This window comes from Albibacterium profundi (genome assembly GCF_042159835.1).
Classification (GTDB): Bacteria; Bacteroidota; Bacteroidia; order Sphingobacteriales; family Sphingobacteriaceae; genus Albibacterium; species Albibacterium profundi.
On the sequence record NZ_JBBVGT010000002.1, the window covers coordinates 1,787,815 to 1,845,485 of the forward strand.

Genomic DNA, 57,671 nt, shown 5'->3' on the forward strand with positions numbered 1-57,671 from the left:
CTGACGCATCTTTGTCTTTCATAATTCCTACGACCATATGTAGTCGTTTATATGCGACGTCTTGTATATTGAGTAGTACTTCCTTCCAACCTGCTTCGTTATGTCCTGTATCGCACACGACGCGAGGTTCCCATTGAAGTGTTTGCCACCTTCCCATCAGGCCTGTAAGGTTTTTGACATGGGCGAGAGCATACTGGACATGGTCGTTTGTAATTCGGTACCCCTGTTTATGTAATTGTTTAACTGCCGAGAGGACCGATAGGATGTTTTTTTTCTGATAGGTGCCAGAAAGGTCCAGTTTAATATCCATTGCAACATCGGTTGAATTAGTTTGAATACCGTCCGCACCGGAAGTTGGCTGACTCTCAGCTTGTAAGAATAGATGTTCTTCTTCTCTCTCTTTAACGTGAACCTGCCATTCGTCTTCAGCAAAGAAAACTTTACTATTTGTATGGGCAGCTGTTTCAAGAAATACTTGTGTTGTGCCAATGGTCTTTTCTCCGATAATGACAGGTACGTTAGGCTTAATAATACCTGCTTTTTCTTTGGCGATTGCCGTTAGGTTATCACCTAACATGTGGACGTGATCCAGACTAATGTTGGTGATAATGGATAGGATAGGGGTAATGACATTCGTTGAATCTAATCGGCCCCCTAGGCCGGTCTCGATAATAGCTATGTCGACTTTCTGTTCTGAGAAGTGATGAAAGGCCATGGCAACAGTCACTTCGAAAAAGGAGGGTTTTAGACTTTCAATTTGTTCCTTCTGCCTCGCCACAAAATCGACAACCTCCTGCTCGGAGATCATGTTACCGTTAATACGAATTCGTTCTCGAAAGTCTAAAAGATGAGGTGAGGTGTACAAGCCTGTCTTGTAGCCTGCATGCTGAAGAATTGCTGCAAGCATGTGCGAGGTTGAACCTTTACCATTCGTGCCGGCGATATGAACCGATTGGAAGTTGTCCTGCGGATTTCCTAAAGCTGCACACAATTTTTTTGTGTTGGAAAGATCTTTTTTAATGGCAGCATCGCCGATTCTACTAAACAGCGGAAGTCTGTTATAGAGATAAGTCAGAGTCTCTTCGTATTGCATTGTGCACTGTAGCTATTTTAGCTTGAAGTTGAATACGATAACTCCCGTCTGTATAGGTGGCGCATTTTCAAGACGGTTTAATTGCGCTCCCAAAGCGGCACGTTCACATTTTTCGTAAAGAGCGTTGTTAGATATCGTTGTTCCACGAACACCTGCCCGTGCAGAGACGATGTTTCCGTTACGGTCTACTCGCACTTCGACTGCGATTTTCCCCGACTGCTGACCATTATCTTCGATCTGCGGAGCACGCACAAAGCGCCTGTTTTCTAAGCTTAAAGCAGCATCTCCAAAACCAGAACCCCCTTCGCCGTAATCAGCAGCTAAGGGATCCCCTTGTTTACTACCCTGATTTCCCGGTGTATCACCGGTACCATCTCCTGTTCCAGACGCATTGTTCTTTTTACCTGTGTATAATGCGTTTGGGTTAACCGTTGGCTTGCTTTCCTCTTTTTCAGGTGTGGCAACTGGAGTGGTATTCGGTTTGTTTTCGCTTGTCACGACGGCCGGAGCGTCTTCCATATCTTGAGTGACGATAGCCTTGTCGCTCGTCTCTTGTGATGCGACAGGCTCCGGTGTTGCGTTGGGAACTACGCGGTCAGGTTGAGTTGCATTTGCGTCAGGATCCATCGATGGCTCGTCGATGCTCATATAGTCATCGCCCATACCGACAGGAGATGTACCGTAATTTACTACAATTCCTCCGGTTCCAAATTGCGGCATAGGGTTACCAAGAATAATGAAGTAGCTGATGATAAATAAAGCTACCATAATCCCTGCTGAAATCCCGATTGCTTTTGGGTAATAATTATCCTCTTGCTGGTGAAAACTCATGTTTATGACTCCTTATCTTGGTTTCGGCTCAGTAGCCAATACCAATTTAATCCGTAATTGATTGGCTGCGTCCATTACTTCAATCACATCTCTTATAGACACACTACGATCAACATAAAGCATGACCGTCAGTTCTTCGCCCGGTTGAACATAAGCCTGCAAAGCAGGTAATAGGTTGTCAACGGGTACAGGCTCTTTTTCTATAAAATATTCTAAGTTCTCAGTGATCGACACGGTAATCGTTTTCTTGGCCACCGATTGCTCTCCAGAACTAGACCTTGGTAATAAAAGCTTTACCACCTGCGGGTTGGATACAGCCGAAGCCAAAAGAAAGAATAGCATCAGAAAGAACATGATATCGTTCAATGCTGCTGTATGTACCTCTGCTTTTGGCTTTTCCCTTCTTCGTTTAATATTCATTTACCTGTGTTATAACAAAGTTACTAAATTCTAAATAAATTGACTAGGATACCGGCTCGTCGAGTAAATCGATAAATTCGATCGCATCTGTTTCCATGCGGAGGATGATGCGTTCAACCATTTCATTTAGTATATGGTAACCAATGTAGGCAATAATACCGATGATAAGGCCGGTAGCTGATGATACCATTTTTACATAAAGACCACCAGATACAGTACCGATGTCAATAACACCCGCAAGTTCAACTTCGTGGAAGATGGCAATAACACCGATAATAGTTCCGACGAATCCCATCATGGGAGCGATACCAGCAATAATACCTAGAATATTGATGTTCTTTTCGAGTTTTGCAACTTCGAGTTTACCAACATTTTCTATAGCTCCTTCAATTTCTTTGATCGGTCTGCCAATCCTTAAGAGGCCTTTCTGTAGCATGCGACCGAGAGGGCCGTTGTTATTTCTACAAATGGCTAAAGCCGATTCCAGTTTTCCAGAAAGTATGCTTTGTTTTACCTGTCCCATTAAGTTTTTCTCAAAGCGATTTGCTTTGCGTATAGTCAGGTATCTTTCAATGAAGATAACTAAACCTATCAGTAGTAAAAGAGCCAAGGGTAACATAACCCAGCCTCCTTTAATTAGAAGGTCAATAAAACGCAGTTTCTCTGGTTCTTGAACAATTTGTTCTGCCGCCGTCATCATCGTATCCAATGGTTGAGTGCTGTCAATTTGTAATAGCATAGGTATTATTATTCTTTAGTTTTGATTATTTGTAGTGTGATTTTTGTTTTCCCATAGCCAAGCCTCGCTTGTCAGTTCATCTCTGACCCGTGCAAGTGACTCAGATGCTTCTGCTGATGTGTTAAAAGAAGCATAGCTTATCTTGTTCATGTTGCCGGCTCTATTATTTTGCAATATATAAACATTATAGCCTTTTGCATTTGTTTTTTCAACAAATTCTTTCGCTTCAGCCATTGTTTCGAATGCGGCTATGATGAGTTCGTACTTTTTCGTTGGTTTTCGGACGATCGCGTTTGTTTCGTCTACCGAAATATCAGTAGAGGGTGTGCTTAAACTATCCGTATTTCGCTCAGTATTTTCATTGATCTCAGTTGTGGAAGCAACTGAGTCTGTAGGGATTTCTTGCGATCGATTTTCTTTAGTATCGTTTCTGCTAGTTACAACTTGGTTGACCTGACTTTGCATTGGTTTAAGAAACCAAATACCGGCGATGATGATAGCCAAAGCAACACCGATGACTGGCCATAACCACCGTTTCGAGTCGCCTTCGCGTGTCAAATCGTCCAGTTCCTCGTGTATTCCAGGTTCGACTGTGCTTTCCACCGAACTGTATTCGGGTTGGTCCGCTACTTTTTCTTTGTCCGGTGAAGCCGCAGCTTCGTCTCGAACGTCTTGTTTTTCCGGTGTTGGAAGTATTTCTGCTTCAGCAACGGGATCATATAAATCAAATTGCGAACTGTCAACTTCAGTCACGATGCGGAGCTCTCCTTCTAAACTGACCGAGCAGGTCCCTAGTCCTTCAATATAAACTTCCTCATTCTCCGTACGACAGGCTTCTAATTTAGAAAGCATATCTGACGAGATTTTTCGTGCGTCAACTAGCGAGAGGTCGTAATTTCCTGCTATGAATTCGGTTAGCTTATCAGTATCAAACTCTTGTGTGTTAAAAAAGAGCGCTTCAGAAGGTGGAATAAATAACTGTTTAACTTCGTCAAAATAGGCAGGGACATACTCATTCCTGAACATACCTAGTCCTGGCAAATAAAATGTTTCATTATTTGCTAGTCCTTTATTTATAACTGAACCTATATTGACCATTTCCGCGCCGCAAAGTTATTTATTTAAAATGAATAATTTAGACCACCGATAACATTGAAGCCGAGACGAGGATAATAAAGGTATTCTTGGTAGGTGTCATTCAATAGGTTGTTAGCCTGTACAAAGATACCGAACTGATTTGTGATCCGATATTCAGCTCCTGCATTGATATTGACAAAGGCAGGCATTTTGCGGACACTATAAGGTATTTCACCTGCATAATCAATTAGTGGGTCAAGATACCTTGCCGATGTTTCTCCATTAAAGAATACCTCGCCAGTTAAGAATACCTTTTGACTGATATTGATCCGAGCGTCTGAGGAGATCCGCACGGCTGGCATGAACCAAGCTTCTTCTTCAGTTGATAGCTTATACTCACTAAGATTTATTTTTCCTCCAATGTTTACAGTTTGAGATACGCGCACATTGATTTCGCCTTCAAAACCCGATATGCTTGTCGCTTCGTCGATTCCCTGATCGTAGATCACGTCAAAACGAGTCGGGTCTGATGTATTGTTAACAAACAAGGGCATATCCTCAATTTTACGATAGAAGAATTTGGCTTTATAGCCAAAAGTCGCTCCTAAATTACCTTTTACTCCTGCGAAGATATGAAGACGATCTACCATGTTATTGATGTTTATATTTTCGTTTAAGAAAGGGTTGTCTTGGGCAAGAGTACGTAGAGATGTTTTTGTAACATCACCTTTGACGCCACCGAAAATGCTAGCGAACTGAGGTACAACGTCTAACTCGAAATCTGCAAAAGGGAAAAGGTTGGTACGACTTGTATCATTGCTTTCTGCAACGAAATTGGCTCCAAGCGTAAGTTTGTAATTGTCACCTTGAAAACGGATATAGGGATTTAATCGGACAATGTTATTCTGTTGACTATAATCAGTAGCTTTCACAGTTGTTAAATCTGCAGACACATTCGCGCCCAAATTAAACGCTTGAATCGTCTTATTTAAATAGCCACTAATCGCAAAAGAATTTTCTTTTGCATTGAACGCGTCACTGAACAGATAAGCGTCGGCCTTTAATGAATAACTCACGTCGTCATCTTGTGGATCATAATTTTTCAATAACTCACCAGACAGATAAAAATCGCTGAAGGTTTGATTCTCGGGTGTAACTGCCTCCGCGTAGGTTTCTGGTATGTAGCCGTAAAAGGCAGTTCCGAACCGATTGTATCCCACTTCTCCCTTTAAGGTAAAAGCGTCCATGATCCGCTTGCCAAAAACACCGATGTTTTGTTCGGAAAACTTTTGGCCTTCCAGATCTCCTTTTTGCCCTAAATGTTTGGCGTAAAAGCCTGCTTGATAAATGTCTGCCGTACCGGTATTGACATAAACTTCTCCCAAAATAGTATTGAAGTTTCCTATACCCAGTTTTGCATAGTTATTAGTCATGATATCAGGGCGACCTGATTGTAACTCCTGAATAGTCAATTGTCCCATTCCTGATGGGAAGTTTAAGCGTTTGTCTACGATGTTGTAGTTCAAAGACGGTTGAAAGGTCCGCGTATCGCTCAAACTTGGACTCCTTCTGATTTTGACGGCATCGGCTAGAATGGGACGGTAATCGCGTATAACCTCAACCTCTTCAATTGTGGTAGCTTGCTGCGTATTACTATCAGGCGTCTTGGTGGTGTCTACCTGAGCAAAAGTGTTGATCGATAAGACACTAAATCCTATTATAAATGTATATTTTAACATTGAACTCTTCAATATCATGGCTTATTCTTTGTTATTAAGTTTGTCTAAACGTTCGGTAGCCTCGGGGATGATATCATCCTCTTTGTTCTCATAATTTTCAATAATACTTTCCAAGGTACTTTTCGCTTGGAATTCATCTTTAAGTGCAATATAAGTGTCGGCTAAAAGAATAAAGCTCTTTGCAACCCAATAATCATGTGAAGGCATATTCTTGATCAGATCAAAGGCGGTTTCCTGTGCAGCCTTGATTCCTTTTTCCTCAAATTGAAGTCGCCCGTAATTATATTTCGCTTCCGCTCCGACTACAGTTTGACTGTTTTCCGCTGCAAGTCCGAACTCTTTTTTAGCAGCAGCTTTGTCTTCTTTCGCTAAATATGCTTTTCCGGAATAAAGATGTGCTCTGGCGATATCTTCTTCAGATGACTTCTCATACCCTTTTACAAAATCGGCATACTTTAACGTTTCATCCATATCTCCCATCATAAAATAGGATTTCATAAGGTTGTTGACGGCATAGCCATAATTGGCTTTATAATCAGCTGTTAATTCCAGTTTTTTCAGTGGTGCAATTGCTTCATTGTACTGCCCTAGGTCTAGATGTAATTGAGATACACTAAGAAGCGTCCGCTCGGTATAAGGACTGGTCCAGTCGTTTAGGATAATGTTGTAATCGTGTAAGGCTTCTTTCGGTTTTCCCGTTTTCCATAGGCTTTCCGCACGGATAAAACGAGCGTATTTTTCTTGTATTGGTTTAGGGAATTTATCAAAATAAGCATTAATTGCCTCTACTGCTGCTTGATAATCGCCACGAGCAAACAAACCGTTTGCGGCTTGGAAAGTGATATTATCCTGTTCAGCAGTTGAAAGGTTTCCAATGTTCGTCGTCTGTGCATAAGCAAGATATCCTTGTGCATCACCTTGGTCAATGTAAATGTTCTGAATCGTTTTCAAAGCCAACTTCGCTTCGTCTGTGGTCGAGTAGTCTTCAACTACTCGCTGGAAGGTCTGAATTGCGGCATCATTCTCTTGTTTATTATATTGAACTAAACCGATGGTAACCAAGGCTCTTGGTACATAGCTACTTCTTGGATATTGTTCTATCATCTCTTGCAGTCCGGTAATTGCCGTGTCATAATCCCCTTGTAAGAAGTAAGAATACGGAATTTCGAAAGCAGCATCATCCGAATAATTAGAGTTAGGGAATTGCTTTTGAAGGTCGATTAGCGTTGCAATTTTTGTTTCTATATCGCCCTGTAAACCTTGAATAATACCACGCTGATATAATGCATAGTCCTCTTGTGACACTTTTGCACTGATCAATTTATTATACTGTGTCATTGCTCGGCCATAGCTTCTCAAAGAGAAATAAGAGTCTCCTAACCGTGCGATTGCATCATTGCGAGTATTCTGATCAGAGTCTCCACTTGCCAGGAAACGTTCAAAATAGTTCGCGGCCGTAGAAAACGAAGAATTTCTATAAGCGGCGTAGGCGAGTGCATAGTTTGCATAATTGTAAACAGATGTATTTTTTGCGGCGGGATAACGTAAGAATCGATCAAAGTTAACAACCGCTTCGCCATATTTGCGGACCTCATACATGGCTTCTGCTTTCCAATAGGTTGCTAAAGCTTGTATTCTAGGGTCAACAGGAACACTCTCTGATCGCATGAACAAAGAAATTGAATTCTCAAAGGCTCTTTCATTATAATGTTCGAGACCTCTGAAATAAGTTACCTTTTGATAAGCAGCGTTGGCTTCACGACTTCTATTCGGAATAGTTTCTAAGATATCAACGGCTTCGCTATAGTTTTTAGTCGTTAAGAGAATTTCAGCCAGCAATGTCTTTGCCTCATCTGTATTTTCTGATCTTGGATAAGTTTCCAGAAAGCTCTGTGTTGCCTCTAACGCAGCCTGATGAAATTCGAGTTCATATGAAAGTTTGGCGTAGTTCAGTGCACCTTCCTCTTTAAGTTCCGGATCAAAATCGAGTTTTGAAGCTCTGAAAAAAGCATTCCTCGCGCTTTGCTTATTGCCCTTTTGGAGAAAAGCATCACCAAGGGTAATCATACCTGCTTGGTAATATGCCTCTGGTTGATCCATTTTCTCCAATTCGGCGATCGCTTTGTCTATATTTCCATTTGTATAGGCAATGTAACCAATATTATAGGTGTCTTGGTTGCTTTGTGTTGCGCCTTGATCTGCAGCCTGGTAACGGTCATAATAAATCTTTGAATTTTCCAGATCGCCTTTAGAAAAATATGTCGCACCGATAATGCGAAGCAAGTCGGTTTCACTCTCCTGTTCTGTTGTTTCCAATATAGGAATAGCATAGGCAAGAACATCATCATAGCGTTTATCCAAATAATACAGTGAAGCGATGTAATACGGATAGCTGCTTTCAAACTGCTTGGACCCTTTCAGTCTTTCAAATTCTGATAAAGCGGTTTTATATTCACCATCCAAATAAGCTAGATAAGCGTAATAATAAATGGCCGATTCATTGTAGGGGGAACGCTCATTTTTTAGGCGTTCAAACATCGGTTTTGCTTCTTGGAGTCGATCCTTTTTGAAATAAGAATAGGCAAGTTTAAATCGATATTCTGAACTTTCAAGACCGCTCAGTGCTCCCGCATCTAGTTTTTCGAACCATTCGATAGCTTTGTCGTAATTCTTTTGTCCGAAATAAGATCTCCCCACTTGATAGTAGGCTGCTTTCGTACTTGAGCTGGTAGGATAGTCTTTAATAAATTTTAAAAAAAGGTTTTCTGCATCAATATTGCCAACTTCCAGAGCACATACCGCTTGATAGAACCGTGCTTTTTCTTTTAGCAAACTAACTTGTGCTTGCTCGTCTTCTTGAATAACCGATCTTATCCGCGTGTTTTCAACCTTGTCAAACTGTTTTGATGCGGCTGTATACTTGCCCCGCTCATAGAGCTCCATTCCACTTTTATATGCTTCGTCTATCTCTTGCCAGGCTCCTTGTTGCGCATATGCATTGCCGGCAAGTAAGCTAAGAGCAAGACCGATTTGAGTGAATTTTTTAAACATATTGTCTAATATTCTTTTTGTGCTAAGATAAGATGATTATTATTTTTTTAAACATTTATGGCTGAATATAAACACGTCACAATTAAAATAACGTTAATAATTGTTAAAAAATACAATTAGCGATATAATAACTGATGAAACATGGATGAACCTGAGCTTTTATCCTCTTTTGGCAGCAAGTAAATACAATACCGCCATCCGGACGGCTACTCCATTTTCAACTTGCTCCAGAATAATTGAATGGTTACTATCAGCGACATCGCTGGTAATTTCTACTCCACGGTTGATTGGCCCGGGGTGCATAATTGTTATTTCCTTGTCTAATGAATCCAATATTTTTTTATTTAAACCATACAGCATAGAGTATTCTCGCAGCGATGGAAAATAGGAAATGTCTTGCCGTTCCAACTGGATGCGTAGCATGTTTGCAACATCACACCAGTTAAGAGCATTCAATAGGTTGTGTTCTACCTTTACCCCCAATGATTGGATATGTTTGGGAATGAGCGTGGTTGGGCCGCATACCATGACATCGGCACCTAGCTTCTTCAAACAAAGTATATTGGATAGGGCCACTCGAGAATGAAGGATGTCTCCGATGATCGCTATTTTTTTTCCGGCAACATCTCCCAAGCGCTCCCTAATTGAAAACGAATCTAGCAATGCCTGTGTAGGGTGTTCATGCGCTCCGTCTCCAGCATTGACAATTTGTGCATTCACATGGTTCTTTAAAAAGACTCCTGCGCCTGGATAGGGGTGTCGCATAACAACCATATCTACCTTCATCGCGAGAATATTATTCACGGTATCAATGAGTGTCTCACCTTTGCTGACTGATGATGAAGATGCTGAGAAATTTACGATGTCTGCAGATAACCTCTTCTCGGCTAATTCGAAGGATAGCCGGGTGCGAGTCGAGTTTTCAAAGAAAATATTAGCGATTGTGATATCTCTTAACGAGGGGACCTTCTTAATGGGTCGGTTTAAAACATCTTTAAATGTTTGAGCTGTGTCCAGAATCAAGTTGATATCTTGATTAGTTAAATCTTTTATGCCTAATATGTGTCTGGTACTGAGTTGTTCCGCAGTTGCCTCTTTCATGCTCATTTTGTTAAGACGACTTTAATTCTTTTCTTCATTCACTAGCAAAACTTGATCCTTTTTGTCTGTTTCTGCCCAGCTTACTATAACCTTTTGGGAGTTGATTGAATCGATAGGTAACCCAACATAATCGGGCTCAATCGGCAGGTGGCGTGCAAATCTTCTGTCTACCAGTACGAGCAACTCAACTTTCTCAGGTCGTCCGAAGGACTGGATTGCATCCAATGCAGAACGTATTGTTCTTCCTGTCCAAAGAACATCATCCACCAATATTACCTTTTTATTTTCAACAATAAAGTTCATGTTGGTACTACTCGGTGACAATGGAAGGCTACCTTTCATCCTGAAATCGTCACGAAAGAAGGTTATATCCAAATCTCCAGATGGTACCTTGTTAACGTCAAGAATTGCCTTTAATTCTTGTACAATCCGATTAGCTAAATAGACCCCGCGCGGCTGTATGCCTACAATAACAGAATTAGAAAAATCTTGATGATTCTCAATTAATTGATGACAAAGACGTTGTATTGTTATTTTAAACTTGGCTCCGCTTAACAGAATTGAATTTTGCATTGAGGTATTATTTGGTCAAAAATAGCATTTTTTTTATAACCTACATAAAATTGCTATTTTGGATTTGTACCTTTAGGTTTGCTTCAAAATATAAATCTTTATGAGAACCCTTTTTTTTAAATCAAGTGCATTCCTTCTGTTGATTGCTACAGTCGCATTTCAAAGTTCGTGTACGCAGTCTGGAACAGATGAAGGTGCGGCAACCGATTCGCTCCAGCAATATGTAGATAAAAGAATCCAGATTTACGAACCGGTTAAGCTGACTACCGATTTGTCGATGCTTACAGATAATGAAAAGGAGGTACTGCCCTTGCTGATCAAAGCCGCAGAAGTGATGGATGAGTTGTTTTGGCTACAGGCCTATCCGCAACGAGATAACCTACTTGAAACTATTAAAGATGAACACACGAAGGCTTTTATTAATATAAATTACGGTCCTTGGGACAGGCTAAATGCAGATAAACCTTTTGTAGAGGGCATTGGCTCTAAACCTTTGGGAGCATTTTTCTATCCTGCCGATATGACCAAAGAGGAATTTGAAAACTCAGGTCTCGAACACGATATGTATTCAATAATCCGTCGAAACTCAGAGGGTGAATTAGTGGCGATACCTTATTCTGAGGCATTTAATCTTCAGCTAAATAGAGCAGCAGAGTTTCTAAGGAAAGCGGCCGATAAAACTGATAATGAACAGTTCAGAAAGTATCTGTTATTGCGAGCTGCTGCATTGTTAACAGATGATTATGATCTGAGCGATCGTGCCTGGTTGGATATGAAAACCAACAGTTTAGATATTATTATCGGACCTATTGAGAACTACGAAGACAAGCTGTTTAACTCTAAGGCAGCGTTCGAATCCTATGTTTTGGTAAAGGATAAGGAATGGAGTGGACGCCTAGCCAAGTATGTAGCGATGCTGCCATCTTTACAAAAAGGTTTGCCGGTAGATCCTGAATATAAACAGGAGAGTCCGGGAACAGATTCTGAACTGAATGCTTATGATGTAGTGTACTATGCCGGCGATTGCAATTCCGGTTCGAAGACCATTGCTGTGAATCTTCCCAATAGTGAAGTTATCCAACAGGAAAAGGGTACACGCCGGTCGCAACTCAAAAATGCGATGCGTGCAAAATTCGATAAGATTCTCTTGCCTATTTCAAATGTGCTGATAGATCCTCAACAGCGCGAGTTTATTAATTTCGACGCATTTTTTTCCAATGTGATGTTTCATGAAGTGGCGCACGGTTTGGGAATTAAGCAAACGATTAATGGAAAAGGCTTTGTCCGAGAAGCACTTCAGGAACAATACTCGTGGCTAGAAGAATGTAAAGCGGATGTCTTAGGACTATATATGGTTACCAAGTTACTCGAAAATGGTGAGCTAGATGGACAGGTTGAAGAGTTTTATACAACTTTTATGGCAGGTATTCTCCGTTCGGTGAGATTTGGAGCTTCAAGTGCTCACGGGAAAGCTAATATGATGAGTTTCAATTTCTTTGAGGAAAAGGGGGCTTTCAAGAAAACGGATAAGGGGTATTATCAAGTTGATTATAAAGCCTTCCAGCAAGCGATGAATGAATTAGGTGCCATTATTCTCAAGGCTCAGGGTGACGGGGATAAGGCTCGCGTTGAATCACTCCAAAAAAAGTATAGCGTAATTGGGGAGGATCTTCAAAATGACTTAAATCGCTTAACTAAAAATGATATTCCCGTCGATATCGTTTTTGAGCAAGGGATTGAAGTTTTGGGCTTATAATGCTTGACAAACCTTTTTTAATCTCTCTTGTTTACTTTTTGAATAAACAAATATAGGATGAGAAATATATTAATTGTCATTGGGTCGATACTCTTGATCTGTTGGGTGATAGGTTTAATTTTCAAAGTGATCGGTGTTGCCATTCACGCATTATTAATCGTCGGCCTTTTTATGATAATAATAAGTCTGATCAGAGGAAGGCGAAGTACATGAGTTTAACTTTTGTTAGCCGCTTGTATCAGTTGGAGCTAACATTATAACAAAAAAAGCTTGGCAGTGAGTGCCAAGCTTTTTTTGTTATAATGTTATGTTTTTTTAATAGCTGAAATCGTCAGATTTTGGTTCTGGGTTGGAATAGCCATTTTCCGAAAATTCGTAGCGTTTTTCGACTACCTCTTGATTTTCTTTAATATAATTAACAGTTTCGGTTAGTCCTTCTGCAAATTTTTCAAAATCTTCTTTGTATAGAAAAATCTTGTGTTTAATAAACACACCATCCTCAAGTCTCTTCTTGCTTTCTGTGATAGTTAGATAATAATCGTTCGCGCGCGTTGCTTTTACATCAAAAAAATAGGTGCGTTTTCCTGCTCTCACTCTTTTTGAAAAGACCTCTTCACGTTCTCTTTTGTCAAAATCTCCCATTTCAAAATATTTGTTTAAGTTTTATTTACGGCATAAATATAAATGAATATATTTAGAATATGCAAATAAACCTTCTGTAAATGGTGAAAAAATTCATAAAAAGCGCTTATCCGTTAGCCTCTTAGCAATTATTTTTCTGAGAGATGATCGAATGGGTTTTCATAATGATCATTAATGCGCGTGCGCACATCATCGGTTGTTGGGTCATCAATTAATCGAAAAGGCGAATAATCGTTTTGTATACGTTTAATCATGTTTTCGATCATTCCGATCGTGTATTTACTCCTATCCAACTTAATGACAAACTCTTTGTCTGATATTTCCAAATTTAACCTACTCATATTATTCGAATTTAAATGGATTGTAAGATAGCATACATACATTAACACAGTATTAAAAGAACATGAAGTTTCTAATAAAAAAAGGGGAGCGTTTATTTCGTAAATAAATGCTCCCCTTTGCGGAATAACTACAAGGTTGTCTTAACCTTGATTTTGTCGTATGATATTAAGAGCTCCTCCAGCTTTAAACCATTCGATTTGTTGCTCATTGTATGTATGGTTTACCGGGAACGAGTCCTTAGTCCCATCGGCATGATTCAAAACAACAGTAAGTGGTTTCCCAACTGCGAAATCGGTCAGTCCAATTACGTCAATCCTATCATCCTCCTGAACTAAATCGTAGTCATTTGGATCATCAAATGTGATGCCCAACATCCCTTGTTTCTTTAGATTCGTTTCGTGAATACGAGCAAACGACTTAACAAGGATAACCCGAACGCCCAGGTGTCTAGGTTCCATCGCTGCATGTTCTCGAGAAGAACCTTCACCGTAGTTTTCATCACCTACAACAATGCTGTCAATTCCCGCAGCTTTGTAGGCACGTTGAGTAGCCGGAACCGCTCCGTACTCCCCAGTTAATTGGTTTTTGACTGTATCCGCCTTGTCGTTGACAAAGTTGATAGCGCCAATCAACATATTGTTAGAAATGTTGTCCAAATGACCACGATATTTTAACCAAGGTCCAGCCATTGAAATATGGTCCGTTGTACATTTTCCTTTTGCTTTAATTAACAAAACCATGTTGGTTAGATCTTGCCCGTTCCATGGTTTAAAAGGTTCTAGTAATTGCAGGCGGTCAGAATCTGGACTTACGATAACCTGTACACTGTCTCCATCTACTGCTGGAGCTTGGTAACCTGCATCTTCAACTGCAAAGCCTTTTGTCGGTAGCTCTAATCCTGATGGCTCATCAAGTTTTACTTGCTCGCCTTTTGTATTTGTTAACGTATCTGTCAATGGATTGAAAGATAGCTTGCCTGCAATAGCCAAAGCCGTTGTTATTTCAGGGGAAGCCACAAACGCGTGCGTATTTGGGTTGCCGTCGTTACGTTTTGCAAAGTTTCTGTTGAACGATGTAACAATGGAGTTCTTTTCCTTTTTATCTGCACCATGCCTAGCCCACTGTCCGATACAAGGTCCACAAGCATTTGCCAGTACCGTACCGCCTATTTTCTCAAATGTGTTAAGGAACCCATCTCGTTCGATTGTAAAACGCACCAGTTCCGAGCCTGGTGTAACTGTGTATTCCGATTGTACCTGAAGGTCTTTATCAACAGCCTGTTGTGCTAAAGAAGCAGCGCGACTGATATCTTCATAGGAAGAGTTCGTACATGAGCCAATTAGCCCGACTTCTAATTTATCAGGCCAGTTATTTTCTTTTACAGCTTCTGCAAACTTCGATATAGGCCATGCCAGATCAGGTGTGAACGGCCCGTTAACATGGGGCTCTAACTCGGACAGGTTAATTTCTATTACCTGATCAAAATATGCTTCGGGGTTAGCATATACTTCTGCGTCGCCAGTTAAGTGTTGCTTAATCTGATTAGCTAGATCAGCTACATCGGATCTGTCAGTTCCTCTCAAATATGCCTCAGCTTTTTCGTCGTACCCGAAAATTGAAGTTGTTGCACCAATTTCAGCACCCATATTACAAATGGTTCCTTTTCCAGTAGCAGACAGGCTTTGAGCTCCTTCGCCGAAGTACTCAACAATAGCTCCGGTTCCACCCTTAACAGTTAATATTCCGGCAACTTTTAAAATAACATCTTTCGCCGATGTCCAGCCAGAAAGCTTTCCTGTTAATTTTACTCCAATGAGCTTTGGAAATTTAAGCTCCCATGGTAAACCGGCCATTACATCACAGGCGTCTGCACCACCTACACCGATAGCAACCATTCCTAAGCCACCTGCATTGGGTGTATGTGAATCTGTTCCAATCATCATTCCGCCCGGGAATGCGTAGTTTTCTAATACAACCTGATGGATAATACCTGCGCCTGGTTTCCAGAAACCGATGCCATATTTATTAGATACAGAAGATAAGAAATCATAAACTTCACGGTTTTGTTCGTTTGCAATTTCTAAATCTGCATCTGCGCCAATTTTAGCTTGGATTAAATGGTCACAATGTACCGTTGAAGGTACCGCTACCTGAGGCTTGCCAGCCTGCATGAATTGCAATAAAGCCATTTGTGCGGTAGCATCTTGCATTGCTACACGATCAGGAGCGAAGTCTACATAGTCCTGACCTCTCTGGTAAGCTGTTTTAGTTTCGCCTTTCCAAAGGTGAGCATAAAGAATTTTTTCCGTAAGAGTGAGGGGTTTGCCAACAGATTTTCGAGCTGCATCAATGCGGGTCTCAAATCGTTGATAAACATCTTTTATCATTTCGATATCAAATGCCATAGTTATGTTTTTGTTTTGTTTAATGAAATTCCAGTGTCAATGACCAAGATCTACATAAGATGTAGTATATCATCTGAAAATTGCTGCGAATTTACAAAAAATAAAATAAAAAAACGCCCAAGGATGTGGATGCAAAGTCATATTAAGAAATTGATCAATCAGTAAAGTGGAAATGGCTGCTTTTAATGATTCTGGGGTTAATAAGATTCTGTTAACGAGGCGATTGTATAGGAGGTTAATGTTTATTTAATATTTAAATAACTCAAATGTAATGTTAGGTTAATGTTAGCATTACATTAATGGGCGTTCTTTGTAGCAGAATTTTAAAGGTCAAGAAATTAAAACACGATTTAAAACAAAAAAGACCATAATAACTGAAAAATCAAAATGAAAAACATGAAAAATTTCTTCTTATCCCTATGTGCTGTAGCAGTATTAGGATTCGCAACCGGATGTAGCGACGATGGACCCGAAGGGCCAGTGCCGGTAGAGCCAGGAGAAGAGCTATCGAGAAGTGGCATCTTAACTGAAAATGAAACTTGGACTTCGAATAACGTCTACATTTTAGACGGCAAAGTAGTTGTGAACGACGGTGTTACGTTGACAATCGAGCCGGGAACGATTATCAAAGGTGCAAAGGGGCAAGAAGCTTCAGCTTCTGCATTGGTTGTCGATCAAGGTGGTAAGTTAGTTGCGAACGGTACAGCTGAGTCGCCTATTATCTTCACATCTGTAGATGATAATATTCAGCCTGGACAGAAGGCAGGAACAAATTTAGATGAAACCGCTAATGGCTTATGGGGTGGTGTGATTATCTTAGGAAAGGCGCCGATCTCTGTGGGAAATGACGCTGGAGTTGCACAAATTGAAGGAATTCCGGCTACCGAGTCTTATGGGCAGTATGGAGGCGACCAGCCGAATGATAACTCTGGATCATTGAAGTTCGTTTCTATCCGTCATGGCGGTATTACTATCGGACAGGATAACGAGATTAACGGTTTAACCCTCGGAGGTGTTGGATCAGGTACGGTTATTCAGGATATCGAAATTGTTGCCAATCAGGATGATGGTATTGAGTGGTTTGGTGGTACCGTAAATTCTTCAAACCTACTTACATGGGCTCATGGCGACGATGGTTTAGACGTAGATCAACAATATACAGGTACAATCTCGAATGCTGTTGTTATTCAAGGTGACGAACCAGGAAGCGCGTTTGAACTAGACGGTCCGGAAGGTACAACTAATGGTACTCCTTTTATCATGAAAGACATCACCGTTTTCGCAAATGGTAAAGACGCTTTAGTTGCCGACCTAAGAGACGGCGTTGTGGTTAATCTAGAAAATATCCTTGTATTGAACCCTGGCCTTGCATCGGCAGTAAAGATTAACGGCGAAGACTCGCAGGCTGAACTTTCAGCGGATCGTATTAAATTCGCTAACTGGGAGCTACTTTTACCTGGCAGTTTAACGATTGCTGATTTTTTCACAGGAGCAACTGCAGAGACTGTAATCAAATTTTCTGGCAATGCTTCGGCAATTGAAAGTGCAGGTGAGGCATCAGTAGGTGCTAACCTAGCAAACTTCTCTTGGACCTACGCGGCCGAGAAAGGCGCTTTCTAATTAAGAATAATGTAAAATAAAATGTCCATCATTACCACTAAGGGAGATGGACATTTTTGATTAAGAATAATAATATCTCTATAATGATAAAGAAAGTTTTTCTTTTAACCTTCTGTTTAATCACTTCATGTATCGCATTTGCAGATCGTGTAGTAGGGACGGTGGTTGATGGTGCGAATAATGAACCCTTGGCATATGCGAGTGTCCTCGTAAAGGGAACTCAAACAGCGGTAAATACGGATTTTGAGGGAGATTATGCGTTGGAGTTAAGTGAGGGTGTGTATACACTGGTTTATACCTTCGTTGGGTATGAAACTAAAGAAGTGTCGGATGTTGTAGTAGAAGATGGAAAGGTAACAGAAATAGACTTGGTTCTCAATCCTGCTAACGACATGTTGAACGCTGTGGTAATTACGACAACAGCAAGAAAAAATACAGACGTGTCACTTCTGAGAATGCAAAAGAACGCCGGTATTCTTATGGACGGTTTGTCGATGCAGAGTATCAAGCGCGCTGGAGCTAGCGATATAGCCGCGGCGGTCAAAGCTGTTCCGGGGGTATCGGTTCAAGAAGGGAAATATGTTTACGTACGAGGACTTGGGGATCGATACACCAAATCAATTTTGAATGGCATGGACATCCCCGGCCTTGATCCAGACAAAAACACCATTCAGATGGACATTTTCCCGACGAACATCTTGGAGAATATTGTCGTGGTTAAGTCTGCATCTGCTGAACTGCCGGCCGACTTTACTGGCGGAGTAGTAGATATTGTAACAAAGGATTTTCCGACACAGAAACAATTTGGAATTTCAATATCTGGTGATTTCAATCCGGATATGCATTTTAAAGATAATTTTCTATCATATAATGGTGGTGGAACTGATTTCTTGGGTTTTGATGACGGAACGCGGAAATTACCCGTATCAAAAGAGTTAGACATCCCTTCGCCTTATGGATCAGGGCGTGATCAATTAGAAAGAATCACTCGTTCCTTCAATCCCACTATGGCTGCAATGAATAAAAATAGTATGCCCGACTTTTCGGTAGGTCTGAATTATGGTAATCAGTTTGCCGTAGGTGATCATAAGCTTGGTTTCATCGCTTCGATTGATTATAAAAATAGCACTTCATTTTACGAGGGTTTCGAAAATGGTATATATCAACGACCGGTGTCAAAAAGCGATTATGAATTAAGGTTCGACAGAAGGCAACGAGGGAACCTGGGAGAGAACAATGTTCTGGCGTCCATCCTTACGGGCTTAGCTTATAAAACGGATCGGTCTAAATATGTGCTCAATTTATTGAGGATCCAAAATGGTGAGACACGTGCCGCAATATTCGATCAGCGTACAGAGATTTCTAATACCATTGATGTAGTCAAAGACAATCTCGAATATACGCAACGCTCCATTTCTAACCTATCCTTAAGCGGTAAACATACAAATGAAGATGCTTCTTTTACAACCGAGTGGAAAGTTTCTCCGACCTTGTCAAAAGTGCATGATAAAGATGTGCGCTTAACAACGTTTATTAAGAACAGTAATGGTAGCCTGACAATTGGCTCGGATGCTGGTTTTCCTACTCGCATCTGGAGGGATCTGGAAGAAGTCAATTTGGTAGGGAAAGTCGATCTGTCAAAAAAATATCAGTTGATGGAGCAAAATGCTACCTTGAAATTTGGTGGATTGTACAGCTATAAGCAACGTGATTTTGGTATTTACAAATACAATATAGCTAATCGTAATGTCAATACGTCTGATTTAAATGGTGATCCCGATGCTATTTTAACCGAGGAGAATATTTGGACAACCGAGAACGATAAAGGCTATTATATAGAAGGTAGTTATCAGCCATCCAATACATTTGACGGTACGCAGCACACCGCCGCTATATACGTTTCGAACGAGTTTAAAGTAGGAGAGAAATTAAGAACGATCTTAGGTCTACGTGCAGAGAAGTTCATGACCTTCTTTACAGGTCAGAATGCTAGTGGTAGTCAGGTTTATGATAATGAAAAGACAATCGATGAATTAGATTTCTTCCCGTCGGCTAATTTGATATACGAACTAAAGGAAAATAACAATCTACGATTCTCTTATTACAGAACAACGGCCAGACCGACTTTCAAAGAACTATCCGTTGTCCAGATACAAGACCTTTTGACTGGAGTGATGTTTCTTGGAAACCTAGATTTAGTACCAACCTATATCAATAATTTTGACTTGCGCTATGAGCTGTTTGGAGATCAGGCCCAAATGTTTGCTGTAAGCGGTTTTTATAAGAAATTTAAGAACCCAATTGAGCTGGTGGTTTATTCTGATATTACACCGAATCAGTTTACACCAAAAAATGCTCCCGAAGCGGATGTTTTTGGTGTTGAGTTTGAAGCGCGGAAAAACTTTGGTTTTATTTCAGAAGATCTAGAAAAATTGAGCTTAAATGTAAATCTTTCGCTGATTGAGTCAAGGATCAAGATGAGTGATAGTGAATATCAATCTCGCTTGGCTGCCGCTAGAGATGGGGAGGAAGTTGAAGATACTAGAAAGCTGCAAGGTCAGTCTCCTTATCTCATCAATACAGGTTTAGCGTATAACGATATTGACCGCGGAGTCGAAACTGGTTTTTTCTATAATGTACAGGGTAAGACGTTAGATATTGTAGGAGCTAATGTAAATCCCGATGTGTTTGTTCAACCGTTTAACAGTCTGAACTTTAAATTTTCGAAGAAGATCGGGCCTAAAAAAGCCTCAACTATTACCATTAAGGTTGATAATATTTTGGACGACGACAGGGAGAGCTTGTATGAATCATACAACGCAGCATCGCAAGCATTCGAATACAGAAAGCCAGGTCGCAGTTTTGGTGTCGGATATAGCTGGACCTTTTAAATTTGTTAGAGTTTAAAAAGATTCACTAATAAGAAAAAACGGCTGTCGCAAAGCGAGAGCCGTTTTTACGTTTATTGGAAAGCATGGCTTTCTTTGTATGTTTGCGAAAGACAGCTTTGAAAGGATTGGTTTATTCATGAAGAACTGGTTTTTGACTAACTTTTCGTTTTCTAGGAAAGAAATTCAAGGAATCGCATTTTTAACTAGTATTATCGTCGTTTTGTGGTTACTTCCTACAGCGTACCGGCTTTTAGCCCCAAGGGAGGTAGATGCCGAATTTGCGATGCGTAAGAGGGATATTATTAATTTCATCGAACAAAATCGACCAACGGTTGATGGTGATGCAAGGGTTTCTGATTCTGCTTTGTCCTCAATTAGTCCTGAATATTTCACATTTGATCCCAACACCCTATCCGCAGAGGAAGGGAAACGACTAGGACTAACTGATGTGCAAAGTCGAATGATTCATAATTACCGAGAGAAAGGCGGCCGTTTTTACCGGAAAGAAGACTTTGCAAAAATATATGCGATGACAGAAGAAGATTATCAACGTCTTGCCCCTTTTATTCAAATCGCATCTGTCGAGTTCGTATCGAACGTCAATGCCCAAACAAGGGATAAAAATTCGCAGCAAGGGCATGATGCCGAACGTGTACGCAATAGTCATGCTCCTTTCGAAAGACCGTCTAAGGACGTCATGATTAATTTGAATACGACGGATTCGATTGAATTGCTCGACCTTTATGGTATCGGACCTGCTTTCGCTGCTCGTATTATCAAATACAGGGATCTTTTAGGTGGTTACCATAGTAAAGAACAGCTTTTGGAGGTGTATGGGATGGACGAGGAACGTTATGAGGGATTTGAAAGTCATGTCTTTGTGGACTCGACACAGCTGCAGAAGATCCCGATTAACACCATCGGGTATCGAGAATTATTAAAGCATCCGTACATTACTCCACGACAGGCCAATACGGTTGTTCAGTATAGAATTCAACACGGTCACTACCAGAAAGCAACGGATTTATTGGAAATTGAAATACTTGATGAAGATTTTTTGCGTAAAATTGCACCGTATCTAAGTTTTGAACTAGAAGAAGAGCCAAACCATGCAGACAATAGAAAAGAAATTACGCAAGGTCATTCGTGATGTCTACGATTTTCCTAAAGAGGGAGTAATCTTTAAAGATATCACGCCTATCTTTAAAGACGCGCACCTTTGTGAAGAGATCATCGATGTGTTCGAGAGCGAATTCAAAGATCTCGAGTTGGATGCCATAGTCGGAATTGAAAGTCGCGGTCTCTTGTTTGGGTTTTTACTCGCTAACCGCTTAAAAATTCCATTTATCCCTATCCGAAAGGAAGGAAAGCTTCCTGCAGATACCTATAAACAATCGTATAATTTGGAATACGGGCAGGCGACTATCGAGGTTCACCGCGATGCATTTGAGCCCGGAGCGAGAATTCTTATGCATGATGATTTATTGGCTACTGGTGGAACGATCGCCGCAGCAAGTAAATTAGTGGAAAAAATGGGTGGCAAAATTATGTGCTTTGCTTTTGTCGTTGGACTAGACTTTTTAAATGGTAAAGAGTGTATACGACCTTATTGTGATCGTATTTATACATTAGTGGACTACTAAACAGAATGAAACTACTTATGTGAACCTAACCTATAGTTTTGTTCCTGACATGCGAATGGTGGTATTCATCTTCATCGGCACTTCAAATCCTTGTGATTTGATCACAGCATCAATGTCCATATTGATATTACCGTGGGAGATCATTCCGGTATTGATGTCGGTTTCTAATGTACCGCCCTGTGTTCCTGAGAACTCCATCTCATAGGCTTCTTCAGTTCCTATTGCTGATATTTGGCCACTTACATTTAGCCAAGCTAAGTCCTCGCTCATACCTTCGAGTGTGTAAGTCAGGTCGCTATTTAATTGGAGCTTGCCTAAAGCGTATGATCTTATTTTGTTCCAGCTATCACCCATACTCACCGGGTGAGGAGCGTAGATATTCATTTCTACCGAATTCATGAGCGCCGAATCTGTTAATAGTTCTTTAATGTTATCGTCCAATTCCAGACCTGCGATTATCTGATCATAGCCTTCTACTTTCGTTACTTTCCCTTCACTATTCATATAGATATAGAAAGGCTTATCGATCATGCTATTAAGTTTTGTGAATTTGTCATCCATTTGTGGATTGTTGGAGTCAAAAACAAAATCGCCTTGTGGAGCCTCAAATTGCATTTGAAGTCGCTCATAGGTCGCCTTTATTTTAATTTCATCTCCATCATTGCTTTCGATTTGATATCGATAATCGGTCGTCATCTGTTGCCGAATCTCAATCGATGAACCCATAATCTCTTGCACGATATATTGGTTGTAATCGGTAGTATATGAATAAGTTTCTCCTGCTGATAGGTTTAGGTGTAAATCGATTTTATTTGCCGATTGCGAGAGATCTTTTGATACTGCGACTGAATCTGGGCTTACCTGTGCTAAGGTATCTCCTGTAAACCCTAAAAAAAGAAGAGAAAAAATAATGAATAGTCGCATATAAAATGTATTTTGAGTGCTACGCAAGTATGTAATATATTTGTATATAAAAAAGCTTCCAAATTTAACGAAACCAATATTATGACACAAGCAATGCACAACGCAAGCGAAAATAATGCCATGGTCAGAGAAATGGTAAAAAACTTTGCAGACAAACACATACAGCCACATGTAATGGAATGGGACGAGAGTCAGACGTTCCCCATTGACCTCTTTAAGCAAATGGGAGAATTGGGCTTGATGGGCGTTCTGGTACCTGAAGAATATGGAGGTTCGGGCTTTGGTTACCATGAATATGTGACGGTAATTTCTGAAATTGCTAGTGTATGTGGTGGTATTGGTTTATCGCTCGCCGCTCACAATTCCTTATGTACAGGCCATATTATGACCTTTGGCACCGAAGAGCAAAAAAGACGCTGGCTTCCAAAACTAGCGTCAGCCGAGTGGATCGGGGCTTGGGCGCTTACAGAAGCTAATACGGGTTCTGATTCAATGAGAATGAATACTACAGCGGTTCTTGATGGCGACGAGTATATTGTGAACGGCTCTAAAAATTGGATTACGCATGGCAAAAGCGGGGATGTTGCGGTTGTTATGGTTAGGACGGGAGAGAAGAACGCTTCCAATGGAATTTCAGCCTTAGTGATCGAAAAGGGAACTGTCGGTTTTTCTCACGGGAAAAAGGAAAACAAATTAGGCATGCGGGCATCTGAAACCACAGAGCTGGTTTTTGATCAGTGTAGGGTTCCCAAAGAGAACCTCTTGGGAAATGAGGGAGACGGCTTCAAGCAGGCCATGAAAGTTTTAGATGGCGGTCGGATTTCTATCGCAGCACTTGGATTGGGGATCGCAAAAGGCGCGCTACAGGCAGCTTTGGCTTACTCTAAAGAGCGTCATCAATTCGGCAAACCCATATCAAGCTTTCAAGGTATCTCTTTCAAGTTAGCCGACATGGCCACCGAGGTGGAAGCTGCTGAGCTGTTGATAAGAAAGGCAGCCGACCTGAAAAATGCAGGCGAACCAGTGACCAAATATTCGGCGATGGCCAAATATTATGCTTCAGAAGTAGCAGTGCGCTGTGCGACGGAAGCGGTGCAGATTTTTGGGGGCTATGGATATACAAAAGATTATCCCGTTGAAAAGTTTTATCGTGACTCTAAACTTTGTACGATTGGTGAAGGTACCTCCGAAATCCAAAAACTAGTTATTGCCCGCGAAGTATTAAAGGGAACCTAGGGTCCGCTCTTCTCGACGGAAACCCACACATAATAGAAACAAATTCTACGAAGAGGAGTTATTCTAGTAATCTTGTAGTAAAGTCAATGTATGGAATGGATTAGTAATCCGGAAATTTGGATTTCCCTAACAACACTTACCGTATTAGAAATTGTTTTGGGGATCGACAATATTGTTTTTATCTCGATATTAAGCAATAAGCTCCCCGAGAGTCAACAAAAGAAAGCTCGGCAAATAGGTTTGGCGTTGGCCATGATTACCCGTGTTTTACTACTTCTTTCAATTAGCTGGATTATGTCCTTGACAAAACCCGTAGTTAATTTCGCAGAGTGGTTTGGCCAAAACCATGGTTATTGGTTTGAAAAGCTTGATTTTTCTGGACGAGATATCATCCTATTGCTTGGAGGTTTGTTTCTTATTTATAAAAGTACGGTGGAAATCCACGGCCGAATGGAGGGCGAGGAACACGAAGATTTGGTATCGACCAAGAAGGTTACTTTTGCGAGTGTCATCGCTCAGATCTTAGTACTTGATATTGTTTTTTCATTAGATTCAGTAATTACTGCTGTTGGTATGGCTGACGAGGTGGGTGTAATGATCGCAGCTGTTATTATCGCGGTTGGCGTCATGATGGTATCGGCTGAATCAATTAGTGGTTTCGTCAATAAACATCCATCGGTGAAGATGCTCGCGTTAGCGTTTTTATTATTAATCGGTGTGTCGCTCACCGCCGAGGCTTTTGAACAACATATACCAAAGGGATATATTTACTTTGCTATGGCATTCTCAGTTTTAGTAGAGGTGTTAAACTTAAAAGCTAAGAAGACACGTATGATAGCCCCAAAAGGGGCAATGAAGAATATGCCGAAGGCGGGACCCGAGGATAAAGAGGAGTAAAAGCGAGACCGCTTCCGAAGGCAAACACTTTTATTTTATCCTAAATCATCGTACTTTTGTGCGATTTCTTTGAAAAATGACGAAAAAAAATAAAAATAACGCTGTTGAAGCGGACATCGTGTTAATAGGTGCTGGTATCATGAGCGCCACGTTGGGTACATTGTTAAAGCAACTTATGCCAGATGCTACCATACAAATCCTTGAACGTCTAGACGAGGTGGCAGCCGAGAGCTCTGACGCATGGAACAACGCTGGGACCGGTCATTCAGCCCTATGTGAATTAAATTATACTCCCGAGCAACCAGATGGTTCTATCAAGATTGATAAGGCTATCAATATTGCAGAGTCATTTGAAGTTTCAAAACAATTTTGGTCCTCGCTGGTAGAAGAGGGTCTAATCTCCATGCCAGATCAGTTTATTCGATCCATTCCTCATATGAGTTTTGTGATTGGTAAGAAAAATGTTTCCTTTCTTAAGAAGCGGTATGATACGATGCAAGAGAACCATCTTTTTAAAGGAATGGTTTATACCGAGAACAAAGAACAACTAAAAGAATGGATTCCGCTGGTCATGGACGGTCGCGATTCTAATGATCATGTTGCTGCTACCCGTATGGAGATTGGAACCGACGTGAACTTCGGAGCATTGACGCGTGCGATGTTGCAGTACCTTTGGAAACAAAAAGGTGTAGCGTTGAAATTAGCCCATGAGGTGCAAGATATCGAACGTGGAAATAACGGTCGCTGGAACGTTGAGGTGAAGAACCTTACAACGAAAAGGAAGAAAGTTATTTCTGCCAAATTCGTATTTATCGGAGCTGGCGGAGGTTCGTTGCTTCTACTTGAAAAATCTGACATTCCCGAAGCAAAAGGATTTGGTGGCTTCCCTGTAGGTGGCCAGTGGCTTAAGTGCATTAATCCCGAAGTTATCAAACGCCATCATGCTAAGGTATATGGAAAAGCGGCAGTGGGTGCACCCCCAATGTCTGTTCCTCACTTGGATACGCGATTTATTGATGGGAAGCAGGCGTTATTGTTTGGTCCTTATGCTGGTTTTTCTACCAAATTCTTGAAGAATGGATCCTATTTTGATTTGGCAACCTCTATCAAAATTGGTAATATCCGTCCATTATTGGCAGCGGGTTGGGATAATATCCCGTTAACAAAATATTTGATCAGCGAGGTTATGCAATCACCGGAGGATCGGATGAAAGCGCTACGGCAATACATGCCTGAAGCTAAACAGGAAGATTGGGAACTTGAGATTGCCGGTCAGCGTGTACAGGTGATAAAGAAAGATGCAGAGCATGGCGGTAAACTTGAATTTGGTACAGAAGTGGTAACCAGTGCTGACGGATCCCTTTCAGCGTTATTGGGTGCTTCGCCGGGCGCGTCAACCGCAGTATCCATAATGATTGATGTGTTGGCTCGTTGCTTCCCAGAACAAATGAAGGAGGTCTCATGGAAGAAGCGACTCCAGCAATTAATCCCGTCTTACGGATATTCATTGGCTGAAAATGAAGAGTTGACTAAAAAGATGAGGGCAAGAAGTGCTCAGGTCCTGGATCTAAACGTAACAGAGCAAGTAGACGTAAAATAGTTTTTGTAGATCTTAAATCTTTAATTAGATTTGCGATCTCATTTTGGGGGTTTAGCTCAGCTGGCTAGAGCGCTTGCCTGGCAGGCAAGAGGTCACCGGTTCGACTCCGGTAATCTCCACTTCATAACCAAGCACTTACAGGATAAATCCGGTAGGTGCTTTTTTCTTGATAAGGATGTAATATGATCAATGTGATACAAGCAAGTTACTTTGATCTTCGTGCGGATTAAAACTTTTCACTTGTTATTCGGTTTATCTTTTACACAATCAAAAGGATGAATCTATGAAAAATAAACTACAACGGTCGGCCCCAGTAATCGCGCTTCTTCTTGTAAGCATGCTCAGCTCGTGCGACATGATTGTCGGTATTTTTAAAGGAGGGATGTATTTCGGGATTATTCTCGTTGTCGTGGTTATCGCCCTCGTGATTTGGCTACTAAGTCGAATCGGGCGTGGAGGCCGCGATTAATTTGAGGCAACTGAAGTGAGAGAAAGAAGTTAAGAACTAACTTCTTTCTCTACTGCTATATCTTCTTGTATTTTCTCATTTTCTAAATCCATCGCTTTTAATTTTTCATTATAAACCGCGGTGGGACTACCAAAAATATAAAACAATTTTTTGCGAAGACCTTTGGCTTTCTTTACGTCGTTGATCATATCCCCGAATTCGTGAAAGTTCAAGAAAAGAGGATCCATCCTGTCGCCAATTTTAGTTGTTAATCCATAAATAGGACGCTCTTCTTCGGGTTGGTAAGTGCCGAACATCCGATCCCATATGATAAAGGTGGCTGCATAATTTTTATCGAGGTATTTATCTTGGCTGCCGTGATGCACTCGGTGGTTAGATGGCGTCGCAAAAATATATTCAATCCACGGGTGCAATCGCCCGATATACTCTGTATGTACCCAAAATTGGAAAAGTACCGCTACTTGGCTAACCACGAAGAATACAATGGGATGAAAGCCACATAGTGCAGCGGGGAGAAAGAAAATAATTTTGAAATTTTGTATCCAACTTAAACGGAACGAGACCGTCAGGTTATAATTCTCTGCTGAATGGTGCACGCAGTGTGTGGTCCAAAAGAAGCGTTTCTGATGCGAAATACGATGTGCCCAGTAGCTACAGAAATCAAAAATAATATAACATGGCAGAAATGTCCACCAGCTCATCTCCATCCTCCATGGAACGGTGTTATAAACGAAAACGACTCCGTATAATAAAGCTACTTTTAATAGAAAGTTTATCAACACATTTCCAAGACCAACCAAGGTGGATCCAATGCTTTCTTTGGTTTTATAATTTCCGTGTTTATGGTACCAATTGTATCCAATTTCAAGTAGTGTAAAGAACGCCATCGCCGGAATTGCATAGACGATAATTTCAGGGGCATCTTTCGTAATGTTTGTTAGATTTTCATATGGAATTTGGGGTGCTCCGAAGAAAGATTGCAATAAAGTCATGTATATTTTATGTTTTGATTGTCTGCGAGTATACGGTTAATTTAATAATTAACAACCTTAATTCCGTATTGTTGGCAAAAAAAATGCCATTGTTTGTCATTTAAATTTGACAGAGTCGCTAATTATTTTTCGCTATGTTTGTTTCTATAGCATTTAATAGCTTATAAGATATTTTATTTTTTTATGGAACTAAAACACACAGTAACGTCAACTTTGTTGATTTTTTCAATTCTGACCACAGCTGAAACTAGCATTAAGGCACAAACCGGTTCTGATAACCCTTTCTTGGTAAAGTACGACAGTCCTTTTGAAGTACCAACATTTGATCAGATAAAAAACGAACATTTTCTTCCTGCATTTGAGGAAGGGATGAAAGAGCAAGCTGCGAAAATATCAGCTGTCTATCGGCAGCGTTCAACGCCTACCTTTCAGAATACGATTGAAGCGATAGAAAGTAGCGGCGAAATATTGAACAAAGTGAGTACAGTGTTTTTTAATTTAAACTCGGCGAACACGAATGACGAAATAAAAGAGATTGCTAAGACCGTAGCACCGCGCTTATCCCAGCATTCCGATGATATCTACTTGAATAAGCTACTATTTCAGCGAGTTAAGCAAGTATATGATATGCAAGACCAAGCCAATCTTACGAGCGAGCAAGTTCGCTTACTGGAAAAAACATATAAAGCATTTGTACGGAGTGGCGCTAGTTTGGATGAACAGGACCAACAGCGGATGCGCGAAATCAATAGTGAATTATCGCTGGCCACGTTGACCTTCGGTCAGAATCTACTTGCCGAAACGAATGATTTTGAAGTGATCGTAACAGATGAGACGGATCTAGCTGGATTACCAGCTTCATTGAGATCTGCCGCTAAACAGTCGGCAGAAAAAGCCGGCAAGCCTAAGGCATGGCGCTTTACTTTACACAACGCTAGCGTGATGCCCTTTTTGCAATATGCTGATAATCGATCCCTTCGTGAGAGGATGTACAAAGGCTATATCAACCGAGCGAACAATGATAACGAGTATGACAACAAGGCCTTGGCTGCTAAAATAGCAAGTCTACGGGCAGAAAAGGCAAGACTCTTAGGATATGATAGCCATGCCCACTATGTGTTAGAAGAAAGCATGGCGAAGACTCCCGATCGGGTATATGATCTATTGAATCAGCTTTGGGCGGCTGCTTTGCCCGTCGCGAAGTCGGAAGCACAAGAAATGCAAAAGTTAATGGACAGAGAAGGAGAGGGTAAAGAATTGGAAGCTTGGGACTGGTTTTACTATGCCAATAAAGTTAAAATGGAAAAATATAACTTCATGGCGGAAGATGTGAAACCTTATTTTCAGTTGGAGAATGTACGAGAGGGGATCTTCACATTGGTGGACAGGTTGTATGGCCTTTCATTTACTGAAATTCAGGATATTCCCAGCTATCATCAAGATGCCAGCGCTTTCGAAGTTAAAGAAGCGGATGGAACATTGGTTGGGGTTATGTATATGGACTTCTTTTCTCGTGAATCAAAGCGTGGTGGCGCTTGGATGACTTCCTATAGAAAGCAATCGATTGAAAACGGTGAGAGAATTGCTCCGATTGTTTCTATTGTATGTAATTTCCCTGCGCCTGTTGGGAATGAACCTGTATTGCTGACACCGGATGAGGTTACCACCTTCTTTCACGAGTTTGGTCATGCGCTACATGGTTTGCTGTCCAATGTACGATACAAGACCTTATCGGGTACATCGGTGCCTCGTGACTTTGTAGAACTACCGTCTCAAATCATGGAGCACTGGGCTTTTGAACCTGAAATGCTAGCTCTTTATGCTAAACATTATAAGACTGGTGAAACGATTCCAACTGAATTAGTAGAAAAACTAGATAAGGCGTCTAAGTTTAACCAAGGTTTCCAAACTGTAGAATATTTAGCAGCGTCACTGTTGGATATGGCGTATCACACATTGCCAGCAGGCACAAAGGTGGATATTCCTGAATTTGAAAAGAAGATGATGGATAAGATAGGCTTGATTGATGAGATCGCACCGCGGTACAGGAGTACCTACTTTCAGCATATTTTTGCTGGCGGCTACTCGGCTGGATATTATAGTTATATCTGGTCGGAAGTTTTAGACAGTGATGCATTCGCAACCTACAAAGAGAGTGGAAATATTTTTGATAAGGACATTGCTACCAAGTTTAGAAAGGCTGTTCTCGAAACAGGAGGTACTGCAGAGCCTATGGAACTTTATAAGAACTTTAGAGGAAGAGAGCCCGATGTGAAATATTTGTTAAAGAATCGCGGTTTACAATAGTTTTTTGGCAAATAATCTACTATTATATTGACAATATATTTTTTTAATTACTATATTGAGTTCTTGTTTTCGGTAATTTTATCCTGGATGGGAGTTGAGGATATTCGAGAACTAAGAACGAATTTAAAATTTTAACTAACCTTAAATAAGATGACTCAAAAAACAGAGAAGAAATCAGCCTTTAGTTCGTCTCGAAGAGGATTTATTCGAAACAGTGCGCTGGCTGCAGCAAGTTTTATGATTGTGCCGCGTCATGTGTTGGGAGGTAAGGATTTTCTTGCCCCAAGTGATAAGCTACTAATTGCCGGCGTGGGCGCAGGTGGAAAAGGTGCTTCAGATATTGCTAGTTTCCATAAAAGTGGGAAAGCCGAGATCGCCTTTCTTTGTGATGTAGATGATAGACGAGCGGCTGGTACGCGCGAACGATTCCCAAAAGCAAAATATTACAAAGACTGGAGAGAGCTGCTCGATAAGGAGTCCAAGAATTTTGATGCCGTGTCGGTATCTACACCAGATCATAACCATGCGATTACAACACTAGCAGCCATGCAGCTAGGTAAGCATGTCTACGTTCAAAAGCCTTTGACTCATGACTTATATGAATCACGAATGTTGCATGACGCTGCAAAGCGCTACAAAGTAGTAACGCAAATGGGTAATCAAGGAGCGTCAAATGATGGGACTAGGTTAATCAGCGAATGGTATAATGCGGGCGAGATCGGTGACGTTCATACGGTATATTGCTGGACAGACCGTCCGGTATGGCCTCAAGGCATTCCTTGGCCTAAAGGGAAAGCAGATATACCTAAGGAGCTCGACTGGGATCTTTGGTTGGGTACTGCACCTTATACCGATTATATAGACAAATTAGTGCCGTTTAACTGGCGCGGTTGGTGGGAATACGGAACTGGAGCATTGGGGGATATGGGCTGTCACCTTGTGGAGGTGCCTTTCAGAGCTCTAGAATTAGGCGCGCCAAAAGATGTACAATGTAGTGTTGGTAGCGTTTATGTTGATGAGTTCCAACGTGGATATTTCCCAGAAAGCTGTCCGCCTTCGAGTCACGTAACGCTTACATATCCGAAGTCTAAGAAAACAAAAGGAGAGGTTACTTTGCATTGGATGGATGGTGGCATTCAGCCGACCCGTCCTGAAGAACTTGGGCCTGACGAGGTATTTGGTGATGGAGGCAATGGTGTGCTGATGGTTGGAACAAAAGGAAAGATCATGTGTGGTACTTATGGTCTTAATCCTCAATTACTTCCTACTTCTAGAACAGAGCGTGCTAAAAATAAGGTGAAACCAACGTACGAGCGTGTTCCTGGCGGTGCCGAAGGTCACTACGCACAGTGGGTGGAAGCTTGTATTGCCGGGCTAGGCAACAAAGAGTTAAGTGCACCGTTTGAAGTATCCTGCCCGTTAACCGAGAGTTTATTAATGGCAAACTTAGCAATTCGCGGATTTGATATACGTGAAGCAAGAGCGGATGGTAAAGGGTATAACTATCCTGGTCGTTATAAGAAATTGATTTGGGACGACAGTCAAATGCGCATAACCAATTTCGATGCTGTTAACCAATTCGTGAAGAGAGAATATCGTGAAGGCTGGAAGCTAAGTGTATAAAATAAATCATCAAATTATATCATAAGAAACAGATAAAATGAAACTTAAAATATTATCAATAGTATCAATGATCGCTTTAGTGTCCTGTAGCTCGACGAATAAAATATCAGGTGACGATGGCTGGGTGGATCTTTTTGATGGAGAGACAACCAATGGTTGGCATACCTACGGTAAAGAAGAAGCTGGTGCGGCTTGGGAGGTAGTAGATGGTGCTTTGTTTTTGAATGTAGAAGGTAAAAGTAAAGAAGATCGCGGTGACCTCGTTACGGATAAGGAGTACGAGAACTATCATCTGAAATTGGAATGGAAGATATCAGAAGGTGGCAATAGCGGTATTATCTTTAATGTGCATGAGGACAAAGATAAATATGGTGCTACCTACAGCACAGGGCCTGAAATGCAAGTTCTAGACAATGATAAACATCCTGATGGTCAGATTCATAAACACCGTACAGGTGATCTTTATGATCTGATTGCTTCAAGTTCAGAGCCAATGAAGCCGGTCGGTGAATGGAATCAAGCTGAAATCATTAGCAATAACGGCGATTTAGAATTTATCTTAAATGGTGTGTCCATTGTTAAAACAACGATGTTTGACGACAACTGGAAAGAGCTGATTGCCGGCAGTAAGTTTGCTGACTGGGAGGGTTTTGGTACCTTCCGAAAGGGAAAAATTGCTTTACAAGATCACAATGATCCTGTTTGGTTTAGAAACATTAAGATTAAGGAGCTGTAAACAGCTAAAGGTAACCAAAAAGAAAGCCCCGATTCTCTTGCGAGAGCCGGGGCTTTTCTATTATTAACCTTAAACTATTAACCACATTTAGACGATCCACAATCCTTACAGGTTAGACAACCTTCTTGGTAGTGTAGATTCGTAGAGTTGCAATTTTGGCATTTCTGCTTGGTGGCTTCCGTGCCGTCAGGAACGTAGTGTTTTAACGCTCTGGCAACACCATTTTTCCATGTATTGATCGCCTCGTCCAATTGTAGACTGCTGATCAAATCAACCACCTTTTCGATTGGCATACCATGTCGCAGCGTACTTGAAATTAATTTTGCATAATTCCAATATTCAGGATTAAACTTATGAGACAAGCCTTCAATCGTAGTCTTATAGCCTCGTTTGTTCTCATACTGGAAATCATAGCGAGATACACCTTCGGCATTCCGGCTTTTAATGATCAACCCTTTATTTAACCATCGCGGAAGAGTAATCCCGTCCTCATCGTCGGCTAGACCTGTAAAAATCTCGTATGGACGATCATCAATTAAACCGATGAAAGCAATCCACTTTTCTTTGTTATTTTGAAAACGAACGATATCAGCGTCCAATACTTCCGGCCGTGTTGTTGGGAATATAGATCCTCCCGGTGCTACAGTTTCCTCCTTTTTCTTTTCCTCGTTAGAGATTAAAACGCCAGCACGTGAACCATCGCGGTACACAGTGACACCTTTACAGCCTGCTTTCCACGCTTCCATATAAAGTTCACCCACCAACTCTTCCGAAACGTTGTTCGGCATATTGATAGTCACACTAATGGAGTGATCCACCCACTTTTGGATGGCTCCCTGCATCTGCACCTTCTTAAGATAGTCAACATCGTTGGACGTTGCTTTATAATAAGGTGAAAGTTCGATAAGCTTATCCAGTTCTTCTTGCGAATAATTCTTGCTTGTGTCATGACCGTTAATCTCCATCCATTCTTTAAATCGGTGGTGGAACACAACATATTCTTCCCATGAATCGCCTACTTCGTCAACAAAGTCGACACGCACATCTTTATCATTCGGGTTTACCTTTCTTCTTCTTTTGTATACCGGCAAAAATACTGGCTCAATACCTGATGATGTTTGCGACATTAAGCTCGTCGTACCCGTAGGAGCAATCGTAAGTAGTGCTATGTTTCTACGACCATGTTCTGTCATTTGATAGTAGAGTTCTGGGTCAGCTTCCTTTATGCGTTGCATAAACGGATTGTCTTTTTCCCTTTCAGCATCATAGATAGCAAATGCTCCACGTTCTTTGGCGGTAAATACCGAACCGCGATATGCTTCTAAGGCGAGTGTTTTATGAATCTGTACCGAGAAATCAACACCCTCGTCACTTCCGTAACGAAGACCCAATGCAGCTAGCATATCACCCTCGGCTGTAATTCCGATACCCGTTCTTCGGCCTTCTTCTGCTTTTTTACGGATAGCAAGCCACAGGTTATGCTCGATTCCTTTAATGGACATATCTTCTGGGTCAGCTTCAATTTTTTTCAGGATCGCATCAATCTTTTCAAGTTCAAGGTCAATGATGTCGTCCATAATTCTTTGTGCAAATTGCACATGCTTTTTGAATAAGTCCCAATTAAACGAGGCTTCCTTTGTAAATGGTTTCTCTACATAAGAGAATAAGTTTATTGCTAAAAGTCGGCACGAGTCGTATGGACATAAAGGAATTTCACCACAGGGGTTAGTTGAAATGGTTCTATACCCTAAATCGGCATAGCAGTCTGGTAAAGATTCACCGATAATAGTATCCCAAAAAAGAATACCCGGTTCAGCTGATTTCCACGCATTATGGACAATCTTCTTCCATATTGCTTGGGCATCCGCTTCTTTTCTTACCACAGGGTCTTTGCTGTCGATCGGATATTGCTGTACATAGGGTGTATTGTTTTCGACGGCTTTCATAAAAGCATCATCGATTCTCACGGATACATTTGCTCCTGTTACTTTGCCTTGAGTCATTTTTGCATCAATGAAGCTTTCCGCATCTGGGTGTTTGATCGCTACGGATAGCATCAAGGCACCACGGCGACCATCTTGGGCAACCTCGCGCGTCGAATTTGAGTAGCGTTCCATAAACGGAACTAACCCTGTTGAAGTCAAGGCCGAGTTTTTAACAGGGGAGCTTTTCGGACGGATATGAGAAAGGTCATGACCGACACCACCCCGTCTCTTCATTAACTGAACCTGTTCCTGATCGGTTTTCATGATGCCACCATAGGAATCAGAGGGTCCGTCAGAACCTATTACAAAGCAGTTTGAGAGAGACGCAATCTGGAAAGGGTTGCCAATGCCTGTCATGGGGCTTCCTTGCGGAATAATGTATTTGAAGCCTTTGATTAGGTCAAATACCTCATCTTCACTCATCGGATTAGGATAGGTGTTCTCTATTCTAGCGATCTCTTTTGCAATCCTCCGATGCATGTCATCGGGCGTCCTTTCAAATAGGGTTCCGAAGGAATCTTTCAGGGCATACTTGTTCACCCAAACACGAGCGGCTAGCTCATCGCCGTTGAAATATTTCAGAGAAGCTTCATAAGCTTCATCTAATGAATAGGTCTTCGGCTTTTTTGTAGGTTTAGTTAATTCCATATCCATTTTTTACGTTATATATACCAAATAATTTGAATTAATTTTCAGGACCTTTCAGCTTTAATGCCTTATTGCTGAAAGTGTATACAAATATACTTTTTTAAAAACTTAGAATCATCAGTAAAGTTAAAAGTTTACAAACATATGTACTTAATATGTTGTAGGTCAGCAAAATAGAGTGTGGATATTTTTTTAAAGTTGTTTTTTTATGACAACTTGCTGTAACATGGGGTTAAGAAAATACTACTCTTCGGATGCCTTGAATTGACCATACAAGGTAGTAATAAATTGTTCATCATTACCAGAAAGTTGAAAAGAATATGCATAAAAATTCTGAAAGCCGTAATTGTCAGTATCTTGATAATTCTGTAGCGCAATCCTGTTCAAGTTATTTCTTATTGTTCGATCTGCATTTTTCTGATGTACAAAAAGTGAGTAGTTGGCGGTCGTTGACTGTAACTTTTCGTACTCGCTAAATTCTTCGTCTTCGACTAACAAATTTCCGGCTTCAATATCATCTAGATAACTATTGATATTGCTTGCGCTGTTAGCCAAAATCATATAGCCATGCGTATAGGTAAAGTAAGGTCGCTTGAAATTTTTGAAAGGGTCGCCGAGCGAGTAATAGAGCAAGTTCGAGTTGTCGAACCGCCAAACCGTGCTATCTGCATTGGGTGTACTTATTTTTTCTGTTATTTGTGCGTATTCCAATGAATCGCGAATCGCGATAACACCGATTTCTTCTCCGGATCGTAAAGTCAATTTTGCAAATTCATTTCCCCATATTCGTAGTAATTCATCATCAATCACTACATTTTCTTGTGACTTGATATATCTGAATTGTTCACGAAGCTGATCGATCTCTCCTCGATGCTCTAATAACGTGCTAATCCCATCGTGAAATTGCTCATAGTCCGATACCCCAAAAATCTCGACTAAAGCCGTGTGGTCAGGGATCCAATTCTTTAGTTGATAGGATACCGGTTCCTGACTCATGAATAAACTTAAATAAGAAGAGTCGGTCGGTACGATCGACATGGTGCCGCTGAGCATAAGCACGTCAGACTTATAGTTTAGATCAAATGTAGAAATGCCACTTAAGTTTTCAAATAATGCTAAAGGGCTGGTTGTTTTTGATGCAAGCAGGGATAGTAAATCGGGTAATTGTGTGTGATTTACGTACATCTGAAGCGGCGTATTGTCAGAATAGTTGGATTTGAATTTTTCTATAAATAATTCAGACAGATGATCTGCTGACTTGCTGATGGCACGTTTTAGAAGTGATTCGGAAAAACTCAGAACCATCCGTTCTGCTGATATCGAAGTGTACAACGCCCTGTCGATTTCGGGTATTTCTAGTTCTAAATAACTCGTGTCGCCTTCACCCACGTTTGTTATGTTCAGGCTAGAATCCAAGCTGGTTTGTATTGCGGTAAAATCGACTTGATCTCTTAAGGGAATACTCAGCAGCCACTGAATGGTTTCCTCTTCAGGATGGAAAGAAAAGTATAATGGCTGGTTGTCGGCTGCCTCTTTCAGTGACGGGTTTTGTAATGTAAACTTCTGCAGTGCTTTTAAATCACTAATTTCCTCATCGCCCATAATCAAGCGAAAGCCATCGTACTCCTTAAATAGATCGTAAAATGTTGAGTCGTTATTGATGGATACAAGTAAAGCAGCATTTGCCGGAATTGATGAGATCGAACGGCTGTTGATATTCTGTGTTTTGCTTAATTGAGAAAAATAAAGGACAGACACAGCTATCATGACAAGAAACAGAAATACAGTTAAAATGATTGTTCTTTTCATCAGTGCTTTTTGTAATTCAAGAGTGGATGCTCACTAATATTGCTTCAGTGACAGCTATACAAAGTTAAAAATTTAAGAATGAGAGAACGAAAATCTAAAAGGTTTATTAAATTTAACCTAAATTAGGAGCATGAACAAACGAATTATACTTACGGGTGCACTTTTTGGATTAATTGCTGTAATCTTAGGTGCATTTGGCGCTCATGGACTGGAAAATAAAGTGAGTGAAGGCAGTTTGGACAATTGGAAGACTGCCGTTAGTTATCAGTTCTATCATACATTCGCTATCTTGTACCTCGCTACCTTTTCGAGAGCAAAAAACGGACTCATTAACTTCTCGTACTGGACATTTACTGTTGGTATCCTTTTGTTTTCAGGCTCGCTTTATTTGTTGTCTACACGAGAGATTACGGGTTTAACAGCATCATTTCTTGGTCCAATCACGCCGATTGGTGGCTTATTGTTTATATTGGGTTGGATAAGCTTGTTTGTTGCAACAATAAGACATAAGTAATTGAAAACTTATTTCGTAGATGTCATACTTCCATTAGCTATTGCCGGTACCTACACATATAGAGTTCCGGGTGAGATGAATGAAGTGCTCGCTGTAGGGAAGCGTGTAGTGGTGCAGTTCGGCAAAACACGAGTTTATTCTGCTGTCATTTCCAAAATTCATCAGACACCGCCGGATCGTTATCAAGCTAAATATCTTTTGGATATCTTGGATGAGCATCCGGTTGTTACCTCTGAACAACTGTCTTTATGGGATTGGATAGCGTCTTATTATCTCTGTCAACTAGGAGAGGTGATGCAGGCGGCTCTGCCATCGGTTCTCAAGTTGGCCAGTGAAACTAAGATCATAGCTGAAGAAGGTGAAGGTAAAGATCGGTCGCAATTGGATGATCGGGAGTTTCTTGTTATGGAGGCACTCGACCTGGTTCCCGAATTACGTGTAAACGACATCATTAAGATATTAGGCCAAAAGACTATTTTGCCAGTATTGAAAACACTTTTGGACAAGGGGTTTATTCGGATATCAGAAGAGGTTGTAGAGCGTTATAAACCCAAAAAGAAAACCTTTGTTATCCTAAATCCGATTTTTGATGAACCAGCGGCAAAGAAAGAACTTTTAGATAGTTTGGAGCGTGCATATAAGCAATCGGATGCCGTTCTAAGTTATCTACAAATGGCTCGGACGCAAGAGAAAATATCGAAAGCTGAACTATTGGAGCAGTCGGCTTGCGGATCGTCAGCATTCGCTGCTCTTGTCAAAAAGGAAGTATTTATACTAGAAGAAAAAGTCGTGAGCCGACTTGCCTCTCCAACCGAGACCTTTCTCGTTGATGTAACTTTAAGCGGTATTCAACAAAACGCATGTGATGATATCAAAGTGGGTTTCAAGAAGAAGGGCATCAGTCTATTGCACGGTGTTACTGCCTCAGGTAAGACAGAGATCTATATTAAGTTAATCCAAGAGGCACTTGATCGTGGGGAGACGGCTTTATATTTATTGCCAGAAATAGCCCTCACAACGCAAATTGTTGAGCGACTTCGTCTGCATTTTGGTTCGGCTATCGGAGCTTATCATTCACGATTAAATGAAAATGAACGTGCAGAAATTTGGAAAAAGGTTTTGCATGGTGAAATAAAAGTCGTCCTCGGCGCACGCTCATCGGTGTTTTTGCCCTTCCGGAACCTAGGTTTGGTGGTGGTGGACGAGGAGCATGAAGTGTCGTATAAGCAGTTTGATCCTTCGCCACGATATCAGGCACGAGATACGGCTATCTATCTGGGAGCTTTGCATCGGTCTAATGTTCTATTAGGATCGGCAACTCCGTCCTTAGAAAGTTACTACAATGCCAAGGCGGGAAAATATGCGTTGATTAAATTAGATCAGCGTTACGGAAACGCTAATTTGCCAGATATTGAGATTGTGAACCTTAAAGCCGCTCAGGCGTCTTCGAGTGTGAGCCCTTATTTCACGTCTACGTTAATCAAGGGGATTGAACAAGCATTGAAGAAAAAGGAACAGGTTATCTTGTTTCAAAACCGTCGTGGGCATACGCCGATGTTGCTTTGTGCTACCTGCGGTTACTCTCCTAGGTGTATTCATTGTGATGTAAGTCTTACCTATCATAAAAGCAGTGGCCGGCTTCACTGTCATTATTGCGGATTTAAAGAGAGTTTGATCGAGGTATGTCCAGCTTGTGGGTCCACGCATATAGAGAGCAAAGGGTTTGGTACGCAGCGAATTGAAGAAGAATTGTCGATGTTATTGCCCGAGGCGCGGATTGGTCGCTTAGATTTAGATTCTACCCGGACTAAGAACAGTTTTGAAAAGATCTTGGATGATTTTGATGAGCAACGATTTGATGTGCTTATAGGTACACAAATGGTGACTAAAGGTCTCGACTTTGGCAAGGTCAGTTTGATCGGCATTGTCAATGCGGATAGCTTAATTAACTATCCTGATTTTCGTGCCTTCGAAAGAAGCTTTTCGATGTTAGCTCAAGTAGGAGGTAGAGCCGGACGACGGGATGTGCAAGGAAAAGTAATTATTCAAGCATATGCGACTACACACCGAATTTTAGAACAGGTTGTCAGCCATGACTACGAAGCAATGTTTCAGACAGAAATTGTAGAACGAAAGAAGTTCTTGTATCCTCCATTCTTTCGGTTGATACGCATTGATGTTAAGCATAAGGATCCACATTTGGCGGCCGACTGTGCGCAACGTTTTGCGCGCGAATTAAGGGTTCATTTTGGAGAACAGGTATTAGGTCCTGAGCCACCCTTGGTGGGACGAATTAGGAACTACTACATTCAAAGTATTCTGTTGAAATTTAGTCGTGCCAGCGTAAGTATTACAAAGGTCAAAGAAGTCCTGAAGCAGAATATTGTACGCTATCATTTGGATAAATTGAACAAGGGTTCTCGGTTAACAGTCGATGTCGACCCTTATTAGGGCTTTATTATCAATGTAATGCATTTTATTTAATAGATAAGCCTTTTTTTGAGTATTTTTGGAGGTATGGCGTACAAGTTTATTGATAATTACCGTGAAAAGGGAGCTAGGAAGCGGCTCGTTAAACTACTCGAAAAGCGGGGAATTGAAGATAAAAATGTGCTTAAAGCAATTGCAAAAGTTCCTAGGCATTATTTTTTCGATGAGACATTCTGGGGGAAAGCCTATGAGGATATAGCCTTTCCAATAGGGGACGGCCAAACGATATCACAGCCTTATACGGTTGCTTACCAAACGGAGCTTTTGCATATCGAGCAGGGAAACAAGGTTCTGGAAATCGGTACGGGATCGGGCTATCAAACCTGTATTTTGATGGAATTGGGCGCCGAGGTTTACACCATAGAGAGACAGAGAAGCTTATATGAACGGACCATCCAGGTCCTGCCTTATATGGGTTATCGTCCACATTTCTTTTATGGTGACGGCTCAAAAGGTATAGAGGAACATGCGCCGTACGATAGAATACTCGTTACAGCTGGAGCACCCATGGTTCCTGAAATTATGCTAAAGCAGTTGAAAATCGGAGGAATCTTAGTGATCCCCGTAGGGAGTGAGAAAGAACAGAAAATGATGACAATCCTTCGTGTCGCTGAAGACGATTATGAACGAATCGAACTCGATACATTTCGTTTCGTTCCCCTGCTAGGCGATGAAGCTTGGTAGCTCTTTTAGTACTGCTCCTCTTCGCTCGGAAAGCTACTGTTTTTCACATCCATAATATACTGGCGTACCGCATTCGTGATTTCATTATGAAGGTTTAGGTACTGACGTAAAAACTTGGGCTTGAAGTTTTCAGTCAACCCCAACATGTCATTGACAACTAACACTTGACCGTCACAATATGCACCCGCACCTATACCTATCGTTGGTATCCTTGCATGGTTGGTGAGCTCTTGGGCTACTTTTGCAGGAATTTTTTCAAGAACAACAGCGAAACATCCGGCTTCGATCAATGCTGCAAAATTTTGATGAAGGACATGAGCTTCACCATCATTACTGGCGCGCAAACCGAAGTTGCCAAACTGATTGATGGATTGTGGCGTTAGACCTAAATGGCCAACTACCGGAATGCCGGCTTGCGTTATTTTTTCGACTGCGTCTTTAATTTCCACCCCACCTTCAACTTTTATACCTTGCGCACCTGTTTCTTTCATCACACGTATAGCAGATTCTAATGCTTTATTAGGATCCCCCTGATAGGTGCCGAAGGGTAGGTCGACAATCACCATAGCTCGTTTTACGGCCCTAACAACCGCAGAGGCATGGTAAATCATTTGATCGAGCGTAATGGGAAGCGTAGTGTCATAGCCAGCAAAAACATTTGCGGCAGAGTCGCCCACCAAAATCATTTCAATGCCTGCTTGATCTAAGATACGCGCAGTTGAATAGTCATAACCCGTTAGCATGGTTATTTTTTCGCCTGATTGCTTCATCTCTGCGATGACAGCTGTTGTAATGCGTTTCGCTTCGTTGTGTACTGACATATCACAAATGTAAATAAATCATTTCGTTTTTTTACCTTTGCTTGCATGTTAACAATAACGGAAGAGAATTACCTGAAGGCCCTGTTGCATCTTTCATCTAATGACGAGGAGCATACGGGGGTTGGTATTAATCAGCTTGCTCATCGCTTGAGTGTTCGCCCTGCTACTGTTAACAATATGGTGAAGAAGTTGAGAGACAAAGACTTGGTAGAATATGAACGCTACGGCAAGATTAATCTTACCCAACAAGGTAAAGATTTAGCTGTTCAGATCATCAGAAAGCACCGTCTCTGGGAAACTTTTCTTTTCACGAAGCTTGATTTTTCATGGGATGAAGTGCACGAGGTTGCTGAGCAGCTTGAGCACATTCAATCAGAAAAGCTAATTGAAAAATTAGACAAGTTTTTAAACTATCCGCGTTTCGATCCTCATGGCGACGAGATTCCATCCAAGAACGGCCTCTATCAGATAAAAGCTAAAAGAACACTGGCCGACTGCCTGCCAGGTACACTATGTGAAGTTATTTCTGTAAAAGATAATGATACGGACTTTTTGCAGCATGTAGACTCTCTTGGCATTGGTATTAATAGCAAAGTCGAAATATTAAGTCGTTTTTCATTTGATGGTACACTTTCACTGAAGGTGAACGATGAGAACGTAAATGTATCAAAGAAAGTAGCGGAAAATATTTACATTAGTTAAATATGAAATTGGCGTCAGAGATTAATATAAAAAATAAAAAGGCAACTTTTGAATATCATATCCTAGATCGTTATATAGCAGGGATATCACTGTTGGGTACCGAGATCAAGTCGATTCGCGCAGGAAAGGTAAATATTAACGATTCATTCTGCTCTTTTTTGCACGATGGCCTCTATATACGGAATATGCATATTTCCGAATATTCGCATGGTTCTTTTTACAATCATGAAGCTAAGCGCGATCGGAAGCTTTTGTTAACCAAAAAGGAATTAAAGAAGCTTCGAGTGAAAGGTGAGGAACGGGGATACACGATTGTACCGCTGCGAATGTTTATAAGCAACCGCGGGTTTGCAAAGGTTGAAATAGCCTTAGCACAGGGTAAGAAAGATTTTGACAAACGTGATACTATCAAAGAGCGGGAGACCAAACGGGAACTCGATCGTGCTATGAAGCGTTAGGGTTCTTGTTGAATTGCAGACCAGATAAGATCTTTTAGTTGTGTGATGTTTTTTTGAGCTACTGAAGAAATAAAGATTGACGGAACATTTTCTGGGAGACTTTCTTTCATCTCATTTTGTAGTTCCTCATCAAGTAAGTCTGACTTCGTTATCGCTAAAATACGTGGTTTATCGATTAATTCCGGATTATATTCAGTTAACTCGTTTAGCAATATTTTGTATTCTTCGGAAATGGTTCGCCCTGTGTCCGCTGGAATGGTAAATAATAGGACCGAGTTCCTTTCAATATGTCGTAAAAACCGATAACCCAAACCCTTTCCTTTGGATGCACCCTCAATAATTCCCGGAATGTCAGCCATGATAAAGGATCTGTTATCACGATAGGAAACAATACCAAGATTCGGTACGAGCGTTGTAAATGGATAGTCGGCTATTTCCGGTTTTGCAGCTGATACAACCGAGAGGAGAGTTGACTTTCCCGCATTCGGAAAGCCCACTAAACCGACATCTGCCAAGATTTTGAGTTCAAGAATCATCCAACGTTCCTGTCCTGCCTCACCCGGTTGTGCAAATCTCGGTGTTTGTCGTACTGAGCTTTTGAAGTGCCAATTGCCCAGGCCTCCTCTGCCACCTGGGGTCAGGATCTTCGTTTCTCCATCATGGGTGATTTCGAAAAGGATCTCGCCGGTTTCTGCGTCTTTAGCTACGGTTCCTAATGGTACCTCAAGAACTTCATCGTCTCCATCTTTGCCCGTACGAAGGGATAATCCTCCTGGCTCGCCGTTTTTCGCAATGATATGTTTTCTGAATTTTAGATGCAAAAGAGTCCACAACTGGGCATTGCCTTTTAGGATAATATGGCCACCGCGACCTCCATCACCCCCGTCCGGTCCGCCTTTCGCAGTTTTTTTATCGCGATGTAAATGGGCAGAACCAGCTCCACCGCGACCTGAACGGCAGCATATTTTTACGTAATCGACGAAGTTGGATCCTTGAGACATAGCACCAAGAAAATTTTAATAGCTGTTATTTTAACTTATCAACCTCTTCGGATATCTTCTGGAAAATATTCTCGATAGAACCAATACCGTTGATAGTCGTTAACTTGCCTTGTTCGTTGTAATAATTCGCAACTGGGGCTGTTTTGGATTTATATTCATTGATCCGTTTGCGAATCACCTCCGGGTTAGCATCGTCCGGTCGCCCAGAATCTTTGCCTCGTAGCAATAAGCGTTTTTCCAACTCCACCTCTTCTACCTCTAGTGCAATCATTCCAGAAATCTGAGAATCTACCGATGTCAATAAGTTGTCTAATGCTTCGGCTTGAGCAACTGTACGGGGAAAGCCGTCAAAGATAAAACCTTTTGCTTCGGGGTTGTCCGACAACTTATTTTTAATCATGCCAATGACTACTTCGTCTGGAACGAGCTTGCCATCATCCATTAGTTTCTTTGCTTCCAATCCTAAAGCTGTACCGTTAGCGATTTCATTGCGTAATAAATCGCCTGTAGACAAATGTACTAATCCGTATTTTTCGATTAGGTTTTGTGATTGGGTCCCTTTGCCGGCACCCGGAGGGCCAAATAAGACTAAGTTTAGCATAGCGGTTAAAAGTTAAAAAGCCTAATCAGTTATTAGATTAGGCTTTTGAAATGTAAATATGTGCACTTGAAGGGAGTATCCGATAAAATCCATGTGTTATCAGCACTATTCAGGCGTTATCAAAAATATCTTAATTAAAAAATTGCCTACTCAATAAATATCACCTATTGTCATGAGTTGTAATAATTCCGCACAAATTCCGCACAATTGATTTATATTTGGTGCCTATGCCAAATCTAAGATATTCGGTACGGTTCAATTTACAGCAGAACAAACTAAAGAACAAGAAAACAAGTTTACGGTGTATTGTACGATTCAATAACGAACGTGTTGTTTTCGGCACAAATATACAAATCGAACCGAGATTTTTTAATACTAAATCTCAATCCGTTCGCAATTCAGCGATATTCAACGGAAAAGAAGTCACCAAGGAAATAAACAAAGTCGCTGATTATGTTGATGGTCTGTTTGAAGGGTATGAAAGTTATCCCGATACAAATGAAGTGGAAAGGCTCTGTAAATCTTTTATTGGCACCAAAGATGATGAACCTAAAGAAGTCCGAGATCCTTCAAAAACCCACTTGGTAGCATTTTTTGAAGATACAGTCAAGAAAATGAAATCGGGGGCAAAGCGGATACCCAAAGGAAAACGACGGGGGCAAAAGTACAAAGATAGCTCGATCAAGAACTATGAAACTGTTTTGGTGCTTTTTAAAAAGTATGCAGCATACTCAAAAGTAGAAGACTTTCCTTTTGAAGACGTTAACGAAAAGTTTTATGATAGTTTTCAGGCTTATTTTTACGATGTACTAAGGTATTCGGCCGGCTATTTTGCCACTGTCATAAAGAACCTTAAAAGCGTGATGGGTGATTCTCTTAAGGGTAAATTGCACACGAACGATACGTTCAAAAGCGATCACTTTGTTAAGCCTGACTATGAATCCGACACGATTTATTTGAACGTTGACCAGTTGGATAAAATAAACAATAGCGATCTTGATTTGCCACATTTAATACACGCACGTGATGTTTTTCTCGTTGGGTGCTGGACCGGTCTTAGATTCTCTGATTTTTCGACTTTGACACTGGAAGATATCGAAGATGGGTTCATACGGATCATGTCCGAAAAGATGGAAGAACGTGTGACGATTCCACTTCACCCAGTACTGAAGGCAGTGATAGAACGAAACGGCGGTGATTTTCCGCCGCCTATAAGCAATCAAAAATTGAACGAAAACATTAAGATTGTAGCACGTTTATCAGGATTGAGCAAGAAACATATTGTTAAGAAGAATAAAGGTGGTGAAGATATATACGAAGAAGTCAATTTTTGCAGCTTGGTAACAACGCACACGGCACGCCGGTCTTTTGCAACCAATATGTTTAAGCTAGGCATACCAACTTTGATCATAATGGCTATTACTGGACATACCACTGAAAAATCGTTTCTGAAATATATCCGTGTCAACAATGAAGAGAAAGCACAGATTATGCGTGAGATGTGGAAGAAGCTTGGTTGGTAGCGGCAAACATCTTTCCTTTACCGGTCAAAAGCCACTTTGCAGAAAACCCATAATCATCAACGAGGTGCTTAAGCCATTCGACCTGGAATATGTCACGGCTATGATCTTTCTGCAACTTGCTCAAGTTGCGTCTATTAATACCGTATTGACGGGTAAACGTTTGAACGCCACGTATTCTTTTCAAGGCAATCAATTCGTTAAGAGCCTGAAAGAACCTTTTAACTATTTCCTGACTTATTTCTGATTGCATTACTTTTTCTGTTTTGGAACTATTTCAAAATTGAAATCAAGTTTATGAAGTTCACCATTGATATTAAATGCAAGAACTAATTTAACCGTATCTGGATTGCCAGTTTCTTCATATCGCTTTTTGACAAACCGCCTTGATATGGTAGGTGAACTGAATTCCATATTGTCTACTGGGAAAATCTTTTTGTCAATAAATGATCTAGAAGGAATCTCCTGATCTGGTATTGGTTCGTCTTTTTTGAAGTTTATTGTATTGTCAAAAATTATCTTTGAAGCCCTGCCATTTAGAACAAATGAACTTTTATCCCAAACTATGGAAATATCATCATTTATATTGTTCTTTATGTTTACATACCAAAAGAATTCCGACGGGCCAAAAGTTACCGTTATTGTGTCGTTACTGAAGATAAAGTTATTATCATTCGATTCCTTCAATGTTACAATGCATCCGTTAATTTCTTTCTGTGCTTTTGTGGTAAGCACTAAAAGTGTAAAAACTGTGAATAATAAGTACTTTTTCATGTTTGTTTTATTTTTAAAGCTCTTTTGATTTATATATAACCTTCATATTAGGCTGTTGCCTTTGGTTTGCTTTTATCTAATAATTCATCTTGAAGACTGATTATCTTTTTCATCAATTGGGCATTTTCATTTTTCAGTTTTTCTAATTCTTCGCTTTCAACCTCTATTTTGCCGAATCCATTTTCCCAAAACATTTTTACATTTTTATCTAAACTTTTTAACTTTTCTATAAATCCTTTGGGGATATCTGTTTTGCCATTCACAATTTGAGAAAAGGAGGCTTTGTTGCTATATCCCAGTAAACCACCTAATTCTTCTTGGTTTTTAGCTACATCTAAACTGGTTAATATGCTTACTGATATTTTAATCTTTTGCAAATCAGTCATTTATGTACTTATTATGAATTTGTTTATATTTTAGTTTGGATATATATCTAAACTTGTTTACATTTGTATTGTTGTTTTGATAACAACAGTGAACAAAAGTACTATAAATATCTAAATAACAACAAAATGGTTGATGAAAAAAAACTTAAAACAGCCTTTAGGTTAGAAAAGGAAGCCAAGGAGTTGGCTATTTACAACGAATATCAGGAATTGATAGGGCAGAAAGACGCAATGCCGGGTGCTGTAACCGACTACTTAATGAAGAAACACAAGATCCATGCTAGAAGCACGATATGGCAGATCAGGAAGCGTGTGGAAGAAAGATTAAGTGAAACCGTGAATCCATAGCTATGAAAAAGAAGAACACTTTAAAGGCTTTTGATTATCAAGACCGATTCAAAAGTTTTCACAATGCTTTCAGGTATATCGATAGCCATACACTTGATGCAACAAGTGATATATCCCCTTTTCAGCGTGAAAAAGAAGAAGCATTGGAAAGGTACGAAGAACTTAAGCGTCTAGCCAAAGCAAAGCCTGAACCTTCTCTAAAAAGAAGGGTAATGGACTTTATCAGGGAGTACAAATCAGCATTCCTGTCCTATGTCCTTCTTGTATCTGTGGTCCTATATGTTGTGGGGCTATTCCTACTGGTGTATTACATATCTAAATAACAAGGAAACTATGTCAAATCCATTTGAAGCAATTGATGAAAGGCTTACCAAGATCGAAGAATTATTACAAGCCAGTATAATGAAAGATAAGTCTGTTTCGATTATAGAAAAAAGGGCTTTGGTTACACGTAAAACCGCTGCAAAGTATTTGTGCGTATCAGAACAAACAATTATCCGCCTAGAACAAAGTGGCTCGATCAATCCCATTCTAGTTGGAGGTTCAATAAGATTTGACCTTGACAACCTTAATGAATTCATAAAGAACAACACTAAATAAAATTCAATCGCAAAATGAAAAAAGACAAATTAACTCTAAAAACCTTGATCATTACCAACTTCAAAGGAATCAAGAACTTCGTCTTAGATGTGCATGAACGCACGGAAATTTATGGTGAAAACGGTACCGGAAAGACCACCCTTGTAGATGCTTACAGATGGCTTCTTACCGGTAAAAACAGCAACGATCAAAACGTATTTGAGATCAAACCCATCAATGCAGATGGAACCCGTACGCAAAAGGTAGAAAACGAAGTTGAAGGGGTTTTTGACTTCAATGGCAAAGAAATAACCCTAAAGCGTATCAACCGTGAAAAGTGGACCACGGCACGTGGTGAAGAAACGCCGGTCTTCAGAGGGAACGAAACCGCTTACTTTTGGAATGACGTGCCTTTGAAAGAATCCGAGTATAAAGCAAAGGTGTCTTCCATGATCCCTGAAGAACGTTTGAAGCTTCTTACGGATACCGTCTATTTCAATTCACTGAAATGGCAAACACGCCGTGAAATTCTAACAGAGATAACGGGTGAAGTTACTGATCAGCATGTTTTGGATCAGATCGCTTCATTGCTTAATAAAGACGAAATCGGAATTCTTACCAGTATCATTAATTCCGGAAAGACCTTTAAAGAGCGCAAGGATGAACTTGCCAGTAAGCGCAAAACCGCCAAAGATGAATTGAAATTGATCCCTTCACGAATCGATGAAGTAAAGCGTGGACTTCCTAAACTGGACAATCTAGCAGAAGCTGAATCTGCTGTAAAGGATATACAGTCAAAAATCGATGATCTTGACAATCAAATATCTGATTCAAATAAAGCTTATGAATCAAGTGAACTGAATATAAGCAATAAAAGAAAAGAGATTTTCCAGTTAAAACAGTATCTATCTGATATCGAAAACGGCATCCGTTCAAAAATGCTTAACAGGAATAGTGTCGGAAAAGAGAAAATTGAAGCCCTAAAGCAAGAAATAAGCAAGATTAAAACAAAGAGCACCGAACTTGAAAACGCTATAAGGGTACGACAAAACCTGAAAGAAAATGCCATCAAGCGTATATCCGAACTGGAAACGCTTATTTCTTCACGTTCAGAAAAAGTAGAATCGCTTAAAAACAGATGGATTAGCGAAAACGGAAAGCAGCTTACATTTGAAGAAGGTGCGTTTGATTGCCCTTGTTGTTCCCGTCCATTGGATCCGGGAAACATTGAAGCCAAAAAGCAGGAAATGATCGAATCTTTTGCGAAATCCAAAAAAGAGCAATTGGACATCATCACGAAGGAAGCAACTGCTGAAAAGAATCAGGTTGCTAGGGATAAATCAGAAATAGATGCACTCAATGCCGTAAAGGACGAAAAGAACAAAGAAATTTCTGATCTGAACATCGAGCTGTCGGGCGTGATGGACAATCTTGTGATCAAGGGTGAAGAATTGTCGGCACTCGAAAAAGAAGAATCGGACAAAGTTATTCCTGATCCTGAAAAAGAAGTCATAAAGGCTTTAGCTGCAAACAATGATTATATCGAAGCATCGAAAAAAATCGAAGCCCTTTCTTCTGAAGTATCCGAATTTAAACCTATTGACCATTCTGAAACGATACAGAAAAAAAGGGAATTGAAAATTAAGCTTGATTCCTATAACGATGTAATCAATCAAAAGAAGCAAGTTGAAGCCGGCAACAAACGTATAACCGAACTGGAAGATCAGCAAAGCCATCTAGCGCAAACTATTGCGGCTTATGAGCATGAAGAATTCATTATCCAAAAGTTCATTTCAAGGAAATCAGCGATCACTGAAGAAAGGGTAAACGGGTTATTCTCCTTTGTCACTTTCCGGATGTTCGATAAAACCATCGACGGCAATGAATTCGATGTTTGTGATACCCTTATCAACGGCGTTCCTTACAACGATGCAAATACGGCTTCAAAGATAAATGCAGGGTTGGATATCATCAACGTGCTTTCCAGTCATTACGGCTTTACAGCCCCCGTGTGGATAGATAACCGTGAAAGTGTAACCGAGATCATTTCCACACGCCAACAAGTGATAAGCCTTATCGTGTCTCCTGAACATTCGCAATTAACAATCAAACAATAATTAAGTAAAAACAAAAATGAAAGAAATCGCAAAATTTAACGGCAATTCCGTTCAGCATTTCAACTTCTTCGATTCCGACCAGTTTGCTACAATGCAAAGGGTATCCAAGATGTTTTCAATGTCGGAGCTTGTGCCTGACATGTACAAAGCTTCAGACAAAGTAACGCCTGAAAAGGCGATGGCGAATTGTATGATCGCCTTATCGTTGGCACAACGCATGGGCGCTGATCCACTCATGGTGATGCAGAATCTTATTATCATCTACGGCCGCCCTTCGTGGTCATCAAAATTTCTTATATCGACCGTAAACACGTGTGGTCGATTTGAAACCCTTAAATATGAGTTTAAGGACCTTGGTAAGATTGGAAAGATCGAGATAACCGAATACGAGTGGAACCCTGCAACTCGTAAAAAAGAAGCCAAAACAGTTGTTTTCGATGGCAGTAAGATGGATAACATTCAGTGTGTCGCTTATACCAAAGAAAAAGGTTCTGATGAAAGGCTCGAATCTTCTGAAGTAACCATCAAGATGGCTATCGAAGAAGGATGGTACACGAAGAATGGATCGAAATGGAAAACCATGCCTAAAAAGATGCTCATCTATCGGGCCGCTTCATTCTGGACAAACGAGTACGCCCCTGAAATATCGATGGGTATGAAAACTGAAGAAGAAGCATGGGATATTGAAGACGTGGCGTATGAAGATATTTCCGATAAGGTAGACAATGACATCAATAAGAATGCGAACAAACAGCCTATGTCTTTTGATGATGCACCGGAAAACGATCAGAAACAGGAAAATCCTGAAGAAAAGCAGCCTGAAAAGCCGCTAACACATGGAGAGCAAAAAATGCCTGACATCTTTAATTCATAGACATGCAGTTGAAAGTGTTATCTACTGGATCAAAAGGGAACTGCTATCTACTGGAAAATGAACACGAATCCCTGATCATCGAATTAGGGATTCGGTTCAGCAGGATCAAGCAAGGTATTGGCTTTAATATAAACAAGGTTGTGGGTGCTTTGTGTACGCATGAACATAAAGATCATTCATTCGCTATTTCTGATGCTCTGAATGCCGGCATTACCGTTGTTGCTAGCAAAGGAACTGCAAAAGCTTGTAAAGTTGATCATCATCGGTTAAGCCATATCGCACACGGTCAAAAAACGAAGCTTGGAAACTTTGAGGTCATGGCTTTCACCGTTCTTCACGATTGTGCCGAACCTATCAATTTCCTGATCAGGCACCCCGAAACGGGTTTGATAGCTTTTATAACCGATACCTACTACGTTCCTAATACGTTCCCAGGTCTGAATAACATTATCATCGAAGCAAACTATTGTCAAAAGATAATCAACAAAAAGCTTGCAACAGGAATGAAGTTTCTTCGTGATCGAGTTATACAATCACACATGAGTATCGAAACATGTAAAAACTTCCTTCTTGCAAACGATTTGAGTGCCGTAAACAACATTGTACTTATTCACCTATCGGATAGCAACAGTAATGCTTTCGAGTTCCAAAAAACAATTGAGAACGCAACTCAAAAAGCTGTTACCGTTGCTGATGATGGATTATTACTTGAATTCAATAAATACCCTTTTTGATATGCTGAAAGTAGTGAAGGATCTGAACAAACTTATAAAAGCTGAAGACCGTCCTTTTGCAGTAATCATAGCAAAGTTGAGCATAAAGCACATATCCGATACGTTCATGAACGATTATTTCATTATCCGGAAAAATAAGAATTGGATCAATGATAAAGATTATGAAGTAATGAACATGGATTCAGTTTCAATAAGGTTCTTCAGGCGAAATATGCACTTGTTTACGCTTGCTTTGGATAATCATGAAGGCAAAGTGTACGAACTTAAAAATAACCCTTTTAAATCACTTAAAACCATTGAAAATGGAAAATCAAAATTTAGCAGATCATCTGCCATTGAACCAAAGAGCGGGATTCTTGGAAGATAACGCCGATGCCGTTGAAAAAATGTCCTACCTGAAGAAATTCAGTTCTGAAGAAATCATGGAAATGAAGAACCGTCTTTCTGATGTGAGTATCGACCTAAATGACATTGAAGAAGAAAAGAAGGCGCAAACAGCACTTTATAAGGCAAAAGCAAAGCCTTATGTAGAAGAAAAAAAGCAGCTTCTGGACCACATCAAAAACAAGTCGATCCTTGTGAACGAAGAATGCTACAAGTTCATTGACCATGAAGCCGGCAAAGTCCGTTTCTACAACGCTATCGGTGACTTGGTAGAAGAACGTCAGATCATGCCATCGGAGCGGCAAACTACGATCTATTCCATTAAGAATGGAACGAACGACAACTAATAGATCATTAATCCTTTAAATTTTATAAAAATGTCAAATCAAAAAATCGATGTAACCGTTAACGGTACTGAACTGACTATTCGTGAAGGCAAAGCACCTGAAATCCACGAACCGAAAAACCTAATCGTCAACGGTGTTCTTGACAGTCCGTTACGGTATCTACATAAGAGATTGAAAGCCTTTCCGGAAACGGAATGCCATATCATTGTTGACAGGGAAAAACTGTCTATCAAACTTGTTTGTAATGAACGGTTCCATGTAGATACCGTGATCACTGGAAGCCTTCAGCTTCACCCTGACTTCACCAAATTGGGTATCAATAATGGTGAGTACCTGACCGCCTTTGAACTTGCTGATAAGTTCAAAATGAATCGTTCTCTATTCGAGACACAAAATGCAGCGATGGAAATCGTTAGCAAACTGAAGAATTTCAAGGCTAAAGTAGCTAAGGAAATTGAGAAAACCACCAACGACAGAGGTAGTCAAAGGCTGCTTCAGGATCAAGTTGTTAACTCTAATCTTCCTGAAAATTTCAATCTTAACGTTCCACTTTTCAAAGGGATGGGTAAGGAAATCATTGAAGTGGAAGTGAACGTTAATCCGAACGATCTTTCATGCACGTTGATATCTCCGGCTGCAAACGATCTGATCCAGTATCATCGTGATTTGGCTATCGATTCTCAATTAGACCAGATAGTCGAGTTAGCACCTGGCATCGTAATATTCGAAGTTTAATTATTGACCTTTTAAAAACTATAGAAATGAGTGAAACTCTGGAAATAACCAAAGAAAACGTCTTACAGGCGTACAAAAATGCCAACAATAAAGGCAAAGGATTGCTTACTGATCTATTTGGAAAGAAAGTATTTCAAGGGAGCATAAAAGACCGTGTGAAATCATACGAAGATGCTTGTGAAGAATTAGGCTTAGATCCTGAAGATCAACTTCCTTTCATGTCTGAAGAAGACGGGAATGATGATGAATTTCAGTTGAGTATAAACGCTTATACAAAGCTTTGTATCATCGCTAAGGCTCTTAATGAAGGTTGGATACCTGACTTTAAAGACACAAACGAATATAAGTGGTTCCCGTGGTTTAGGGTTACCTCTGCGGGCTTCGGCTTCTCGTCTACGCTTTATTCGGCGTCGAATGCGTATGCGAATTTCGGCTCGCGGCTTTGCGTAAAATCGGATTCGTTGGCAGAATATTTCGGGACCCACTTTGTTGACATTTGGGAGGTTTATTTGATGAATAACGTTGTGTAGGATTGGCTAGAAAAGCCCTTGAAAAAGGGCTTTTTATTACTAAAAAAAACGGAAATGATCACGTATCAAAAAGCTCCCAACTCTATTCATTATACCGATAATGTTATTTTTTGTTCTGTTACGAAAAAGCAAATTTTCAAGTGTATATCGGTTTTGAAGGATGAAAACGAGGTTATTTATTCATACGATTATTTTGTAGAAAATATACCATCTATCATAGGAGGTGATATGTGTATTGATATAAAAATGATCATTTCGGAAGCCTTACCGTTAAGTAAAACAGCCAAAAAAGAACGTCAAAAAATGACAAATAAGCTTCGATACGAGGTATTGAAACGGGATAGGTTCAGGTGTAAGTATTGCGGTGCTACATCTGATTATATACAGTTGCACGTAGATCATATTAAGCCAGTTTCAAAGGGCGGTGAAAGTGTAGAAAGCAACCTTCAGACGCTTTGTTCGACATGTAATAACGGTAAGTCAGATGCATATTAAAGGAATTGAAATGGATAAAGGTTGGATAAGCATTCACAGGAAAGTCGTAGATAGTCCGTACTATTTTTCAGAACCTTTTACCAAAATGCAAGCATGGTTTGACATGCTTATTATCGCAAATCATAAAGCCGGATTCTTCTTTAAAAGAGGGATAAAAGTGGATGTGAAAAGAGGTCAAATAGGGTATGATTTAGAGAGTTTGGCGAAACGTTGGATGTGGTCTAGGGGAAAAGTAGAACGTTTCTTAAATGCACTTGAAAACGACAATCAGATAGTAAGGCAAAAAACAAATGTAACTACCTTAATATCAATAACAAACTATGACGAATATCAAAACAACGATAAAGCAAATAGTAACCCAAACGATAATGCAAACGGACACCAAACAGTAAAGCAAACAGTAAAGCAAACGGACACTAACAATAATGTTAATAAGTATAATAAGAATAATAAAGAAAATAATATAAAAGAAACTCGCAAGCAAAAGCTTGCTCAAACAGGCTTTGAAATTTCTTTGAATAATTTTTTAGAGATGAGAAAAAAAATTAGAAAGCCGGCAACTGACAGGGCTGTCGAAATGATAAAAAACGAACTCGAAAAATTATCAGGCGGTAATGAAGAATTAAAAATTCAAATTCTCGATCAAAGCACGATGAACAGTTGGCAGGGTGTTTTTCCGTTAAAAGAAGATTTTTCAAAAAAAGAAAAAGATTCCGGTCAAAAAGAAAAAGAATCAAAATTTAGCAATAACGTGGAAGTGGCAAAAAAATCATTTGGATTATCATGAAGATTGAAAAATACGAACAACCAAAAAGTACATCGTTGGAAATCGCTGAAGCTGTCAAATCTAATCCTGTTGTCAAGGTTCATGAAGACGATTTGAGAAAAGTACTGGGATTGGCAATAGTGAAAGCTTATCAGGATCTAGGGCAATCCATGAACGATGAAGATTCGGCTTATTTGTCGAATGTATTGCCTTTTGAAGTGAAAAAGCAAGTTCCGTCGATTCGCATACAGGAAATACCCATTGCTATCAATCGGGGTGTCTATGGTGAATATGGAAAATATTACGGCTTGAACGCTACGACGTTTATTTCATTCCTGAAAGCCTATATCGAGACTGAAGACCGAAAGAAAGCCATATTGGACTATCACCGGTCATTGGAGCCGGCTAAAAAAGAGCCGACTGAAGAAGAAGTCCAGGAAGGGATCAAAAAAGCAATTATCAACGCATATAACATATTTCTAGAAAAAGGATTTTATGAAGATTATGGGAATTTCATCTACGACAAGATGGATGAAAAGAATATGATCAATTTAAACACCGCTAGGAAGAACGAAATATATATTCAGGCTCAACAGTCCATCCTTACTAAGAAAAGCCCGCAGAACGCCGGAAACCGATCAGAATTCAAAGAATTTACATCAATAGTTGATTCTATTTCCGATCCAAGCAGTGTAATGGGTAAGGAAATGATCAAAAAAGAAGCGAAAAAAATCGCTTTACATGTTGTCTTCAGCGACTTTAAGGAAGTTGAAGCGGACATAAACGAATTAGTAAACCAAAAACAAGAATTTTAAAATGAAAGAATTATTAATTTTCAAAGACCTTTTCGGTCAGGGTTCCACAAAGTTTATCGGAGATAGTATGATAGAATTTAGGATAAAAGGCGATTTGGATGTCGCTTTGAGCTATGCACGGCGTATCATTTCCAAACATGGATTGAATCTAACAGCCCGTACCACTGGCACAACGTCAAGTTATGGGGCTTTTGAAGTCATAATCAATAGTTAACAACACCCTATTTTCAGTAAATCGCATGCAATTTATGTGTTTACATCGTAAACATTTAACTCTAAAAAACGAAAATGATTAACTTATTTATCGCAAATACCAAAAAAGACCTGCAACCGATCAAGGTTAAACATCCTGAAGCCATCAGGTTCATATATATCGATCTTTTTTGCGGTGCCGGCGGCACTACAACAGGGATCATGAAAGCAAAAGTTAACGGCAAACAAGTTGCTATCGTTGCTGCTTGCGTGAACCATGACCACAATGCCATTAAATCACATTGGCTTAACCATCCTGAAGTTGTTCACTTTGAAGAAGATATCCGGGAATTGAAGTTGACGCCGTTGGTAGATCTGATCGAAAAATACCGTGAAATGTACCCATGGGCCAAGATTGTTCTTTGGGCTTCATTAGAATGTACAAATTTCTCAAAAGCAAAGGGGGGACAACCCCGTGATGCTGATTCAAGAACCTTAGCTGAACATTTGTATCGTTATGTTTCCGCTCTAAACCCTGACTACATACAGATTGAAAATGTAGTAGAATTCATGAGTTGGGGGCCACTAGACGCAAACGGAAAGCCGGTTAGCAGAAAGAACGGATCGGAATGGCTTAGATGGCGTGAACACATCAACTCTTTCGGATATTACGATGAATGGCGTGAAATGAATTCTGCTGACTTTGGTTCATATACATCTCGTAACCGTCTTTTTGGATGCTTTGCAAAGGATGGATCAGTTCAGGGAGATCAGCGATTGCCTATTGTTTGGCCCGAGCCAACGCATTCCAATAATCCGGAAAGATCGGATCTTTTCGGTAACGGTCTGAAGAAATGGAAAGCTGTCAAGGAAGTTCTTGACTTTGACGATGAAGGTATATCGATTTTTAAGAGAAAAAAGCCGTTAAGCCCTAAAACCCTAGAACGCATCTATGCAGGTCTTGTAAAGTACGTGGCCGGCGGCAAAGAAGCTTTCATGATCAAATGGAATTCCATGTCAAAAACCGGTAAGTACGTTGCTCCATCTGTCGACGATCCATGTAGTACCGTTACCACTCAAAACCGTTTAGGCATGGCTTTTATCACGAAGTATTTTTCGGGCCGCCCTGAAGGTAAAATACAAAGCGTGGACCGCCCTAGCGGTGCTATCAAAACAAAAGACAGCCATGCACCGGTATTTGTCTCTTTTCTAGCTAAATATTACGGTAATGGTGATAATGTCCAGTCCACAGAAGAACCGGCCGGCACGTTGACAACGAAAGACAGATTCTCAAAAATACAGGCATTTTGGTTGGATAAACAGTATTCAGGTGATCATAACCATCAATCTGTAGATGTTCCTGCCGGAGCGATATTGACTAATGACAAGCATTCTTTAGTAAACACCGAACCTTTCATCATGAATACCAGTTTCGGCAATGTCGGTAAATCTATAAACGAGCCGGCACCCACTCTTTTGGCTAGCAGAAGGCATCACTATATTATCAATCCTTCGCACGGCGGACACAGCACATCAACTGAAAAGCCGTGTCCAGTGATCATAGCAAGGCAGGATAAAGCACCGTTGTATCTCACGCAGACGATTTGCGGTTCAGCTTGCATCCCTTTTTATGATGATGAACCTGAAGTGATGCA

The 57,671-nt window shown here is 40.5% G+C and carries 55 protein-coding genes and 1 tRNA gene (2 of these 56 only partly in view); 34 read left to right on the forward strand and 22 right to left on the reverse strand.

From position 1 onward, the window contains the following. The 9 genes from WKR92_RS09390 to pyrR form a co-directional block, all read right to left on the reverse strand. Nucleotides 1-1,093, reverse strand: partial view of a bifunctional folylpolyglutamate synthase/dihydrofolate synthase gene (locus tag WKR92_RS09390; RefSeq protein ID WP_375557568.1) — the 5' portion only. It extends 242 nt beyond the left edge of the window; 1,093 of the gene's 1,335 nt are visible here — the first part of the coding sequence; the start codon lies at nucleotides 1,091-1,093; the stop codon falls past the left edge of the window. A 12-nt stretch (nucleotides 1,094-1,105) separates the two neighbouring features. Continuing rightward, the gene (locus tag WKR92_RS09395) at nucleotides 1,106-1,924 is read right to left on the reverse strand and encodes an energy transducer TonB (protein WP_375557569.1); all 819 of its coding nucleotides are present in this window, start codon (nucleotides 1,922-1,924) and stop codon (nucleotides 1,106-1,108) included. A gap of 12 nt (nucleotides 1,925-1,936) precedes the next feature. Continuing rightward, nucleotides 1,937-2,344: an ExbD/TolR family protein gene (locus tag WKR92_RS09400; RefSeq protein ID WP_375557570.1), complete on the reverse strand. Its 408-nt coding sequence runs from the start codon at nucleotides 2,342-2,344 to the stop codon at nucleotides 1,937-1,939. 43 nt (nucleotides 2,345-2,387) lie between these two features. Then, entirely contained in the window at nucleotides 2,388-3,083 is a 696-nt protein-coding gene (locus WKR92_RS09405) for a MotA/TolQ/ExbB proton channel family protein (RefSeq protein ID WP_375557571.1), read from the reverse strand. Between the two features lie 15 nt (nucleotides 3,084-3,098). After that, entirely contained in the window at nucleotides 3,099-4,181 is a 1,083-nt protein-coding gene (locus WKR92_RS09410; protein ID WP_375557572.1) for an HU domain-containing protein, read from the reverse strand. 23 nt (nucleotides 4,182-4,204) lie between these two features. Beyond that, nucleotides 4,205-5,917, reverse strand: coding sequence for a TonB-dependent receptor (locus WKR92_RS09415; protein ID WP_375557573.1), 1,713 nt, complete (start codon nucleotides 5,915-5,917; stop codon nucleotides 4,205-4,207). A gap of 3 nt (nucleotides 5,918-5,920) precedes the next feature. Continuing rightward, the gene (locus tag WKR92_RS09420; protein ID WP_375557574.1) at nucleotides 5,921-8,950 is read right to left on the reverse strand and encodes a tetratricopeptide repeat protein; all 3,030 of its coding nucleotides are present in this window, start codon (nucleotides 8,948-8,950) and stop codon (nucleotides 5,921-5,923) included. A 159-nt stretch (nucleotides 8,951-9,109) separates the two neighbouring features. Continuing rightward, a complete protein-coding gene (locus WKR92_RS09425) occupies nucleotides 9,110-10,051 on the reverse strand; it encodes an aspartate carbamoyltransferase catalytic subunit (protein WP_375557575.1) in 942 nt (313 codons plus the stop codon). A 21-nt stretch (nucleotides 10,052-10,072) separates the two neighbouring features. Further along, nucleotides 10,073-10,624, reverse strand: coding sequence for a bifunctional pyr operon transcriptional regulator/uracil phosphoribosyltransferase PyrR (gene pyrR, locus WKR92_RS09430; RefSeq protein ID WP_375557576.1), 552 nt, complete (start codon nucleotides 10,622-10,624; stop codon nucleotides 10,073-10,075). A gap of 100 nt (nucleotides 10,625-10,724) precedes the next feature. Between pyrR and WKR92_RS09435 the strand changes: the two genes are divergently transcribed. Together WKR92_RS09435 and WKR92_RS09440 are read left to right on the forward strand one after the other, a co-directional pair. Beyond that, nucleotides 10,725-12,380 carry a DUF8614 domain-containing protein gene (locus WKR92_RS09435; protein ID WP_375557577.1) on the forward strand — a complete coding sequence of 552 codons (1,656 nt, stop codon included), beginning with the start codon at nucleotides 10,725-10,727 and terminating at the stop codon, nucleotides 12,378-12,380. 57 nt (nucleotides 12,381-12,437) lie between these two features. Further along, the gene (locus WKR92_RS09440; protein ID WP_375557578.1) at nucleotides 12,438-12,593 is read left to right on the forward strand and encodes a DUF5670 family protein; all 156 of its coding nucleotides are present in this window, start codon (nucleotides 12,438-12,440) and stop codon (nucleotides 12,591-12,593) included. A gap of 102 nt (nucleotides 12,594-12,695) precedes the next feature. On the opposite strand, the gene WKR92_RS09445 is transcribed toward WKR92_RS09440, so the two are convergent. From WKR92_RS09445 to WKR92_RS09455, 3 genes are all read right to left on the reverse strand, one after another. After that, nucleotides 12,696-13,022, reverse strand: coding sequence for a DUF3276 family protein (locus WKR92_RS09445; protein ID WP_375557579.1), 327 nt, complete (start codon nucleotides 13,020-13,022; stop codon nucleotides 12,696-12,698). A 128-nt stretch (nucleotides 13,023-13,150) separates the two neighbouring features. Further along, nucleotides 13,151-13,363 carry a hypothetical protein gene (locus WKR92_RS09450; RefSeq protein ID WP_375557580.1) on the reverse strand — a complete coding sequence of 71 codons (213 nt, stop codon included), beginning with the start codon at nucleotides 13,361-13,363 and terminating at the stop codon, nucleotides 13,151-13,153. 141 nt (nucleotides 13,364-13,504) lie between these two features. Continuing rightward, nucleotides 13,505-15,769 carry an aconitate hydratase gene (locus WKR92_RS09455; protein ID WP_375557581.1) on the reverse strand — a complete coding sequence of 755 codons (2,265 nt, stop codon included), beginning with the start codon at nucleotides 15,767-15,769 and terminating at the stop codon, nucleotides 13,505-13,507. Nucleotides 15,770-16,165: 396 nt separating this feature from the next. Between WKR92_RS09455 and WKR92_RS09460 the strand changes: the two genes are divergently transcribed. The 4 genes from WKR92_RS09460 to WKR92_RS09475 all read left to right on the forward strand — a co-directional run bounded on the left by WKR92_RS09460 (nucleotide 16,166) and on the right by WKR92_RS09475 (nucleotide 21,923). Then, nucleotides 16,166-17,389, forward strand: coding sequence for a beta-helix domain-containing protein (locus WKR92_RS09460; RefSeq protein WP_375557582.1), 1,224 nt, complete (start codon nucleotides 16,166-16,168; stop codon nucleotides 17,387-17,389). A gap of 83 nt (nucleotides 17,390-17,472) precedes the next feature. Beyond that, nucleotides 17,473-20,280 carry a TonB-dependent receptor gene (locus WKR92_RS09465; protein WP_375557583.1) on the forward strand — a complete coding sequence of 936 codons (2,808 nt, stop codon included), beginning with the start codon at nucleotides 17,473-17,475 and terminating at the stop codon, nucleotides 20,278-20,280. A gap of 97 nt (nucleotides 20,281-20,377) precedes the next feature. Then, nucleotides 20,378-21,430, forward strand: coding sequence for a ComEA family DNA-binding protein (locus WKR92_RS09470; RefSeq protein WP_375557584.1), 1,053 nt, complete (start codon nucleotides 20,378-20,380; stop codon nucleotides 21,428-21,430). After that, complete coding sequence (locus tag WKR92_RS09475; RefSeq protein ID WP_375557585.1) at nucleotides 21,390-21,923, forward strand: adenine phosphoribosyltransferase; 534 nt, start codon at nucleotides 21,390-21,392, stop codon at nucleotides 21,921-21,923. Before WKR92_RS09470 ends, WKR92_RS09475 begins: the two co-directional genes overlap by 41 nt. A gap of 30 nt (nucleotides 21,924-21,953) precedes the next feature. Here WKR92_RS09475 and WKR92_RS09480 read toward each other — a convergent pair whose 3' ends face one another. After that, a complete protein-coding gene (locus tag WKR92_RS09480) occupies nucleotides 21,954-22,847 on the reverse strand; it encodes a DUF6263 family protein (protein WP_375557586.1) in 894 nt (297 codons plus the stop codon). Nucleotides 22,848-22,928: 81 nt separating this feature from the next. Between WKR92_RS09480 and WKR92_RS09485 the strand changes: the two genes are divergently transcribed. The 4 genes from WKR92_RS09485 (at nucleotide 22,929) to WKR92_RS09500 (ending at nucleotide 26,699) form a co-directional block, all read left to right on the forward strand. Continuing rightward, complete coding sequence (locus WKR92_RS09485; protein WP_375557587.1) at nucleotides 22,929-24,083, forward strand: acyl-CoA dehydrogenase family protein; 1,155 nt, start codon at nucleotides 22,929-22,931, stop codon at nucleotides 24,081-24,083. A gap of 90 nt (nucleotides 24,084-24,173) precedes the next feature. Continuing rightward, on the forward strand, nucleotides 24,174-24,980 hold the full coding sequence (locus WKR92_RS09490) for a TerC family protein (RefSeq protein ID WP_375557588.1): 807 nt from the start codon (nucleotides 24,174-24,176) through the stop codon (nucleotides 24,978-24,980). A 76-nt stretch (nucleotides 24,981-25,056) separates the two neighbouring features. Then, on the forward strand, nucleotides 25,057-26,580 hold the full coding sequence (locus tag WKR92_RS09495) for a malate:quinone oxidoreductase (RefSeq protein ID WP_375557589.1): 1,524 nt from the start codon (nucleotides 25,057-25,059) through the stop codon (nucleotides 26,578-26,580). 45 nt (nucleotides 26,581-26,625) lie between these two features. Then, a tRNA-Ala gene (locus WKR92_RS09500) sits at nucleotides 26,626-26,699 on the forward strand. Nucleotides 26,700-27,078: 379 nt separating this feature from the next. Here the strand turns inward: WKR92_RS09500 and WKR92_RS09505 are convergent. Further along, nucleotides 27,079-28,041, reverse strand: a complete 963-nt coding sequence (locus WKR92_RS09505) for a sterol desaturase family protein (RefSeq protein ID WP_375557590.1) — start codon at nucleotides 28,039-28,041, stop codon at nucleotides 27,079-27,081. 183 nt (nucleotides 28,042-28,224) lie between these two features. Here WKR92_RS09505 and WKR92_RS09510 point away from each other — a divergent pair, with 183 nt between their 5' ends. From WKR92_RS09510 to WKR92_RS09520, 3 genes are all read left to right on the forward strand, one after another. After that, on the forward strand, nucleotides 28,225-30,348 hold the full coding sequence (locus WKR92_RS09510; RefSeq protein ID WP_375557591.1) for a M3 family metallopeptidase: 2,124 nt from the start codon (nucleotides 28,225-28,227) through the stop codon (nucleotides 30,346-30,348). 150 nt (nucleotides 30,349-30,498) lie between these two features. Continuing rightward, on the forward strand, nucleotides 30,499-31,971 hold the full coding sequence (locus WKR92_RS09515) for a Gfo/Idh/MocA family protein (protein ID WP_375557592.1): 1,473 nt from the start codon (nucleotides 30,499-30,501) through the stop codon (nucleotides 31,969-31,971). Between the two features lie 37 nt (nucleotides 31,972-32,008). Continuing rightward, nucleotides 32,009-32,707 (forward strand): 3-keto-disaccharide hydrolase, encoded by a 699-nt coding sequence (locus WKR92_RS09520; protein WP_375557593.1) that lies wholly within the window; start codon nucleotides 32,009-32,011, stop codon nucleotides 32,705-32,707. A 77-nt stretch (nucleotides 32,708-32,784) separates the two neighbouring features. Here WKR92_RS09520 and WKR92_RS09525 read toward each other — a convergent pair whose 3' ends face one another. Both WKR92_RS09525 and WKR92_RS09530 read right to left on the reverse strand, forming a co-directional pair. Then, entirely contained in the window at nucleotides 32,785-35,340 is a 2,556-nt protein-coding gene (locus WKR92_RS09525) for an adenosylcobalamin-dependent ribonucleoside-diphosphate reductase (protein WP_375557594.1), read from the reverse strand. Between the two features lie 243 nt (nucleotides 35,341-35,583). Beyond that, nucleotides 35,584-37,149, reverse strand: a complete 1,566-nt coding sequence (locus WKR92_RS09530; RefSeq protein ID WP_375557595.1) for a hypothetical protein — start codon at nucleotides 37,147-37,149, stop codon at nucleotides 35,584-35,586. 130 nt (nucleotides 37,150-37,279) lie between these two features. Between WKR92_RS09530 and WKR92_RS09535 the strand changes: the two genes are divergently transcribed. From WKR92_RS09535 to WKR92_RS09545, 3 genes are all read left to right on the forward strand, one after another. Beyond that, nucleotides 37,280-37,663, forward strand: a complete 384-nt coding sequence (locus WKR92_RS09535; protein WP_375557596.1) for a DUF423 domain-containing protein — start codon at nucleotides 37,280-37,282, stop codon at nucleotides 37,661-37,663. Next, nucleotides 37,664-40,114 (forward strand): replication restart helicase PriA, encoded by a 2,451-nt coding sequence (priA, locus tag WKR92_RS09540; protein WP_375557597.1) that lies wholly within the window; start codon nucleotides 37,664-37,666, stop codon nucleotides 40,112-40,114. Between the two features lie 66 nt (nucleotides 40,115-40,180). Beyond that, on the forward strand, nucleotides 40,181-40,837 hold the full coding sequence (locus WKR92_RS09545; RefSeq protein WP_375557598.1) for a protein-L-isoaspartate(D-aspartate) O-methyltransferase: 657 nt from the start codon (nucleotides 40,181-40,183) through the stop codon (nucleotides 40,835-40,837). Between the two features lie 5 nt (nucleotides 40,838-40,842). Here the strand turns inward: WKR92_RS09545 and panB are convergent, their stop codons facing one another. After that, complete coding sequence (panB, locus tag WKR92_RS09550) at nucleotides 40,843-41,658, reverse strand: 3-methyl-2-oxobutanoate hydroxymethyltransferase (RefSeq protein WP_375557599.1); 816 nt, start codon at nucleotides 41,656-41,658, stop codon at nucleotides 40,843-40,845. 45 nt (nucleotides 41,659-41,703) lie between these two features. On the opposite strand from panB, the gene WKR92_RS09555 reads away from it, so the two are divergent. Both WKR92_RS09555 and smpB read left to right on the forward strand, forming a co-directional pair. Continuing rightward, entirely contained in the window at nucleotides 41,704-42,360 is a 657-nt protein-coding gene (locus tag WKR92_RS09555) for a metal-dependent transcriptional regulator (protein WP_375557600.1), read from the forward strand. A 2-nt stretch (nucleotides 42,361-42,362) separates the two neighbouring features. Beyond that, nucleotides 42,363-42,818, forward strand: a complete 456-nt coding sequence (gene smpB, locus WKR92_RS09560; RefSeq protein ID WP_375557601.1) for an SsrA-binding protein SmpB — start codon at nucleotides 42,363-42,365, stop codon at nucleotides 42,816-42,818. Here the strand turns inward: smpB and obgE are convergent. Together obgE and WKR92_RS09570 are read right to left on the reverse strand one after the other, a co-directional pair. Continuing rightward, complete coding sequence (gene obgE, locus WKR92_RS09565; protein ID WP_375557602.1) at nucleotides 42,815-43,819, reverse strand: GTPase ObgE; 1,005 nt, start codon at nucleotides 43,817-43,819, stop codon at nucleotides 42,815-42,817. The two genes, smpB and obgE, sit on opposite strands and share 4 nt — an antisense overlap. A gap of 25 nt (nucleotides 43,820-43,844) precedes the next feature. Beyond that, a complete protein-coding gene (locus tag WKR92_RS09570; protein ID WP_375557603.1) occupies nucleotides 43,845-44,420 on the reverse strand; it encodes an adenylate kinase in 576 nt (191 codons plus the stop codon). A gap of 227 nt (nucleotides 44,421-44,647) precedes the next feature. On the opposite strand from WKR92_RS09570, the gene WKR92_RS09575 reads away from it, so the two are divergent. After that, entirely contained in the window at nucleotides 44,648-45,943 is a 1,296-nt protein-coding gene (locus WKR92_RS09575) for a site-specific integrase (RefSeq protein WP_375557604.1), read from the forward strand. On the opposite strand, the gene WKR92_RS09580 is transcribed toward WKR92_RS09575, so the two are convergent. The 3 genes from WKR92_RS09580 to WKR92_RS09590 are packed head-to-tail and all read right to left on the reverse strand — an operon-like array spanning nucleotide 45,909 to nucleotide 47,100. Beyond that, nucleotides 45,909-46,193: a hypothetical protein gene (locus WKR92_RS09580; protein WP_375557605.1), complete on the reverse strand. Its 285-nt coding sequence runs from the start codon at nucleotides 46,191-46,193 to the stop codon at nucleotides 45,909-45,911. The genes WKR92_RS09575 and WKR92_RS09580 overlap by 35 nt on opposite strands. Beyond that, nucleotides 46,193-46,714: a hypothetical protein gene (locus tag WKR92_RS09585; protein WP_375557606.1), complete on the reverse strand. Its 522-nt coding sequence runs from the start codon at nucleotides 46,712-46,714 to the stop codon at nucleotides 46,193-46,195. The genes WKR92_RS09580 and WKR92_RS09585 overlap by 1 nt, the downstream gene beginning before the upstream one ends. A gap of 47 nt (nucleotides 46,715-46,761) precedes the next feature. Beyond that, the gene (locus WKR92_RS09590) at nucleotides 46,762-47,100 is read right to left on the reverse strand and encodes a hypothetical protein (RefSeq protein WP_375557607.1); all 339 of its coding nucleotides are present in this window, start codon (nucleotides 47,098-47,100) and stop codon (nucleotides 46,762-46,764) included. 126 nt (nucleotides 47,101-47,226) lie between these two features. Here WKR92_RS09590 and WKR92_RS09595 point away from each other — a divergent pair, with 126 nt between their 5' ends. The 15 genes from WKR92_RS09595 to WKR92_RS09665 all read left to right on the forward strand — a co-directional run. Then, nucleotides 47,227-47,448: a hypothetical protein gene (locus WKR92_RS09595; protein WP_375557608.1), complete on the forward strand. Its 222-nt coding sequence runs from the start codon at nucleotides 47,227-47,229 to the stop codon at nucleotides 47,446-47,448. Between the two features lie 2 nt (nucleotides 47,449-47,450). Continuing rightward, the gene (locus WKR92_RS09600) at nucleotides 47,451-47,771 is read left to right on the forward strand and encodes a hypothetical protein (RefSeq protein ID WP_375557609.1); all 321 of its coding nucleotides are present in this window, start codon (nucleotides 47,451-47,453) and stop codon (nucleotides 47,769-47,771) included. A gap of 10 nt (nucleotides 47,772-47,781) precedes the next feature. Continuing rightward, complete coding sequence (locus WKR92_RS09605; protein ID WP_375557610.1) at nucleotides 47,782-48,048, forward strand: helix-turn-helix domain-containing protein; 267 nt, start codon at nucleotides 47,782-47,784, stop codon at nucleotides 48,046-48,048. A 14-nt stretch (nucleotides 48,049-48,062) separates the two neighbouring features. Continuing rightward, nucleotides 48,063-50,144 (forward strand): AAA family ATPase, encoded by a 2,082-nt coding sequence (locus WKR92_RS09610; RefSeq protein ID WP_375557611.1) that lies wholly within the window; start codon nucleotides 48,063-48,065, stop codon nucleotides 50,142-50,144. A gap of 16 nt (nucleotides 50,145-50,160) precedes the next feature. Continuing rightward, nucleotides 50,161-51,018 carry a recombinase RecT gene (locus WKR92_RS09615; RefSeq protein WP_375557612.1) on the forward strand — a complete coding sequence of 286 codons (858 nt, stop codon included), beginning with the start codon at nucleotides 50,161-50,163 and terminating at the stop codon, nucleotides 51,016-51,018. Between the two features lie 2 nt (nucleotides 51,019-51,020). After that, nucleotides 51,021-51,752, forward strand: a complete 732-nt coding sequence (locus WKR92_RS09620) for an MBL fold metallo-hydrolase (RefSeq protein WP_375557613.1) — start codon at nucleotides 51,021-51,023, stop codon at nucleotides 51,750-51,752. Between the two features lies 1 nt (nucleotide 51,753). After that, on the forward strand, nucleotides 51,754-52,119 hold the full coding sequence (locus tag WKR92_RS09625) for a hypothetical protein (RefSeq protein WP_375557614.1): 366 nt from the start codon (nucleotides 51,754-51,756) through the stop codon (nucleotides 52,117-52,119). Further along, on the forward strand, nucleotides 52,055-52,483 hold the full coding sequence (locus tag WKR92_RS09630) for a hypothetical protein (RefSeq protein WP_375557615.1): 429 nt from the start codon (nucleotides 52,055-52,057) through the stop codon (nucleotides 52,481-52,483). The genes WKR92_RS09625 and WKR92_RS09630 overlap by 65 nt, the downstream gene beginning before the upstream one ends. A gap of 30 nt (nucleotides 52,484-52,513) precedes the next feature. After that, a complete protein-coding gene (locus WKR92_RS09635; protein ID WP_375557616.1) occupies nucleotides 52,514-53,218 on the forward strand; it encodes a hypothetical protein in 705 nt (234 codons plus the stop codon). 26 nt (nucleotides 53,219-53,244) lie between these two features. Next, entirely contained in the window at nucleotides 53,245-53,748 is a 504-nt protein-coding gene (locus WKR92_RS09640; RefSeq protein ID WP_375557617.1) for a hypothetical protein, read from the forward strand. A 54-nt stretch (nucleotides 53,749-53,802) separates the two neighbouring features. Next, on the forward strand, nucleotides 53,803-54,243 hold the full coding sequence (locus WKR92_RS09645) for an HNH endonuclease (protein WP_375557618.1): 441 nt from the start codon (nucleotides 53,803-53,805) through the stop codon (nucleotides 54,241-54,243). Further along, nucleotides 54,233-55,030: a phage replication initiator YdaU family protein gene (locus tag WKR92_RS09650; protein ID WP_375557619.1), complete on the forward strand. Its 798-nt coding sequence runs from the start codon at nucleotides 54,233-54,235 to the stop codon at nucleotides 55,028-55,030. Before WKR92_RS09645 ends, WKR92_RS09650 begins: the two co-directional genes overlap by 11 nt. Beyond that, on the forward strand, nucleotides 55,027-55,824 hold the full coding sequence (locus WKR92_RS09655; RefSeq protein ID WP_375557620.1) for a hypothetical protein: 798 nt from the start codon (nucleotides 55,027-55,029) through the stop codon (nucleotides 55,822-55,824). The genes WKR92_RS09650 and WKR92_RS09655 overlap by 4 nt, the downstream gene beginning before the upstream one ends. A gap of 1 nt (nucleotide 55,825) precedes the next feature. After that, on the forward strand, nucleotides 55,826-56,038 hold the full coding sequence (locus WKR92_RS09660; RefSeq protein ID WP_375557621.1) for a hypothetical protein: 213 nt from the start codon (nucleotides 55,826-55,828) through the stop codon (nucleotides 56,036-56,038). A gap of 74 nt (nucleotides 56,039-56,112) precedes the next feature. Continuing rightward, a protein-coding gene (locus WKR92_RS09665; RefSeq protein WP_375557622.1) for a DNA cytosine methyltransferase crosses the window boundary here: on the forward strand, nucleotides 56,113-57,671 show its 5' portion. It continues 223 nt past the right edge of the window; the window shows 1,559 of its 1,782 coding nt (coding positions 1-1,559); the start codon lies at nucleotides 56,113-56,115; its stop codon lies off the right edge, out of view.

Bases quoted from the DNA above. Each gene is read 5' to 3' on its own strand.
- WKR92_RS09465 (WP_375557583.1), top strand. From the start codon at position 17,473: ATGATAAAGAAAGTTTTTCTTTTAACCTTCTGTTTAATCACTTCATGT.
- WKR92_RS09445 (WP_375557579.1), bottom strand. From the start codon at position 13,022: ATGGGAGATTTTGACAAAAGAGAACGTGAAGAGGTCTTTTCAAAAAGA.
- WKR92_RS09575 (WP_375557604.1), top strand. From the start codon at position 44,648: ATGCCAAATCTAAGATATTCGGTACGGTTCAATTTACAGCAGAACAAA.
- WKR92_RS09420 (WP_375557574.1), bottom strand. From the start codon at position 8,950: ATGTTTAAAAAATTCACTCAAATCGGTCTTGCTCTTAGCTTACTTGCC.
- WKR92_RS09615 (WP_375557612.1), top strand. From the start codon at position 50,161: ATGAAAGAAATCGCAAAATTTAACGGCAATTCCGTTCAGCATTTCAAC.
- WKR92_RS09650 (WP_375557619.1), top strand. From the start codon at position 54,233: ATGCATATTAAAGGAATTGAAATGGATAAAGGTTGGATAAGCATTCAC.
- WKR92_RS09625 (WP_375557614.1), top strand. From the start codon at position 51,754: ATGCTGAAAGTAGTGAAGGATCTGAACAAACTTATAAAAGCTGAAGAC.
- WKR92_RS09580 (WP_375557605.1), bottom strand. From the start codon at position 46,193: ATGCAATCAGAAATAAGTCAGGAAATAGTTAAAAGGTTCTTTCAGGCT.
- pyrR (WP_375557576.1), bottom strand. From the start codon at position 10,624: ATGCAAAATTCAATTCTGTTAAGCGGAGCCAAGTTTAAAATAACAATA.
- WKR92_RS09600 (WP_375557609.1), top strand. From the start codon at position 47,451: ATGAAAAAGAAGAACACTTTAAAGGCTTTTGATTATCAAGACCGATTC.
- WKR92_RS09435 (WP_375557577.1), top strand. From the start codon at position 10,725: ATGAGAACCCTTTTTTTTAAATCAAGTGCATTCCTTCTGTTGATTGCT.
- WKR92_RS09645 (WP_375557618.1), top strand. From the start codon at position 53,803: ATGATCACGTATCAAAAAGCTCCCAACTCTATTCATTATACCGATAAT.
- WKR92_RS09555 (WP_375557600.1), top strand. From the start codon at position 41,704: ATGTTAACAATAACGGAAGAGAATTACCTGAAGGCCCTGTTGCATCTT.
- WKR92_RS09490 (WP_375557588.1), top strand. From the start codon at position 24,174: ATGGAATGGATTAGTAATCCGGAAATTTGGATTTCCCTAACAACACTT.
- WKR92_RS09535 (WP_375557596.1), top strand. From the start codon at position 37,280: ATGAACAAACGAATTATACTTACGGGTGCACTTTTTGGATTAATTGCT.
- WKR92_RS09425 (WP_375557575.1), bottom strand. From the start codon at position 10,051: ATGAAAGAGGCAACTGCGGAACAACTCAGTACCAGACACATATTAGGC.
- obgE (WP_375557602.1), bottom strand. From the start codon at position 43,819: ATGTCTCAAGGATCCAACTTCGTCGATTACGTAAAAATATGCTGCCGT.
- WKR92_RS09660 (WP_375557621.1), top strand. From the start codon at position 55,826: ATGAAAGAATTATTAATTTTCAAAGACCTTTTCGGTCAGGGTTCCACA.
- WKR92_RS09410 (WP_375557572.1), bottom strand. From the start codon at position 4,181: ATGGTCAATATAGGTTCAGTTATAAATAAAGGACTAGCAAATAATGAA.
- WKR92_RS09505 (WP_375557590.1), bottom strand. From the start codon at position 28,041: ATGACTTTATTGCAATCTTTCTTCGGAGCACCCCAAATTCCATATGAA.
- WKR92_RS09545 (WP_375557598.1), top strand. From the start codon at position 40,181: ATGGCGTACAAGTTTATTGATAATTACCGTGAAAAGGGAGCTAGGAAG.
- WKR92_RS09450 (WP_375557580.1), bottom strand. From the start codon at position 13,363: ATGAGTAGGTTAAATTTGGAAATATCAGACAAAGAGTTTGTCATTAAG.
- WKR92_RS09510 (WP_375557591.1), top strand. From the start codon at position 28,225: ATGGAACTAAAACACACAGTAACGTCAACTTTGTTGATTTTTTCAATT.
- WKR92_RS09590 (WP_375557607.1), bottom strand. From the start codon at position 47,100: ATGACTGATTTGCAAAAGATTAAAATATCAGTAAGCATATTAACCAGT.
- WKR92_RS09520 (WP_375557593.1), top strand. From the start codon at position 32,009: ATGAAACTTAAAATATTATCAATAGTATCAATGATCGCTTTAGTGTCC.
- WKR92_RS09405 (WP_375557571.1), bottom strand. From the start codon at position 3,083: ATGCTATTACAAATTGACAGCACTCAACCATTGGATACGATGATGACG.
- WKR92_RS09495 (WP_375557589.1), top strand. From the start codon at position 25,057: ATGACGAAAAAAAATAAAAATAACGCTGTTGAAGCGGACATCGTGTTA.
- WKR92_RS09630 (WP_375557615.1), top strand. From the start codon at position 52,055: ATGGAAAATCAAAATTTAGCAGATCATCTGCCATTGAACCAAAGAGCG.
- WKR92_RS09570 (WP_375557603.1), bottom strand. From the start codon at position 44,420: ATGCTAAACTTAGTCTTATTTGGCCCTCCGGGTGCCGGCAAAGGGACC.
- WKR92_RS09620 (WP_375557613.1), top strand. From the start codon at position 51,021: ATGCAGTTGAAAGTGTTATCTACTGGATCAAAAGGGAACTGCTATCTA.
- WKR92_RS09525 (WP_375557594.1), bottom strand. From the start codon at position 35,340: ATGGAATTAACTAAACCTACAAAAAAGCCGAAGACCTATTCATTAGAT.
- WKR92_RS09460 (WP_375557582.1), top strand. From the start codon at position 16,166: ATGAAAAATTTCTTCTTATCCCTATGTGCTGTAGCAGTATTAGGATTC.
- panB (WP_375557599.1), bottom strand. From the start codon at position 41,658: ATGTCAGTACACAACGAAGCGAAACGCATTACAACAGCTGTCATCGCA.
- WKR92_RS09470 (WP_375557584.1), top strand. From the start codon at position 20,378: ATGTTTGCGAAAGACAGCTTTGAAAGGATTGGTTTATTCATGAAGAAC.
- WKR92_RS09475 (WP_375557585.1), top strand. From the start codon at position 21,390: ATGCAGACAATAGAAAAGAAATTACGCAAGGTCATTCGTGATGTCTAC.
- WKR92_RS09640 (WP_375557617.1), top strand. From the start codon at position 53,245: ATGAGTGAAACTCTGGAAATAACCAAAGAAAACGTCTTACAGGCGTAC.
- WKR92_RS09635 (WP_375557616.1), top strand. From the start codon at position 52,514: ATGTCAAATCAAAAAATCGATGTAACCGTTAACGGTACTGAACTGACT.
- WKR92_RS09485 (WP_375557587.1), top strand. From the start codon at position 22,929: ATGACACAAGCAATGCACAACGCAAGCGAAAATAATGCCATGGTCAGA.
- smpB (WP_375557601.1), top strand. From the start codon at position 42,363: ATGAAATTGGCGTCAGAGATTAATATAAAAAATAAAAAGGCAACTTTT.
- WKR92_RS09415 (WP_375557573.1), bottom strand. From the start codon at position 5,917: ATGATATTGAAGAGTTCAATGTTAAAATATACATTTATAATAGGATTT.
- WKR92_RS09455 (WP_375557581.1), bottom strand. From the start codon at position 15,769: ATGGCATTTGATATCGAAATGATAAAAGATGTTTATCAACGATTTGAG.
- WKR92_RS09530 (WP_375557595.1), bottom strand. From the start codon at position 37,149: ATGAAAAGAACAATCATTTTAACTGTATTTCTGTTTCTTGTCATGATA.
- WKR92_RS09400 (WP_375557570.1), bottom strand. From the start codon at position 2,344: ATGAATATTAAACGAAGAAGGGAAAAGCCAAAAGCAGAGGTACATACA.
- WKR92_RS09440 (WP_375557578.1), top strand. From the start codon at position 12,438: ATGAGAAATATATTAATTGTCATTGGGTCGATACTCTTGATCTGTTGG.
- WKR92_RS09655 (WP_375557620.1), top strand. From the start codon at position 55,027: ATGAAGATTGAAAAATACGAACAACCAAAAAGTACATCGTTGGAAATC.
- WKR92_RS09480 (WP_375557586.1), bottom strand. From the start codon at position 22,847: ATGCGACTATTCATTATTTTTTCTCTTCTTTTTTTAGGGTTTACAGGA.
- WKR92_RS09595 (WP_375557608.1), top strand. From the start codon at position 47,227: ATGGTTGATGAAAAAAAACTTAAAACAGCCTTTAGGTTAGAAAAGGAA.
- WKR92_RS09610 (WP_375557611.1), top strand. From the start codon at position 48,063: ATGAAAAAAGACAAATTAACTCTAAAAACCTTGATCATTACCAACTTC.
- WKR92_RS09395 (WP_375557569.1), bottom strand. From the start codon at position 1,924: ATGAGTTTTCACCAGCAAGAGGATAATTATTACCCAAAAGCAATCGGG.
- WKR92_RS09515 (WP_375557592.1), top strand. From the start codon at position 30,499: ATGACTCAAAAAACAGAGAAGAAATCAGCCTTTAGTTCGTCTCGAAGA.
- WKR92_RS09585 (WP_375557606.1), bottom strand. From the start codon at position 46,714: ATGAAAAAGTACTTATTATTCACAGTTTTTACACTTTTAGTGCTTACC.
- WKR92_RS09605 (WP_375557610.1), top strand. From the start codon at position 47,782: ATGTCAAATCCATTTGAAGCAATTGATGAAAGGCTTACCAAGATCGAA.